The sequence below is a fragment of the Marinimicrobium hydrolyticum genome, assembly GCF_030848505.1.
Taxonomy (GTDB): Bacteria; Pseudomonadota; Gammaproteobacteria; order Pseudomonadales; family Cellvibrionaceae; genus JAVDDU01.
In genome coordinates, this window is record NZ_JAVDDU010000004.1 from 229,396 (window position 1) to 287,066 (window position 57,671).

The window sequence follows — 57,671 nt, forward strand, 5'->3', positions numbered from 1 at the left end:
GCGTGATCGGCACTTGCGCAACAGCGATTTCCTGGACGTTTCCAAATTTCCTGAAGCAACATTTGTCAGCACCGAGGTGATTCCCGGTGAGGGCGATAAGTTTCAGATCGTGGGTGATTTGACGCTGCACGGCGTGACAAACAGCATCACTATCGACGCGAAGAAAGTGGGCGAGGGTGAAGATCCTTGGGGCGGCCACCGAGTGGGTTTTGCCGGCAAGACCGAATTTAAAATGAAAGATTTCGGTATGGATTACAACTTGGGACCTGAGGCCGAAACCGTGTACATGGATCTGCACATTGAAGGTATTCGTCAGTAGTTATTTGGTTCGTTTCGTTACCGCCCGTCATCCCCGCGAAAGCGCATCGCTCACCGGAATAATTTTGGGTAGGTAGTTGAGGTCCATGATGCTAGCGCGTACTTCGTAAGCGGAATCCCAGGCGCTTCCCTGGAGGCTTTTCGAAAACGCCGTAGACCCATCCCTGGGGGCTCTCCCACAAGATCCCTCTTGTGAGAGTTTCGAAAAGCCTCCAGGGAATCACCTCCGTAGCCGAAACTAAGGCATTCTTATCTTTGGGTTTGAGTAAAGAATGCCAGAGCTTGAGGCTACTCGGGCGCGCAGGGTGAGTGTTCAGCAAGCCTCAAAAGAGGGACCTTTTGAGGCAGTCCCCAGGGAGGGGTTTACGACGTTTGCTGAACACTCACCCTGCGCGGCCTGTGGGCTTGCTTACGAAGCTCTTCCGGCTATTTATTCCGGACAGCGATGCGCTTTCGCGGGGTGAAGGGAAACCGGGACGTACTAGCCTTCCTTAACCCCGGCTCCCAGCTTTCAGTTGATCCGCAAAATCGTGGTTTACGTCCCTGTGTTTGGCCTCGTCCGCCCTTACGGCGATAATCACTTCTCTTAATCTAGCTTCTTGAGGCAACTGCCAATAATCAATGGCAATCTGTGGAGCGGCAATATTTTCATACTTTCCGCTATCTACGCCAGCCAGGTATTCAGTGTAGCTATAAACGGCTTCTTCTTCCAAATAGCCGACAATACGGTGCGCTGTTTTACTGGAGATTAGATAAAGCAGGAAGAAGGCGTTGTAAAAAACACCCTGAGCAATCATGATAATGATTCGCTCGAACAGATTTGGCCGGGCGATATGAACAAATGTCATCAGGTGCATACGTTCATTTTCCGCTTCATCCAGCAGTGTACGTATCCAGCCATCATCGTCTTTCATCCGGCGCAGTGAGTGTAAGTGCTGAAGGCTGCCGGCAACCATGCCTGGAACTGCAGCTACGGTTTCCAAAACCACAGCGCGGTGGCCATAGCGCCCGGCAAAAAACAGATCCGCAAAAAAACGCATAAAACGCACAGTGCGCAGGGCGATGCGGTCGGAAATACCCTGTGGAGTGTGATGAACCGCCTGTGTATCGGCTGCTGGTTCTTTCATAGTCAGTAACTCCCGAGATCAAGGTTTCTCAAATGGCTTTTCAGTACTTTAACAGGTACCGAAGGCTGACGCCGCCCTTTGCTTGGACAGTGGTCGTGCAAGACGGACTAGCTGGTTACATAGGCTCCAGTTTCGCGTACTGCATCACCAACCATTTGCTTCCCTGACCATCGAAGTTGACCTGCACCCGAGCGTTTGGGCCCTGGCCTTCAAAATGCAGTATGACGCCCTCCCCAAAAATTGAGTGCTGTACCCGCTGCCCCAGGTGAAAACCGGAGTCCTCGCCCGAGTCGCTGTAGTCGGACCGGGCCGACTTGCGTTGGTAGCTGAGCGGACGGGATACGGCGGTTTTCAGGCGCACTTCCTGAATCAAATCTTCTGGTATTTCTTTTACAAAGCGGGATACAGCATTGAACGTTTCGTTGCCGTACAGCCGGCGCGTTTCCGCGTAGCTGATGTACAGTTTTTGCATGGCGCGGGTAATGCCCACATAACACAACCGCCGCTCTTCTTCGAGGCGATCCGGGTCTTCCACAGACATGCGGTGTGGAAACAGGTTTTCTTCCACCCCGGCCAGGAATACCAACGGAAACTCCAACCCTTTGGCAGAGTGTAGGGTCATCAATTGCACTGCATCTTCAAACTCGTCCGCTTGCGCGTCACCCGCATCCAGTGCGGCGGTGTCGAGAAATTGTTGCAGTACACTCAGGTCTTCATCGGCGTCGTCACCTTCAAAAGCACCGCAGGCGGAGATGAGTTCCTGCAGGTTTTCCTTCCGCGCCTGACCTTTTTCGCCTTTCTCGCTGCCATGGAATTCCAGTAACCCGGTATCGTCCAGCATTGTCTCGGCGATTTGATCTAAAGGCAGTTCAGCGCAGTTGGTTGTCAGTGTTTCCACGAGATCAATAAAACCACGTACGGCATTTCCGGCACGCGCACTGAACACCCGATTGAGCAACATGTCATTAGCGGCTTGCCAGAGAGAGCAGGATTGCTCGCGCGCGAGTGTCCGTACACTCTCCAGAGTCTTCCCGCCAATACCCCGAGTCGGAGTGTTGATTACCCGTTCAAAGGCAGCGTCATCGTGAGGGTTGGCGATCAGACGCATATAGGCCAACGCATTTCGAATTTCCAAACGCTCGTAGAAGCGCTGGCCACCATAAATGCGGTAGGCCATGCCGTCACGAAGCAGCGCTTCTTCCAGCACCCGAGACTGGGCGTTGGAGCGGTAGAGGATCGCGCAACTGTTGTGACTGTTACCGGCCTTTACCCACTCCTGTATGCGCTCGACAATAAAGCGGGCTTCGTCCTGTTCATTAAAAGCGGCGTATAGGGAGATGGGTTCGCCTTCCTCGCCGTCGGTCCAGAGTTCTTTGCCCAGCCGGCCAAAGTTGTTGGCGATCACGCCGTTCGCTGCGCGCAGGATGGTGCTGGTGGAGCGGTAATTCTGCTCCAGGCGAATTACGCGCGCGCCGGGAAAATCATCGGTAAAGCGCTGAATGTTTTCAATACGCGCGCCGCGCCAGCCGTAAATGGACTGATCGTCATCCCCCACGGCGGTGACATAGGCGCTCTTGCCGGCCAACACTCGCAGCCAGGCATACTGAATACTGTTGGTATCCTGAAACTCGTCTACCAGAATAAACGGAAAACGCTGTTGGTAGTGTGCCAACAAGTGGGGTTTGTTGAGCCACAGTTCATGAGCGCGCAGGAGCAACTCGGCGAAATCGACCAAGCCGCCGCGCTGGCAGTCTTCCTCATAGGCTTGGTAAATGGCGATCATCGTGCGCTGAAAGGGGTCACCATTTTCGGGGATGTGGTGGGGCCGCAGGCCTTCGTCCTTCTGGCCATTGATAAACCACTGAGCTTGCTTATAGGGGTAGCGGCTGTCATCCAGCTGCAGGCGCTCGTACACCCGCTTGACCAAGCGGAGTTGGTCGTCGCTGTCCAAAATTTGGAAATTCTGCGGTAGGCCCGCCTCCTGCCAGTGGGCCTTGAGCAACCGATGCGCCAGGCCGTGAAAGGTGCCCACCCAAAGGCTGCGCACATTGATCGACTGGCCGCCAGAGGACAACAGCTGCTCCAGGCGGCTGCGCATTTCGCGTGCGGCTTTATTGGTAAAGGTCACCGCCATAATGGAGTAGGGCGATTGTCGCTCCACCTGGATCAACCAGGCGATCCGATGCACCAGCACCCGGGTCTTACCACTGCCGGCCCCAGCCAGGATCAGCTGGTTGGCGGGAGCCGAGGAGACGGCTTCACGCTGGGCGTCGTTTAAATCGTTGAGCAGCGGTGATACATCCATAGCGTTGGGGTCGCGTCGGTTGAAATGGGCGGCCAGTGTACCCCTTTTGAAGGCGAATTTCAGGCATTCCCGGGGCCCAAAGCTGTTTAAACGTACAGTCAACGCTCACTACTGTCAAGGCTTGAGGCCTTGAGCTGGCGCGGGTAAACTTCCCACATCGGAGTGGGAGCGCGGCAGGGACTCGCTTGCAGTAAGCCTCGTTTTCTTCCTTCAAGGCATCGTTGCCACAGGCTTACAATAAAAACCAGGACTTCCCATGTTACGGATATTCACCCTTCTTTTGACTCTGTTTTGGGTCACACCCGCACTCGCCACCTGGTCTGAATACCGCTCCACCAACTTCACCATCTATACGGACGAGTCGCCCGATAAGGCGGAAAAACTGCTGCGCCAGTTTGAACAGTTCCGTGCGGTGGTGTTGCAGTATATGAACCTGCCCGACACGCAGGAGAATCAGCGCATGATGATTCTCATGTACGCGGATAGAGACCACTTTTTCCGGTTAGTGGGCGAGCACGTGGGCGGTTTTTATGTGCGTACACCAGCAGGGCCGCGCATGGTGGTCGGACCGCAAGAGACCTTCGCGGACAGCTCCGTCGTTCTTTTTCATGAGTACGTTCATTATTTGGTGCGCGAGAACAGCCAAGTTCATTACCCCATGTGGTACGACGAAGGGCTGGCGGAGTTTCTGGCTTCGGCGGTCATCGAGGAGGACCGGGTGTTACTGGGGCCCTTGCACCCATGGCGGAAGGGCTGGATGACGCTACCCCGCTGGCCGCACTTGCGGGATTTGTTCAACCCGCCCCTTATGGATGAGAAACCGCTCTACTACTGGGCTCGATTTTACGCGGCTTCCTGGCTTACGGTGCACTACCTGGAGCTGGGAACGATCTACGACTTTCCCGATTACAGCGCTCAAACCCGACAATTTCTTGTCCTGTACAACCAGGGTGTAGAGCCTGAAGAGGCGTTTGTTCAAGCCTTCGACAAGAGCGTGAACGAAATGCATCGGGAGCTGCGACGCTACCGCCGACAGCGTTTCAATCAAGTGATCAGCTTCCCCACCACTCCCTATGAAGGAGAGTTGAACGTTCGCGCACTCAGCCATAACGAGCAACAGTTTGTTCTAGCCGACCTTGCCTGGCGCATGGATAAGGAGAAAGAAGCGCTGGAGTACCTAACTGACCTCAAGACGGACGAAAAAGATGCCGCGCGCGGTCTGTCCTTGCGCGCCGTGTTAAAGAATCACAACAAAGAGCACGACGAGGCGTACAAAGACTTGGTACAGGCGCTGCGGCACGACAAATCTGATACCCAAGTGTTAATGAATGCTGGACACTTTTATTTGGATACCGCCAACCCCGAGTACAGCGATGATGAGGACGTGCAAAGCGTCGTCAACTTGGATTACGTACGCCGGGCGCAGGAGTATGTTCAAGCGGCCCTGAAGCAGGAGCCGGACTTTCAGGAAGCTCACCATTACCACATTCAAGTACAGAGGCACTTGGGCACTCAACGGGATGTGCTCCAAGCCATGATGACGCTCTATCAGATGGCGCCCTCTGATATCGCCATTAACATCGCCATTGGCGAACTGTTAGCCGAGGCCGACCGCCCCGATCTCGCCCGGCAGTTTATTGAGCGGGCACTTGGGTGGACGCACGATGATGAACTGCGGGAAAAGCTCAGCGAGAAGTTGGAAGAGATTATTAAGCTGGAAGCGGAGATGGGGTAGGAGTGTGCCAGTAGTTCGCCAGTAAATGGATTCCCGCCTACGCGGGAATGACGAGCGAGAAGCGGGTTGGCGAAGGGAAAAGAGCTGATCAGCAAGTGCAAAGTTCGAAGCTCGAGTTTGTCATCCCCGCGCACGCGGGGATCCAGTTTCTCCACGGTGCGACATCACGCTGAGTTAGTTCTTAGCTTCCCCCGCCGAATCTTGCTGCAAACGCCATAACTGCGCGTAACGGCCGCCTTGCTGCAACAGATCATTGTGACTGCCCTGTTCCACTAGATGTCCCTCGTCCAGCACCAGGATTCGGTCCGCATCCACAACGGTGGAAAGGCGGTGCGCAATGACTAAGCTGGTGTGCCCCGCAGACACTGTACGCATAGCACTCAGGATTGCCGCTTCGGCGTTGGAGTCCAAAGCTGAGGTGGCCTCATCGAACACCAAAATAGGTGCGTCTTTAAGTAGTACTCGAGCGATGGCGATGCGCTGCTTTTCACCGCCGGAAACTTTCAGCCCTCGCTCGCCCACCACCGTCTTGTCTCCCTGCGGTAGGCTGTCGATAAATTCCTTTAGATGTGCCATGCGAATGGCGCGCTCTATGTCCGCTTCCGACGCCGAAGGCCGGCCGTAAGCAATATTCTCGCGGATGCTGGTGTTGAATAACACTGTGTCTTGCGGCACCACCGCGATGGCGCGGCGCAAACTATCCAGAGTTACCTGGCTGATGCTCTGCCCATCGATACGGATGTCCCCGCCGTCCAGATCGTAGAAGCGGTACAGTAGCCGGGCAATCGTGCTTTTGCCCCCACCGGACGCACCGACAATAGCCACGCGCTGACCCGGCTCAACACTAAACGACAAATTTTTCAAAATCGGCCGTTCAGTATGATAGCCAAAACTGACTTGATCAAAATCGATCCGGCCCTCTCGAACATTTAGCGGCTTAGCATCGGCTGCGTTTTTAATCTTGGGCTCTCGACTAAGCAGCCCCAACATGTTTTCCAGATCGGTTAATGCTCGCCGAATCTCCCTGTAAACAAACCCGAGAAAATTCAAAGGAATAAAGAGCTGAATGAGGTAGGCGTTGATCATTGCCAAATCACCCAGCGTCATTTCGCGATCGATGACCGCCTGGGCGGCCATAAACATCATGGCGGTCATGGCCAGCGCAATGATCAGCGCCTGACCGGAATTGAGCGCTAGCAGGGTCATGCGATTTTTCAGCTTGGCGGTTTCCCAATTCGCCAAAAAATCGTCGTAAGTGCGAGCTTCGTAGGTTTCGTTATTAAAGTATTTTACAGTTTCGTAGTTCAGCAAGCTGTCGACGGCGCGTGTATTAGTGGATGAGTCAGCTTGGTTGGCTGCGCGCACAAAACGGGTTCGCCACTCAGTGACCGCGACGGTAAAACCGATGTAAAACAACACAGCGATTAGAATTATTAGTGCGTACCAGGCCGAGAATGCGACGGTAAAAATAATCGCGACCATGAGAATTTCAAACAGGGTCGGGACTATGTTGAACATCATAAAGCGCATCAAAAAACTGATGCCGTTGGTGCCCCGTTCTATGTCTCTGCTGATGCCGCCGGTCTGTCGGCTAAGGTGGAAATTCAGTTCCAGTTGGTGGAGGTGTTCAAAAACCCGCAAACCAATTCGGCGCATGGCGCGCTCAGTAACGCGGCTGAAAATCGCATCGCGTAGTTCACCGAAAAACACACCGCCAAAGCGCAAGAACCCGTAAAACAACAAGAACGCCACTGGCAAAACCAGCTCGGGTTGCAGGTTGCGGTCCACTCCATCAATGATGTGTTTCAAGGCCCAAGGCATGGCCAGGGTCGCGCCCTTGGCAGCGAGCAAAGCCAAGATGGCAAGAAACACTCGGCCGCGGTATTCCCACAGATAGGGCCATAGGTAGCCCCATACCTGGGACAAATTCAGCTTGGGTACTGAAGGGTCTCGGGGAGGTGCGGGCTCCTTGGACATTCCGCGCATGCGCTATGGGCTCTTAGTTCGTTGAGTAGTTTTTCAGTAATACTGGTTCAATGGTGACATTGTCTGTGCCATTGGATAACCACACCTGGCCCTCACTGATATTGCATTGCAGGGTCATGGTTCGCGACACTAAGCCCGCCATGGCTTGCACGCTGGCTTCGGGAATTTCCCACACCTGGAGGTTGTTGTAGCGTTGCAGGGCGCGCTCATTTTGTTGCCACCAAATGGGGACGCTCCGGCCACCGTAGGTAAACAGCTGAACCTTCTTCGATCGGCCGCAAGCTTTACGCAGCCACTTTTCATCGCTTTGACCAAACTCCACCCAGAGCTCCGTTTCGCCGCTCAAGGTGCGATCACACAGTTCGGGCTCGTCGGATTCGGTGCTAAGACCACGCACGAACGTCAGTGAATCGCTGGCGTTCAGCGCGAAGGCGAGCAATCGCACCATGAGGCGCGCCTCGTTCTCAGACGGATGTTGCGCCAATGTCAGGCTGTGATCCTGATAGTAGTGCCGATCCATATCGGCGATCTGCAGTTGGGCTTTGATAACGGTGGCTTTGGTGGCCATAACCGGATTCCCTGAGAAGTAAGCGATGAGGTGGGGCGGCAGTCTAACTCAGGCCTGTCAGTACTGAACAGCCTGGAAAGGATGCCTGGGGGTCCGAGACACGCTGTAAATACATCCCTGTACGCTCCGCGTCGGCTTCCTGCCTCCGAGGGTCTCAAACCCCCAGGCATCCTTTCCTTCCACGTTCTCAGCGTGTCGATGCATTGTGAATGCACTAAGTATGCGTCTTTTTTTGAGTTCCCCGCATGCTCCAAGCCTTGGATTTCTTTTTTAGAGCGCCATAAGCTTAAGGTTACTGGGGCAGTGCAGGGTGAGTGTTCAGCAAGCCTCGAAAGAGGGACCTTTCGAGGCAGTCCCCAGGGAGGGGTTTACGACGTTTGCTGAATACTCACCCTGTGCGGCCCGGGGGCTCGCTTACGAAGTCGGTAACTGATGATTTATTCCGGACAGCAGTGCGCATTCGCGGGAATGACGAATAGAGGCCCGGTCAATGCCTCGGAATGCGTATTCTTTTCCTTTCCTTGCTCTAACAACAGAAAAAGAGTTAGACAGAAAGCCGAAATATCAACGACGTATTAATACCACCAAACGCAAAGTTGTTGCTCATGGCGTATTCCACTTGGGCGGTGCGTGGGCTGTTGACGATGTAATCCAGCTCGGCGCATTCGGGGTCGAGGTTGTTTAAGTTAAGGGTTGGCGCCAGCCAGCCCTCGCGCATCATTTGGAGGGTGGACCAGGCTTCTATGGCGCCGCCAGCACCCAGGGTGTGGCCCAGGTGGCCTTTGAGGCTGCTGAAAGGTACGCGGTTACCGAACAACGCCGCGGTGGCTTGGCTTTCGGCGATATCGCCGGGGCCGGTGGCGGTGCCGTGGGCGTTGATGTAGCCGATAGCGTCCGTGGGTAGGCCCGCATCTTCCAGCGCCAGCTCCATGGCCTGCTGCATGCTGGGGCCGTCGGGGAGGGTGATGTGTGCTCCATCGCAGTTGGTGCCGAAACCCACCACTTCACCGAAAATGGTCGCACCGCGGGCGCGGGCGTGTTCGAGTTCTTCCAGGATCAGCGTGGTGGCACCTTCGCCAATCACGAGCCCGTCACGATCTCGGTCGAAGGGGCTGGGTGTGGTGTGGGGCGCATCGTTGCGAGTACTGGCGGCATTGAACGTATCGAACACCGCCGCTTCGGACGGACACAGTTCTTCAGCGCCGCCGGCAATCATCACCGTTTGCTGCCCCGCACGAATGGCTTCGTAAGCGTACCCAATACCCTGACTGCCGGAGGTGCAGGCGGATGAGGTGGTGTAAACCCGGCCTTTTACGCCAAAGAAAACGCTGAGGTTCACCGCCGTGGTGTGGCCCATCATGCGGATATAGGTGGTGGGGGAGACGCGGGTCATGTCGCGCTGGTGCAGCATCAACGCGAACTCCATGGTGGCGTCGGTGCTGCCGGTGGAGGAACCGTAGGCAATGCCGCACCGGCCGTTGTGCAGCAGCGGGTCATTGAGCAAGCCTGCATCATCCAGCGCTAGCTCGGTGGCACGGGTCGCCAGTTGGGCCACTCGACCCATGGCTCGGATTTTTTTGCGGGGATAGTGCGCCGGTAGGACAAAGTCGTCCACGGGGCCGCCGAGCTGGGTCGCCAGGTTCCGGTAATCCGCCCATTCGGTCATGGTGCGGATGCCGCTGATCCCCTCACGCAGACCGCGAGACAGGGAAGCCCAGTCGTGGCCTAGGGCGGTGACGCCGCCCATGCCTGTGATTACCACTCTTTTCATGGTTCTTCCCGACTGCTGTCCTTAGCGCTTAATAATCAACGAGGTGTTGATGCCACCGAAGGCGAAGTTGTTGGTCATCACATAATCGCACTGGAGTTCCCGGCCCTGGCCGGTGATGTAGTCCAGGGGCGCGCACTCCGAATCTACTTGGTCCAGGTTGATGGTGGGCGCGAACCAGCCTTCGCGCATCATTTCCAGGCTGATCCAGGCTTCCAAGGCGCCGCAGGCGCCCAGGGTATGGCCGATGTAGCTTTTCAGGGAGCTGATGGGCATGCCCGTACCGAGGACTTCGGCTGTGGCGCGGCTCTCCGCCACATCGCCTTTGGCGGTGGCGGTACCGTGAGCATTGACGTAGCCGATTTGATTCGGCGTTAAGCCCGCGTCTTCCAGCGCCATGGACATGGCCCTGGCCATGGTTTCCGCTTTGGGTTCGGTCACATGGGCGCCATCGGAATTGGTGCCGAAGCCGACGATTTCGCCCAGGATGGTGGCGCCGCGCGCCTTGGCGTGTTCGTACTCTTCCAGAATCAGCGTGCAGGCGCCTTCGCCAATGACCAGACCATCGCGATCCTTATCAAAAGGTCGTGGGGTCAGGTCGGGCTCGTCATTCCGGGTGCTGGTGGCGAATAAAGTATCAAAGACGGCAACTGGGCTGACGCAGAATTCCTCCGCGCCACCGGCAACCATAATGTTCTGCCGGCCGAATTTAATGGCTTCGTAGGCGTAACCCAATCCCTGGCTGCCGGAGGTGCAGGCGGATGTGGTGGTGATGGCCCGGCCGGTAATGTTGAAGAATAGCCCGATATTCACCGTGGCGGTGTGGGTCATGGAGCGAAGGTAGGAAGAGGCGGTGAGGTCCATGGTGGTCTGGTGGGTGAGCACTCGCACCAGCGCTGGCGCGTCGGCGGGGGTGCCCATACACGAGCCATAGGATACGCCGGTGGAGCCATCCGTCAGGCCGGGGTGATCCAGAAGACCGGCCTGCTCCAGGGCCTTTTCGCTGGCGCGCACGGCCATGATGGAAACCCGGCCCATGCTGCGCAGTTTTTTACGCGGGTAATGACTGGGCGTTTCGAAATCGGTGATCGGCGCACCCAAGCGGGTATTCAGGCCTTCGATGGCATCCCATTCTGGGAAGGCTCGAACCCGATTTCGGCCCGCGTGCAAGGCAGCCGATACGCTTGCCCAGTCGTGTCCAAGGGCGCTTACGGCCCCGGCTCCGGTAATCACTACCCTACGCATGATTTATAGCATCCCGCCGTTGACTGAAATCACCTGCCGGGTGATGTAACTGGCCTGATCGCTCATCAGATAACCCACCAAACTCGCCACTTCTTCCGTCTGGCCGAAGCGCCGCAGAGGGATCATTTTTTTCGCTTCAGCGGCAAATACATCGTCAATCATATCAGTTTCAATTATCCCAGGTGCAACACAATTGACTGTGATGTGCCGCTTGCCTAGTTCTAAGGCCAGCGCCTTGGTCGCGCCAATCAAACCCGCTTTGGTGGCGCTGTAATTTACTTGACCCCGGTTGCCCGCCAAACCCGCGATGGAGGAGAGCGTTACTATGCGTCCGCCCCGGCGCGCGCTGACCATGGGCATCACCAATGGGCGCAACACATTGTAGAAACCGTCCAGGTTGGTGTGGATAACGCTGTCCCAATCTTCACCGCTCATGGCGGGAAAGGCGTTGTCCCGGGTGATGCCAGCATTGCACACCACACCGTAAAAAGCCCCTTCGCTTTCCAAGTGCTCGGTCAGCACCCGTTCGGCGGCGGCCCGGTCCGCGACATCGAATTGTAAGATCCAGCTGCGCCGCCCCAGAGCTTCCACTTGCTCGGCCACGGCCCGAGCCTGGTCGATATTGCCCCGACAATGCACCGCGATGTCAAAACCGGCCTCGGCCAATTGCAGAGCTATGGCCTTGCCGATGCCCCGACTGGAACCGGTGACTAAAACTCGGCGCCCCTTGGCGTCTACTGCTGACATGAATACTCCTTAATTAGGCTCGCTGGCCTGTAAATAGGCAACTGGATCTTCGGGCTGAAAAGCGGCGAACGTCGCTTCCACCAGCAGGTCACCCCGGCCGTTGTGAATGGTGCCGCTGAATGCTACCAAAGGACCGTCAATTAGGTCGGGACGGACAGCGGTACGCAGTGTTTCCGCCAAGCCAAATACGGGCGTTTCGGCGCTGTAGTGGCGAGAACTCACCAAAAACGCCGGCTCCACGGGCCGGTTGTGGCGGCGGCAATCGGCCCCCAACCAAACGGCAGCAGTCTGCGCCAAATACTCCAACCCGGCCCAACTGGGTACACCGCCCAAGGCCGGGTCAAAAAACACGTGGTCTTCGGCTACATGAGCCTCGGTTACCGTTTGTTCTGGGGAGTCACTGATGATTCGCTCCACCATGCGCATGGGCGGTTGATGGGGCAGGTACTCGGATATATCGGTCACGCTGGGTCCCCCACGATTACCGCCGCATTGTTGCCACCAAAGGCGAAGGAATTGCTTAGGCATAAACGCCGCGTGCCCGTAGCAAAAGTAGCGCCCGCCTTAACCAAATTCAGTGGCTTCAAATCCGGGTCTTGCTCGCCGTCCCACACATGGGGTGGCAGTTGATGATGAGGATTGTACCGACTCAAGGCCAGCCAGCACAGGGCCGCTTCGGTGGCCCCGGCGGCACCCAAGGTGTGGCCCAACTGCCCTTTACTGCTGCTGCAGGGGATGCCGGCCGGAAACAGCCGCTCGACCACCGCCGATTCCATGGCGTCATTGAGGCGAGTACCGGTGCCGTGCAGATTGATGTAGCTGATGGCTTCCGCGTCGAGTCGAGCCTGAGTCAAAGCGGCCCGAATTGCGGCCTCGGCGCCACGACCTCCCGGTTCCGGAGCGGAGATGTGGTGGGCGTCCGAAGAGGCTCCCACCCCCAACAGCGCAATCGAGGCCTTCAAGGGTTCCCGTGTGACCAAAAAGAACGCGGCCGCCTCGCCGATGTTGATTCCCGCCCGGTTGCGGCTGAAGGGAACACAAGGATTCTCATCCACCGACTCCAGAGCCGCGAAGCCATTGACGGTAAGCCGGCACAGCGAATCGGCACCCCCAGCTATGACCGCGTCCGCGGCGCCACTGGCCAGAAGCCGCGCCGCGGATCCCAAGGCATGGGCACTGGAGGAACAGGCAGTTGAGAGGGTATAAGCAGGGCCTTGCAAACCGTAGTAGTGAGCGATCACTTCCGCCAGATTACCGATCTCTTGTTGGCGGTAGTGATAAGTGGCGGGCCGCTGGCCGGTTTCGCTGAAGGTGCGCAGCGCGGCTTCGCCCTCGGCTATGCCGGAGGTGCTGGTGCCCGCCACCACAGCGATGCGGGCGGCGCCGTAACGGCTCAGCGCCGCATCCACGCTGGGAGTAATCTGTGCCAAAGCCGTTACAGCCAAACGTGCATTACGGCTGTCAAAACGGCGAAGCTCTCCTGGCAGAGCAAGTAAGTCAGCACTTACACCGGCCGTGTAAGTGCTAGCACCCGGAATCCAGTCGCAGGGGCTGAGGCCGCGCTCGCCTGCGAGCACCCGCCGCCAAACTTCTTCCTGATTAGTGCCCAGGGCATTGACCAAGCCCAGGTCGGTTAAATAGAACGTCATTCGTTATTAGTTTCCACTTCGCGCACAGTCACTTTGGCCTGCTGCTGGGGCAGTTCGTATTGATTCGCTTGAGTCGATTGCCAGCGCCAGTGCGGCCGGTCCTTAGAACTTAGCTGGTATCCGCCTTCGGACACGGGCTTTAAGGTGTAACCGGCGGCTTCAACACAGGCGGGAGACAATTCATCCCGCAGTTGCCACCATTGCCAGCCCCACAACAACCACTGAGGGTCGACGCCACGATACAGGGGGCTTTGCTCTACCGTCAGTTGGTCACCCCTTTGCCGTGCCGTAAATTGAGGCGCGCCTACCGCATCCAGAGCCACGAAGGTTACGTAGTCTGAGCTAGTTTCGCGATGCACCACTAGATTTTGGCGACCCTGCTCGCTGGTCACTCGCAGCAAGCCAGTCTTGGCCGCCGGCGCGGGACAAAGATCGGTACCAACTGGCATGCTCGGCGCGCGAGCACAGGCCGATACCACAAGCACCACGGCCAATAGTGCAATGCGTCGCATCATTTGGCTTCCGTAGGCGCGCAAAAGCTCCCCAGCGCCTGCATGCGCCGCTTGGGCTGGGCCACAATGGGGTTTTCCCGGTCCCACGCGTAGCCCGCCAGAATAGAACTGATCATTTGGCGCACACTGGGCGCTTGGTCCGGGAAGAAGATCACATCCTGGAACAGGCCGTCGTACCAGGATTCCACAAATACCCGGAAGGTATCCACGCCAGCGCGCAACGGTTGCTCATATTCCGCCTGCCAGTCCACCGTCTCACCTTTTAACTGGCGATCCAGCACGGCGGCGGCCTTACTGGCGGAGCGCATGGCAATGGTTACGCCGGAAGAAAACACCGGATCGAGAAACTCGCCGGCATTGCCCAGCAGGGCAAATCGGTCACCAGCCAAGCGTTTCACGTTGCAGGCGTAGCCAGTGATCTGCCGGGAGGGGTATCGGTACTCGGCTTTGCTCAGCAGCTTGGCCAGTACCGGCGCTTCAGCGACACAGGTTTGTAAGGTGTCCAGAGGCTCCGGGCCGGCGCGTCGGGCGAGCTTTTCCTCGCTGGCGACCACACCCAGAGAGCAGCGGCCGTCACTGAAAGGAATCAGCCAATACCAAATATCCCGTTCCTGCGGGTGAACGGTAACCAGAATTTTTTCCCGGTCAAAGGCGGGGTCATCGATATGGTCGTCGATGTGGGTGAACGCCGCCTGCCGGGGGGGAAAGTCCGAGGGTTCTTCCAGATCCAGAAGCCGGGACGCGACACGCCCGAAACCGCTAGCATCGAGCACAAATCGGCAGCTAACTTCGCCGTTTTTGCCTTGATCATCAATATAACCCACACGAGCCGGATCGCTCTCGACGTCCAGGGACACGATGGTGTGACCGTAACGGATGTCCACGCCCTGGGCGGTGGCTTCATCCGCCAGCAGTTTGTCGAAGCTAGCACGATCCACCTGGAAGGTGGTGCCGGGGCCGGGGGAAAATTTGTCGCGAAAGTCGTAGAACGTGTAGCGATCTTTCCAGCCGAACGCCGCTCCATTCTTATATTGGAAACCGTGGCGCTGCACCGCCTCGAGCATGCCCGCTTCTTCGATGTAGACCATGCACTGGGGCAAGAGGCTCTCGCCAATGGAAAAGCGGGGGAAATACTCCCTCTCCAGAACCAGAACGCTGTAGCCTTTCTGATGCAGTAACGCCGAGGCGATGGCGCCCGAGGGACCCGCCCCAATGACCACCACATCCACTTGCGCCGGAATACTCGCCATAATGCGTTTCCAATGTCAGTTATTGTCGGCCAGCCACTTCGCCGGACCACCGTTGATGCCTTTAAGGGTTAAAGGCGCGAGCGCGAATGCCAACACTATGCCTATCAGCAGTGTTAGGCCAAAACTGCTAATGGCGGCCGTGGAGCTGAGAGACAGGAGGCCGAAAGATAGCACGGTCGTACATGTCGATAAACCGATGGCAAGCAGGGTATCGCAGCCCTTACCGAGACTCTCGCGTAAAAACAGCGTGTAGTCGACGCCTATTCCCAACACCAGTAACAGGGCCATGATGTTAAAGACGTTGATGCTCTGACCCAAGGTCAGGAGGATAGCCAGACTTGCCAGGCTGGCAATAGCGGGCGGCGCCACGGCGAACAAAGCACCTTTGGCGCCATAGCGGCGCGTCAACAGCAGGGCAATGCCTCCGTAAGCGAGCAATAAGAGTACCCCAGCGGCGCGTCGGTAGTCCGCCAACAGCCGGTTGGTGCGGGCTACCGGATCCACCCAATGAACGGAATTCAGTTCGGCCACCCTCTCCGCAACCAAGGCGGGGCTCTCCAGGCCACGCAAAGTGACAGCGGCGAAGTGCCGTTCATTCTCGGTAAAATACACCGGGGCGTCCGGAAGTCGGCTCAGCGTCGGCCAAGTTTCGTCCCAGCGCAAATACTTATCCGTGTCGGTCAACCGATCGTGAAGCTCTGCCCGAAAAGGCTCCGAGACCTGCAGTTCATCTAAGACTTGCGCCAGGGCGCCGGCCTCCAACAACTGGTCCCAAAGCTGGCGGTTTTCCCGCTGCCATGCCTGGGACGGCAGCCATTGGGCCAGTGATTGATAGCCGTCCAGTGCATCTTGGCTAACCAGTTCGTCGAGCGCTTGGCCAACTCTCTCCAGCCTCTCCAACAAGCGTTGCCGACTGGCCGCATCCACCAATAGATACTGAAGCGCGGTGCGCTCACCCAGGGCTTCTCGAAACTGGCTTTCCATGGCCTGTAGCGAAGGATCCGGCACCTGCATGGTGCGAATATCGTCATTGATCCGCCACTGACTGAGGCCCATGGCCAGGAATATCGCGGCAACCAAGACTAGCCAGCCCGGATGGCGCACAGTGGCGATGCGCCAATGGCGTGACCGCCAGTGCTCAAGGCCCCGAACCAGTGTCGGAGACAGGGGGCGTTTGGGCGAACGCGTCAAAAGTCTGGGGAATACGCCCATCACGGTGGCGTAGGCGACAATCAGCCCGGCTGCGGAAAACACCGCAATTTGGCTAAATCCAGGAAAACCGGCCAGCGTGAAGCTCAAGTAGCCGGCAACGCTGGTGATCAATCCCAGCGTTAGTGGTGCCAGCAGGTGAGCCAGGCCCTCACTGGGCTGCCATGCGGAGCCCTGGAATTGCCGGCGAGCAAAAAAATGCAGGGTGTAATCAATGGCCACGCCGGTAAGGCTGGCGCCAAACACCAGGGCAATCACATGCACCGAGCCAAACACCCAATAAGTGACCGACAGCCCAGCGGCCACCCCCAAAGCAATGGGCATACTGGCAAGCAGAAGCAACCAGGGAGAGCGAAACACCAGCAGTAGCAACAGGCAGATGCCGAGCAGTGAGCCTAGACCGACGGTAGAAATCTCCTGCCGGGCCTGATCGCTGCCGGACAGGGTATAGAAGAGGGCGCCGGTGTGGATCACTTCAGCGCCATCCAACGCCCGCACGGGTTCCAGGGCTTCGTTTAATGCGGCACGGGCTTCGCTCTGCAATGTCAGGCCGTAGGGGGAGCCGGCCAACTCGGCCTGGATCAGCACGAATCGCTGGCCGTTGTGGCGCACGGACAGGTAGCCGCGATCATCCAACTGCACGCCCTGCAGCCCCGGCCGAACTTCACGCAGGTAAGCGGACAGGGTACCCAGAGGATCCTGCCGAAGTTGGTGGGTGAGGCCGGTGCCCGGGTTGGTCAACAATCGGCGCAGCGCGTTCTGGGCGATACGGTCGATATCGCCTGCCTGTATCTGGGAACGGATTTCTGGTGTTAACAGTACCGGCAGGTATTGGGCATAGAGGCTGTGCAATTCCGCCGTGGGTTCGGCATCCACTTCCAACCGAGCGTGCGCAAAGCAGTCGCAGGCTTGCAGGGTTTCGACGGCCAGCTCCGCCGCCTCTTGAATTTGGCTGTAGTCGTCCGCGCTCAGGAGCAAAAACACCTGCCGGGTAATGCGCTCCGCCAGTAATTGATCGGCCTGGCTCTGCCCCTGAAAGTCGGCGCTGTCGGGAAACAGGGCCAGAATGTCGTTATCGAATTGCAGCCTGGGCAGGCTGAAGACGAACAACAGTACGGCCAGCACGACTAGGAGCAAACAAGCGGTGCTGACCCGGCGGGCCAGGATCACGGGGACTCTCCGGAGGTTCCGGCTTCCTCCCGGTGATAGTCGAAGTTCAGTTCGGTGCGATCGCCGCCGGGTTCTTTAAGGGTCACCGCCTGAATCCTTTCGCCCCTACCCAAAACCACCATATCGTCCAACACCCGGCGCATACGCCGGTCTTTGGGTCGCAGCCCCATTTCCCACTGCTCGTCATCCAAGTGGCGGAAGTAGCGGGTGAAATGCACGCCCAGGTCCGCTTCGGTGAGCTGTAGAAGAGCACTAAAAAACTGAAAGAATCCGTGCAGTGATGGCTCATCGGCGGGCGCGACCCGCTCCTCTTCGCCGTCCACGGAACGGATCAGTTCGCCATCGCGGAAATGGTAGGCCTGAGGGAAGGGCTGGTGAATTTCCCAGCTGAAGCGGCCTTCATCATCCAGCGAGAAGCGGCCTCGGGACACCAGCGGTTGTTCCAGAATCTGCAGGTGCTTGGTTTGAGTGAAGCGTCCCTCGATGCGGGAGGTGGCGCTCATGGTTTCAGCCAGGGTCGACAGTTGGCGCTGACGTTCCGGGTTCTCAGCCACCGGGTAGGAAAAAACCGACTCGCCTGCGGCGGGTACCGCCAACGCCAACAACAGCAACAGCCAGGGGGCGCGGTTAATCAAGACCGGTCTCCCACTGAGGCGCTGTACTGCTCCAGCTTTTCGCGCAGAATGTCGGGCGTCGCGAAACACATTTCGTTGCTGGCCAAATCCACCGCCACTTGCACCGAGTAACCTTTGGTGAGGACTTCGCCCGTTTCCGCGTCGAGAATCCGGTACTGGATTTTCAAGCGCACTTCCCACTCTTCCAGGCTGGCGATTATCCGAATGCGGCGGTTAAACAGCGCCGGCTGAATGTACTTCACCCGCACATCCACCACCGGCCAGCCGTAGCCCGACTCCCGCATGGTCAAGTAGTTGTAGTCGATGTTATCGAGCAGACAGCAGCGGGCATCTTCGAAGTACTTGAGGTAGTTGCCGTGCCAGACGATGTCCATACTGTCCACGTCGTAAAAAGGCACTGTCAGCTCAATGATTCCTTGAGGCAATTGCAGCTCAGTCATGAGGATAGAAATCCCAAATTTGCTCGCGAATATGGTTAATGGTTTCCCGCAAGGCTCCTTCCAGAGGACGATCCTCATCCACAACAGGGAAGTAGCCCCGTACCTGATCGTACATGGTTTCCAATGAAGGTGTGATGCTGCTCTGATCAAAATCGGCGTCGTTCTTGCGCAAATACAGGGCCTGCGTACTGGCGAGTAAGCCAGCCGCCGCTACCTGTTCCGTCAACTCCAGTACTCGAATGCAGTCCCGCGCCGCGATGGTGCCCATGCTTACTTTATCCTGATTGTGGCATTCGGTGGAGCGAGAGAAAACGCTGGCGGGCATGGTGTTTTTCAGCGCTTCGGCGGTCCAGGCGGAAATACCAATCTGCACCGCCTTGAAGCCGTGGTTGATCATGGCCCGCTCGGGCGTGGCGCCGGACAGGTTGGCCGGCAGGCCGTTGTTGAATTTGGTGTCCATTAGCAATGCCATTTGCCGGTCGATCAAATCGGCGATGTTGGCCACGGCCACTTTAAGGGCATCCATGGCGAAGGCGATGTGGCCACCGTAGAAATGTCCGCCGTGCAGGACGTGCTCTTCTTCGCCATCAATAATGGGATTGTCGTTGGCGCTATTCAGCTCGGTTTCGATGAACTGGCGCATCCAGCCCAGGGAATCCTGTAGCACGCCAATAATGTGCGGGGCACAACGCACAGAGTAACGATCCTGCAACCGGTCCGAATTGCGCGCCACCCGATCCATGTGCAGGTCGGAGCGAATCCAGGCGGCGATCTGGTTTTGGCCGGGGTGGGGTTTGACTGAAAACAGGCGCTCGTCAAAGTGGTTGGTGTTGCCTTTAAGGCTCACGCTGACCATGGCGGTCAAGCGAGTGGCCAGCTTGGCCAAGTAGCTGGCCCGGTCGTAGGCCAAGCAGGCTACGGCGGTCATCACCGCCGTGCCGTTCATTATTGCCAGCCCCTCTTTGGGGTGCAGATGCAGCGGCTCAATACCCAGCTGCTTCAGTACCTGCGCCACCGGTACCGTTTCGCCTTGGTAGTAGACGTCTCGCTCACCCAGCAAGGTGGCGGCCACATAGGACAAAGGCGTTAGATCACCGCTGGCGCCCACCGAGCCTTCTTGAGGAATCACCGGGACTATGTCCTGATTTATATACTCCACCAAGTGTTCCAGTAACTCCGGGCGCACGCCGGAATAACCGCGACTAAGAGAGGCCAAACGCGCGGCCAGAATGGCCCGCCCGTGGGCGTGGTCAAAATGAGCCCCGAGGCCACAGCCGTGGAAGCGAGTGAGATGAACGGGCAACTGCTCCACCAAATGGGGCGGCACGGTCACCGTGCAGGAATCACCGTAGCCGGTGGTAACCCCGTAGATCACGCCGTCTTCCCGCCACAAATCCTGCACAAAGCGTGCACTGGCTTCAATGCGTTTGCGCGCACCTTTGTCCTGAGTCAGGCTTGCCTGGCCGCCTTTGGCGATAGCGACGATATCCTCAATGGTTACGGCTTTGTGGCCGAAGACCACGGGCTTGTCTGAGCGGGAATTTTTCATGAATCACTGTCCTACTTAAATGCTGTCGTTATCGTTGTTTGGGCGCACACCGGAGTTTGGGTCCGCCTGCGCCTCACGGGCGGGCGCGTCGTCGCCCCAATAATCGTAAAAATTAAACCACTGGTAGGGGTGGCGATGGCACAGGCCCTCCAGCACCCCCACGTATTTTTGCAAAAGCTCCTGGCACACCGTTTCGCGCTCCTGGCGCGGAACCTTTCCACCCGAGTACAGAGGCTTCAAGGTGGCTTGATAAACAAAGCCGGTGTGACAGGCGGCGATAAAAAACACCGGCGCCCCCAACATCAGAGCCAACCAGAAAGGACCGGCGGGCCACTGCACCTCCGAACCCAGAAAGGGCGCGCGCAGCGTCCGGTTCGGATTGTCCGGCGGCAGTCGATCCGCCAGCAAAATAACGAACTCTCCCTCGTCCAATCGCTCCCGCAGATAGATCGCGGTGGCGGGCGTAATCTCCTGCAGGGGTATCAAACGCACCTGGGACTTCCGGTTTACATTTCCCATCACTCGATTGAACTTGCGGGTATTCTGGCCGTGCCGGATAACGTTGAGCTTTAAAGAACCATCGTTTTCCACCACCGCGCGACACATTTCCAAGGTGCCAAAATGAGCCCCCAGCAACACAGCCCCGCGCTTGCTTTGTTGCAACTCCAGTAGCGTATGGTGGCCTTCAAAGGCCACATCGGAACGTTGAATCCGCCCCATCCAGGCCGCGACCCGCTCCATCAGATTGGCGCCAAAAGCCATGTGATGCCGCCACACCTGCCAGAGCCCGGCGGGCCGCCCCAGCGCCCGGCTTAAATACTGAGCGGAGTGGCGCCTCGTAGACCGGCGGGTCAGGAAGAAGTACGTCACCACTACTCCAACCAGCGGGTACATAAGCCAGCGGCCGAAAAACCGATACAGCACCACTAAAAAGGCCATACCCCAGTAATGGCCCCGCTCTTTCATACTGGCCCAATGGGTGCTCTGCGGCTCGGTCATGGCAATCTCACGGCTGACTTTCCCGCTCGCCGGAAGGCAGTTGGCGGCGTACCAGCCGATACAGTAGCAGTGGCAAGCGTGCCAGCATACCGACACAGAGCCGCGTATGCATCCAACTGATGGCCAGGTTGTCGCGCCAGAGGCGAAAATTGGAAATGCCGTTTTCCGGATAGATCACCCGGGTGGGCACAGCCATCACTGGCATGCCCCGCCAGGACAGACGTACGGCCACTTCCGTGTCGAAGTCCATGCGTCGGCCGATACGTACCCGGTCCGCCAGCGCCAGGGTTTCCGCCAGTGGGTAGACCCGAAAGCCGCACATGGAATCGCGGATCTCCAAAGACAGCGTCTCCACCCAGACCCAAAAGTGGGTGATATAGCGGCTGTAAAAACGATGCCGGGGCACCGACTCGTCGTATTCGGGTACGCCGGAAATCAGCGCCTGCGGAAATTGCTCGGCCAGGGCCAAAAAACGCGGTATGTCCTCTATGTTGTGCTGGCCGTCGGCATCCACTTGCACCGCGTGGGTGTAACCCAACTCGGCGGCCCGGCGCATGCCCAAAATCACAGCGCTGCCTTTGCCCCGGTTGGGAAACTGCTCGCACAGTTCGCTGCCGGTTTCGCGGCACAAGGTCCGAAGCAGTTCAGTGTCTTTGGGGTTACCACCGTCGTTCACCACCACGCAGGGCACGTCGAGGGCTCGAATGAGCGGCAATGACTCGGCCAGCAACTGCGCGTGATTGTAGACCGGAATGACCACACAGGGGGCGAAAGTTCGCATCACTTCAGCCACCCTCGGCAACACCGATGCCGCCTGTGGAACAGCGACCCCGCTGATTGTGGTAGCTGAATTTCAGCAGCTGGCGGTCCGCGAGCCAATCCAGGGTTAGCGTCAGCTGTACGGGCGGACGCACCAACTGCTGAAACTTTACCGAGCGAAAGCCACGAAATTGGAGTGTTTTGTTGAAGTGTTTCTGAGCCAAATCCAGAGCCCACCCGACCTGCACCACCCCCGCAAGCACGGGTAAGTTATCAAAGTGGCCCGCAAAGCAGGGCATATCCGGCTCCAGCTTCAAGGTAACCACCAAGTGCTCATCCGTTTGTTCCAGAATTTCGTAGGGAGGAAAGATCATCACCGATGGCTCCCGGTCAACAGCGTCTGCAAGTCAGTCTCGGTCACTTTGCCCTGAGCGTTGTACGGCAAATTGTCCACATAACGCCAGCGCCGCGGCAACAGGGGGGCTTCAAAGTAGGCCAGCAAATCACGGCGCAGTCGCTGGTTCAAGGCCAGTTTGCCCTGCGCATCCAACAGCGTCTGACCTTCTCTCGAGAGCGTCGCCACTACTCCAACTTCCTCGCGCCGGCCGCGCACGACCGTCACACGCGCCGAGGCGATGGCGGGGTGCGACTCCAAATGTTTTTGCATTTCGGTTAGCGAGAGGCGCTTGCCCTCAACTTTCACCACTCGGTCCGCCCGGCCTAGAAGCGCGAAGCGTCCATCCTCAAAAACTTCCGCCCGATCGCCCATATCAAATGAGTCTTCTGACCCCAGGTGAGGGCTATTAACCCGTAAACAACCTTGAGAAGAAAGACTGATGGCAACACCGGGCAGAGGCTCCCAGCGGTCACCCTCAGTGCGTCGACGCCAGGCAACGCCACCGGTTTCGGTGCTGCCCAAAATCTCTAAAGGGGCTCGTCCCGTGAGTTCGGCCATGGCCAAGGCATACTGTTCGGCCAGGGGTCCGCCGGAAGAAACGATCTCCGCCAGACCACCCGGCTGGGCTTGGAAGGCAGGCGCTTGCGGCAAGCGCGATAAATGCGTTGGGCTGGACACCAGCGTGGCTGGCTGCCATTCCGCCAGACGCTTGACCAGCTCTTCCGGATACTGGCAGGGGGCCACCACAAAAGGCGCGCCCCGCCACCAGGGCCACAGCACGCTGTGCAAAAGTCCGTAAATATGTTGATGGGAAACCGTGGAGATAACGCTGGCTTTACCCATCTGATCACCAAAGCAGCGCTGTAAAGTCGCCAGCTCGGACTCCAACAACACCAGAGTTTTGTGCACGGGTTGGGGTTCGCCCGTGGAGCCGGACGTGAACAGTACCAATTCGATGGAAGTATCAGGGCTTGGCAGGTCAGAGCGTGGACCTTGGATCAGGCGATCTGGGGTGAGCTGCGTTTTGGCCAGTTCGGGTAGAGGTGCGTCGGTAAGCAGGACATCGAACGCTCGGGCCAACTGATGGGCCGTTCCCGCCTGCATATTGTGTGGCATAACGATTTGTTTGCCCGCCAGGGCCAGAGCCATAAACCCGCACAGAAAGTCCCAGGCATCTTGATACCAAATACCCCAACGCTGCTCAGGTCGTGCCGCCAGCGCCTGGCCCAGTGTGCTGGCGCGCTCGCGCAGCTGATCGCGACTGAAACTTCCGTGCGCGCTCAGGGCTACAGGCTGTGGGCCGCCTGCAAGGCAGTGTTGGCGTAAATCGATGGAAGGGGTCATAGTCCGTGTTTTTTATAAAATACCAGGCGTCGGTAACCGTACTCGGCGGCGAACAAAGTGCCCACGACGACGTACGCCAGAAGGCCGTTGTACAGCGCCCACACTTCCCGGCTGGCCACCAATGCCGTGAACGCGGAAACGCTGGCATTGAGCAGAAAAAAGCCCACCCACAATCGCGTCACCCAAAGGGTGTAGCGCAGCACAGCCGGGGGCAATTCCTGGTAGGACACACCTCGATGCAGAGCCGCCATCCGGGTAGGCACCGTGGGGGGCCAGATCAGGCCTGCGGCGAACACCGCGGCCAAGGCCAGGTTGATTCCGGTTGGGAGAAGCCGCAGTAGCACTTCACTGTTGGCGTACCAGAGCAGTGCCGCCACGCCCGCGCTACAAACTACCAAAGCGCCGCGCTGCCAAAACTTATCGGCTTTAAGCAGCGCCCGGAACAGGTAAACCGCGACCAGAGCCAAACCCAACACGCCGGGCTCCACCCACTGAATACCCAAGTAAACCATGAGCGGATAGAGGACCAGCAAGGCCCCCGCGAGGAGATTAGCCCAGCGCATCCGTGTGTTAGTTCATCAGCTGATCGATAACATCCACGGCATCGCCAATGGTGCGCACGCCCTTGAATTGTTCGGGCTTTAGCTGTTTCCCGGTCACGCTGTGAATTTTTGCGGCCAGATCAATGGCATCAATGCTGTCAAAATCCAGATCCGCGTACAGATCGGCATCGAGGGTAATGTCTTCTTCATCCAGCATGAAGGATTTGACCAATACCGCTTTCAGTTCTGTAAAAATTTCTTCTTTGGTCATACCACTACCCACTCACTGTCTGCTGTTGTGCCAGAACGAAATCCCGCAGGGAGGCTACCGAGCGAAAATGCTCTTTATTGTGCTCCGAGTTCGCATCGATTTTAACATTGAAGTATTTCTGCAGAGCCAACCCTAACTCTAGCGCGTCGATAGAGTCGAGCCCCAACCCTTCCCCAAAAAGTGGGGCGTCGGTATCGATGTCATCGATGGTCATGTCTTCGAGTTCCAACTCATCAATGATCATTTGTTTAATTTGTACGGTGATATCAACCATATAACTTCAAGCCTTGTTCAAAATAATTCTGTAAATAGCGGGTGAGCTGTCGGGCTGCCGCAGGTTTATCGTCGTAAGCTTCTATTAATTCCACTGGCTGCAATATTTCGCCCACGTGAACGTTGATCTCGGCCCGACGAGGTGGAATCCGGTACCAGGGCTCTCCTTTAATCAGGGTGATCGGGTCGCAGGTGATAAACACTGTTAACACAGGCGCGCCGGTGCGCACCGCCACTTGTGCCATACCGCGCTTGAAGGCCAGGCCCTCACCCGGCACCGTGCGCGAACCTTCAGGAAAAATCAGTATGGCCTCATCGTGGTCCAATGCCTGACGGCATCCCGCCAATAACTCACTGCCATTTTCATTGCTGATAAAACCCGCACCGCGCATCACGCCGCCGATAAATCGGCTGCGCCACAGCTCGCCTTTGACCACGCAATTGGCACTGGGCAAATAGGCCAGCAAAATCACCACGTCAATCAAGGTCGGGTGATTGGCAATCACGATACAGCCGCCTGATCGTTGCAGTAACTCCAGGTTGTGAAGTCGCACCCGAATCAGCCCCAGGGTTTCCATCATGGCCACAAAGAACCGGAAGTTACGCTTTTGCAAAGTCCGCACCCGCCCGGTCTTGGTGGCTTCGTCCCCCGGTAGGGCGCGCAGCAATGGAAACAACAGCAGCGTTTGTAAAAAACCGCCGACAAAAAAGAACGCAAAGCAGAACCCAGTTGCCAGGATTCGCCAGATGCGATCCGCGCTGTATCTAAGGTAGCTCAAGCTCTCGCTCCCAGTGCCAGTTGGTGCGCTCAGTACAAAATTCCAGATGCGGGGTCCGCCCAAACCACCAGACCAGGAATGCCACCATCATGGACACATCCCCCGGCTCGCCGCTGTGTGGGGCCATACTCAGAGAGACCCGTTCCCGCCCCGGTCCAGGCTCCGAGCTCAGGAGCAACGCCAACGCCGCGGGCATTTCCGCTTCATCAGCGTCCGGGCGATAAAAATCCGCAAGCGGCTCATCGCAATGCACCAGAAGCACCTGTGGTGCACCTTCGGCAAGCCAGCCCTGCGCCTCTACCCAGGCTTGGGCAAAGGTGTCGCGTCCCGCTGCCAGCGCCAGCGAAGGCGCGGTGATGCGCTGAATAATGGTGAACAAACCCAAGGCGGCGTTGTGCACTGACAAACTAAACGCCGTGGGCGACAGGGGCTCTTCGTGCGCCAGGTCCTGCAGAAGCTTTTGCGTGCGCTGGGTATCGCCGTGACGTGAGCTGAAAATTACCGGAGCATCCGCCGCTAAATGACCTTCCACCGAGGTGGCCACTTCCAGAGCCAAGCGCCCCCAGCGGGTCAGCCGGCGACGGGTCATAGCCGGTACGGCGCGCACGGGAGGAGAAGCTTCGCTATCAAGAACGTCGGCCTGCTCGGCCCATGTTGCCCAGTCCGTGGGTGTGTCGAGCCCAGGCGCCCAGGCGGCGAACTGGGAGACGAAGAGATCCATAGCTGCATCCAGTGTTATTTCGGGACTTCGGCAACACCCGACGAACCCATGTGCGCTGTATTATCGGTGGGCGAAGACTACTGCCGGCACGCCCTTTATAAAAGACAAAAACCAATGTCTCTAAACCACTATAGGTAAAAAACACCCGTCGCGGTGAATATTGGCGTCAGTTTACTACAACCCGGCCTGTGGAGCCCAGAGCACAGGGCCTCTGGGTTTGGAAAAAAGTGCTTGGCTGGATTGAGCAGCGAATAGCTCCGCTTTGATGAGTTTCATTTTCCATGTTGGTTTGGTACGGGATTTGAGTTAGGGCAACTGGGGAGTCTATTCCGGACTAATCGGCACGATAGCCGATTAGCACAGCCGAAGGCTGCCCGAAGGGTTGGGCACAAGTATGTGCCCAATGAAACGCGGTAAACACGTCCATGTGGCTCCCCGCATGTTACAACCCAACCCCGGCGTACGATTGGAAACTAATGCTTGACTGTTCTCGTCGGAGGGCGGCAACTATCTGGTCCGCCCGGGAGTGGGGTATGAGGTTCTGGAAACGCGGTAAACACATCCGTGTGGCTCCTGCGCGTCATCCATGACGCGAAGGTTCCAGAACCTCATACCCCACTCCCGGGCTCCGTGCTGGACTGGAGGTCCGTGGCACCCCACCAAATTCGGGTTAAAAACGAATTCCCCTTCCAACCCAAATTGATACATTACTATCGTCTCGACTGGCACCGAGGGCGGCTGGGGAGTCTATTCCGGAACCCTCGCGCCATGGATGGCGCGCGGGAGCCACACGGACGTGTTTACCGCGTTTCCGGAATATACTCCCCAGCTGCCCTGACTTTAAACCCGTACCAAACCAACATGGAGAACCCATCTCTGTTGCTAGTTAGTTTCTCAAGCTTGACCCAACTACCAGCTGTGACCCGCGCGCACCTGCCCCCAACCTCGGAAAAAAGTACAAAACAGCGTATAGTGCCCGCTTTCAAACACCCATAAAAACGGGCTTCAAGCCCCCAAGAGCGAGTCGCCATTGCTGAGTGTTGAAGCGCTGACTTTCGGCTACCGAAAACAGCAAACACAAATCGTCGACGTGTCGTTTAGTTTGGCCTCAGGGGACATACTTGGACTCCTGGGCCCCAACGGCGCGGGCAAGACCACGCTCGTCTCATTGATTGCCGGGCTACTTAAACCCCAGAGCGGGCGCGTCTTGATCGACGGCTCTCCGACCCACCTGGGTCGACGCGATATCGCCTTGGTGCCCCAGGAATACGCCTTTTACCCTCGTCTCACCGCACGCGAAAACCTCCTCTATTTTGCCGGCGCTCTGGGCCTTAGTCGTGCAGAAGCTCGAACTAGAACCGACAGCGCCCTGCAAAGCTGCGAACTTACGGATCGGCAGCACCAAAGGGCCGGGCACTATTCGGGTGGGCTCAAACGGCGCCTCAATTTTGCCATCGCGTTACTACAGCAGCCGCGCCTGCTGATTCTTGATGAACCCACAGCGGGTGTCGACCCCCAGTCGCGCGCTTTTCTATTGGACACCATTCGCCAACTCAACCAGCAGGGCACCACGCTCATCTACACCTCGCACCTGCTGTCGGAAGTGGAATCTCTCTGTCGTTCAGTGGCGGTACTAAACGCCGGGCGCATCATTTTGCAAGGAGATCTGGAAACGCTCCTGGCTGAACAGCACAGCCAAGTCCACGTAAAGCTGCCCCAAACTCCCGCGCCAGAATTGCTCGCTAAGAGCCCCGCGCAGTCCAAAGAACAGGGATGGTGGGCATTCGATCTGGAAGCCAGCGAACTGAGTGTCAGCGAATTACTGGGCAAGCTTGAGCAGGCAGGCAACAGCCCAACCCAAATTCGCTACGGCCAGCAGCGCCTGGAAGAAGTCTTTTTGACCGCCACCCACCGGGAGGAGCGGCCATCGTGAACGCTTTTTTGGCCTCCTTGCGCAAAGAGAGCCTCCTGCTGGTGCGAGATTGGCACGCCTTGTTGGTTTTGTTCGCCATGCCCGGCCTGTTCGTGCTCATCATGTCCATGGCGCTGGCGGAACGTTTCGAGGAGGGTGGTGTTCAACTGCCGGGCTACTTGGTCGTAGAAACCGACGCAGACAGTGCCCAGGAGTTTGTGGCCGAACTGCAGGACGTGCCTCACCTTGGAATGACCCCCGCCGCCGCAGGGCAAGCCTTACACACTGGCGATGCCTTGTACGAGCTTCGATTGCCCGAATACTTTGACGACGCTCTGGAAGGCCTTCGGGATGGGGCGGGCATTTACCTTCGCTTTGCACCCGAGCTGTCCCGACGGGATCGGGCGCTGATCCAGGCCGCCATTCAAGAAGCTTTTGCCCGTTACAACACCCTCGGCATCGCCCGAGAATTGGGTTATGACCGCGACTATGCGGAAACCGAATTGCTGCGCCAGGGGTTTATTGCCGTGGACCATGGCGAATTGGCTCAGACCCCCAGCGCCGTGCAGCAGAGCGTCTCCGCCTGGTTGATCTTTGCCATGTTTTTTATCGCCATTCCTATATCCACAACCGTGATCCAGGAGCGCCAACAGCGCACCTTGATGCGCTTGCGCACTCTGGGTATGCCAATCTGGGTGCTTTACAGCGCGAAGCTCTTTCCCTATTTTGTCGTCAACCTGCTGCAGTTGCTGGTCATGCTGGGCATCGGCATTGTGCTTCTGCCCCTGCTGGGCGCTCAGGGTTTATCTCTGGCCGGAGTGAATCTGGGCGCATTGTTGGTGATTGGCGCCAGCACCAGCTTGGCCGCTCTAGCGTTGGCTAGCCTGATTGCGACTCTAGCCCGCTCAGTGGAACAGGCTACGGTGGCGAGCGGGGCTTTAAATATTGTGTTCGCGGCACTGGGTGGGATTATGATTCCCACCTTTGTGATGCCGCCCGCGCTGCAAACACTCGCCCAGGTATCACCCATGGCCTGGGCTCTGGACGGATTTTTGGACGTTCTGGTTCGCGGGGCGAACTACGGCGATATTGCCGGACCCAGTGCGCTTCTGCTCGGAAGCGCCGCCATTTTATGGCTGGCTTCGGCCGGTCTTCTAAAGCGAGGCGCCGACCATGACTAACGCGGTTACCGAAGAATTGAAGCTGGCTCTAAAACAAATGATTGTCGAGGAGTGCGATAAGGACTTTGAGCCCGAGTTTATCGGTGACGACACCCCTCTGGTAGGTGGCGACCTGGACCTGGACTCTCTGGACGTATTGCAGATTTGTATGGCCGTAAAGAATCAATACGACGTGCGTATTGAAGGATCCGCGGAAGCGCGCCGGGCTCTGAAATCCGTGAATGTGCTCGCCCAGACCATCGTTGACGCCCGCCGCTGATGCCCACCTATATTCACCATGTTGATACCCACTGCGCTCTGGGACGAGGCCTGGAGCCGTGCGTCGCCGGTCTGCTGGCCGCCGAGAATCCCCTGTCGGAAATCCCCTTTGATCAGCTGCGCGATCCGGTCCACATGCCCTATTTCGCGCTTCCACTGGACACGACCGAAGACGACTTTTATCAGCAGTTGGAATCACTGTGCGCCAATGCTGTGAAAGGGCTAAGCGCTGAGCAAAGACGGCGCACGGCGCTGCTGTTGGGCTCCTCCTCCTTCGACGTGCAAGTGTCTGAACAGCTGTATCGGGCCGATCTGGCGCGACGCGGCAATGATCAAGCCGTACCCATGCCCATTGTGGGTTACGGCAAACTGGCCCAGCGCATTGGCGACAAGCTGGGGCTGTCACTGCAACGGCACAGTTACAGCACCGCCTGCACTTCGAGCGCCAATGCTATTTTGTACGGCCACCGACTCTTGGAGGCCGGCCTCGTGGACCATGCCTTGGTGCTTGGGTTAGAGCGTTTTAATCACACCAGTGTATTGGGCTTTTACGGTCTGGGATTGATTTCGCCAGGGCGCGCCATGCGACCCTTCGCCCAAGAACGCGACGGCCTGCTGCTGGGCGAAGCGGTGGGTTTGCTGCTGCTCAGCCGGGAAACGCCCGCGGCGGGGAAGCCCTGGTTGCGACTCTGTGGTGGAGCCATCGGCACCGACAATCACAGCCTGACCGCCGCCAATACTGATGGCCAACAATTGGCTCAGGTGGTTCAACAGGCGCTGGCGGACAGCCAGATAGACGCCCAGGACTTAGTGGGCGTAAAAGTGCACGGCACCGCTTCCCTGAAAAACGACGAGGCGGAAGCCGCGGCCCTGGGCACCGTATTCGGCGGCTCCACGCCCCCGGCGTTTGCGCTGAAGCCCTTCCTCGGCCACACATTGGGCGCCTGTGGTGCGGTGGAAACCGCCTTGACCTTGGGTTGTTTGGGGCGTGGAAAAATGCCCGCCAACCCCGGAATAGCGCCGGATCCCGTATTGAAGGTCAACCTGGCCCAGAGCGTTCAACCCGCTGCCACAGGGCCCTACTTGTTCAACTGTTTTGCCTTTGGCGGCAACAACAATGCCCTGGTGATTAGCCTCGATCGCAAGGGGACGGCGGCATGAAGGTAAGCTCCAGCTATTCTCTGCTGCATACCATAGACGCGGATGCAGAGGGCCCGCTGCCCGCCCTGGAGCCCTTGATCACCCGCTGGCATGGCAGCCGTATCCGGCGCATTGATCGCTACATCCAACTGTGCATTGCCGGCGGCCTCAACTGCGTTGCCGATAAACCGCTGGAGGAACGCACCGGCCTTTATTTGGCGAGCCGGGCAGGCGCTGTTTCCACTTCCGCCAAAGCCATGATCAACACCGAACAAAAAGGCGAAATGCCCAAGCCGCTGCACTTCGTAAACACCCTGGGAAATTCCGCCGGCTTTTACCTGACCCAACTGCTGGGCCTCACCGGCACAGTATTGGTGGTGTCCCAGGAGTGGTTGTCCTTTGAGTCCGCGCTACTGCATGCCTGGCTGGATTTGCATCAGGGCCGAGTCGATGCAGCACTGGTGGGTGGCTTTGATGAAGTGTGTTTGCCCACGGCTCATCACCTTGAGCGCTTGGGAGAGCAAACGACGCAACTGACCGAGGGCAGTCACTGGCTGTTGCTGGAACGGGAAGCACCCGCAAGCGGAGTGAGCCTGGAAGCCCCCAATTGGTTCGCCGACTCACAAGAACTGGCACACTGGATATCAACAGAAGCGCCGTTTGATTGGATCCAAACCGGTTTTGGGCCAAGCCCTGACGAACGGTCTTTATTGGCGTCGAACACCGGCGAACTTCAGGCCTTTACCCGTCCCGCTGCCCTCCATGGGGTGTTTTCCGGAGCGGCACTGGTGAGCTTATGTGAGCAACTGGCGGAAGGCCAAAAGTCCGGCCGGGCGCTGCACTTGGTACGGGGCACCGAAGGGCCTTATGGTGCCCTAGTCGTTACCTGTTAATCCTTTTTTAATCCGCCAGCTCCTTATATTCAAACCAATCGAAGTCCGCGTGCTGGCGCGTACCGGCCAAGTCCTGACACGCCACGCCGACAAAATTGCCGGTAAAGCCAATGGGCAGGGCGTGCTCGTCAGAGAGAATCGACGCGTCCTCTTCGCCCCCCGCGGCGCTCCACTGCTGGCCGTCTCGGGAGTAGAAAAACCGAATGCGGTCGTTTTTGATCTCCAGTTTCAGACACACCTGCTGCCAATCATCCAATGGGTATTCTTTTTCAATCAGGAAGCTGACCTTGCCTCGTTCGCAGCGCATTAACCCGAGGCAGCGCTTAGAGTGGGGCGCGTGAGTGAGAAACAAGTAGTAGAAGTTATCGGTGCTGTAGAAGGCCACCAGGCCTGCCATCTGCTGAAAGTTTTCGGGGTGGAAATCGAGGCAGGTGGAGGCTTCAATATGGAAGCTCTTTTGGCGCCGCGCCACCAGACTCTGCTCAAAGCGAGAGACGATACTCTCCCGGCCGTATAGGCGCAGAAAACCTGGGCGCTCGGTCAAGCTCGCCATCTGTTCATCAATGGGCACGCGCGGCGCCTGCCAGTGTGGACCCAGGTGTGTGGTGTCGAATTCGTCCCGCCGGATCGGCTCTGGCCAAGGGTGCTCGGGCAGCTCGGGCGCTTCGAACCGATCCAGCGGCGTTTTGCCGCCCGAAGCCAAACGCGGCCAGCCGTCCACCCACACAATTTTTTGTAACGAGGTTTCGCGGCCCAGGATGGAACGGCCGTTGGCCTGGGGCCTTCGGCACAAGTGAGCAAAGGCCCAGGTGCCGTCCCGGTGTTGCACCAGACTGCCGTGGCCGGCGGATTGCAAAGGCAGTTCGGGAACGCCAGCGCTGGTAATCAAAGGGTTATCCGGCATGAGCTCGTAGGGGCCGAGAATATCCCGGGAACGCGCCACCGTTTCGGCATGCGTAGTAAAGGTGCCGCCCTCGGCGGTTAGCAGGTAATACCAGCCATCCACTTTATACAGGTGCGGACCCTCTACCAGTCCCAGCTCAGAGCCACGAAAAATATTGGTCACCGGACCCACCAGCGCGCCTTTTTCCGCATCGAACTCCTGGATCAATATGCCGCCAAAATTGTGCTCCTCCGGGCGGTGATCCCAGACCATGTTGAGCAGCCACTTGCGGCCATCGTCGTCATGAAACAGTGACGGGTCGAAGCCCGAAGCGTTAAGAAAAATAGGTTCGGACCAAGGGCCTTCGATATGGGGAGCGGTGACCAGAAAGTTACGCGCGTCTTTAAAGATACCGGTCCAGTCGCGCACGTCGGTGTAGATCAAATAGAACATCCCATCCGCGTAGCTTAGGCTGGGCGCCCAGACGCCGCCGGAGTTGGGGCGACCGCGCAAATCCAGTTGGGAATAGCGCGTCAGTGGATGAGTCAGCACCCGCCAGTTCACCAGATCCTTGGAGTGGGAAATCTGTACGCCGGGAAACCATTCAAAGGTGGATGTGGCGATGTAGTAGTCGTCCTCAACGCGGACGATGGAGGGGTCCGGATTGAATCCGGTTAGCACTGGGTTGTTTACGGCTGTCATGCGCACACCTTGTTTGGGGTCCTTGCCAAACCGCCAACAAGGCGGGGCTATTCAACCCCGCAGTATCGCAACGCTGCTAAAAACGGTCAACGAGACGCGACGGCCGAATCAGACTTTGGCACCTGCAGCCAAGTGCGTAAGTCCAGCCATAACTGTCGCTCCCCCTCGGCGCAGCTGAGCAGCAGTTGCGCCAGCAGGGCATGATCGATGGCTTCCGGTTGTTTGCACTGTTTGGCCACCGCCAAAGCAAAATTTCTCCAGGTATCACCCACGGCGGTCATGGCCTCGGAGGCGCGCTCGAGTTCTGGCTCACTCAGGAGCTCTGCCGCCTCCTGCAGAAAGGATGCATAAATAAACCGAAACCCGGCTCCACCGGTACCAATCTCTTCCTGCATGCGCACTATGTGACCCAAAAACAAACGCTGCTCTTGCGGTGAACCCTTGAGTTTGGCGATTTTGCGGGCCAAAAAGCGAATACCCTTAACGCCAATAATGGGGAGGGGTGCACCCAGCATGACCTTCACATTGCGGCTGATGGCGGCGCGAATGACGCGAGGATAATCGATGGACTCGGGCACGGACTCCACAGTGTACATAAGCCCTTTGGGTGCCAGAGGGCCGCGTACAAAGCGCGCCCGGTTCAAATGCTTGCCACTGACGGTCACCGGTTCTTCAAATATCGGGTCGCTGATTTGGTACTGGTCGCCCTCGCGGCCGTACACCATCAGGTTGTGAGCATTGAAGTGAAAACGCATTTCTTCCGGAAAGTAAGGCAGGTAGTAGACGGACGTTTGTAGCCCCACTAACTGACCCTCGTCCAGCGCTTCGTCCAGCGCTTGGGCGCCGGCGATGGGATCTTTAAACCGCCGGAAGCTCACTTTCACCCCCAGACGTTTGCACAACCCTTTGATAATGAATTGCGGGGGCAAGCGGTAGGCGATCAGAGGCTGCCCGGAAAGCTTAACCACAGGGATATAAGCAAACGCTAGTGCATTGGCCAGACCAAACGCCATGGGCTCGGACACTTTCAGACCGCGCTGGGACAGCAGCGCCGAGATAACGCCGCTTTCACAGTGAGCGGACTGTTGATGCGAAAAGGAAGTCATTGAGTGTCCGGTGTTTGAGTGAGTTGATCAACGGAGATATCCAGCGCTTCGGCGTAGCGTTGCAGGAGAGACTGAGACAAACGCCGAAACGGCTTGGGCCGAAAATGCCACTTCACCCGCCAGCGGAACAAGCCGGTTACCTGCGCCAGCAGGGCAGGGTCCATGCGGCACTGATACATGTGATAAAACAGCGGCGACTTCTCGCCAGCGCGCACCTGCTCCAACGCTTGGTCGGCCAGTTGCTGGTAGAGGGCTACGGCGTCTTTAGTCGCGGCGGCCTCTACCTCCCAGCCGGTAGAAGGCACTTGGGTGTAGGTCCCGTCCTGATCACGGGCGTAGAGCAGTTTTTTGTGTCCGGCGTAGGTGCTGCTGTTGTCCTGAGGAACCTCATCGGTGCGCATGTTTTGCTCCTGAGCCGCTATACCACTTCGAGCAGCATATAGGCGACGGAAAAACGGCCGCTTTCGGGGATGTAACACAAGACTTTCTCACCCGGCTGCAGACGGTCCGAACGCAGCAGGTCGTCGAGCATAATGTACATGGAGGCGGAGCCGGTGTTGCCCTTCTCGGCCAGATTGGTAAACCACCGGCTCTGAGGAAGATCAAAACCCACCCGTTGCATACCGACGTACAGCCGATCGCGGAAATAGTGGGACGAGTAATGGGGCAAAAAGTGGTGAATATCCTCCGCCTTCAGGCCCCGGCGCTCCTGCAGCGTTTCCAGGGGGCGCTCGGCAGTGTAGTGAATCACGTGCTCGTTCAGTTGCTTGACGTCCTGTTTGACGGCAAGGAAACCTTCCCGCTCACGAGTGGCACCATCCACCTGCGACCAGCCGGTCAAACGGCCGTCGTCTTCCTTGCGCGCGCCGGCATACATACACGCGCTCATTTCGTTGGCGTAAGAAAAGACATCGATCCAGTGGATTTTCAAACAGCGCTGATCTGAACGAGGCTCACTTTCCAGCAACAGGGCTCCGGCCCCGTCCGAGAGCATCCAGCGCAAAAAGTCTTTTTCAAAGGCCAGCTCTGGATGCTTTTCCAGTTGCTCCACCTTGTAGGCCACTTCTGGAGCGAAGTTTTCCGCGCGCATGACTTTTGACGCTGCTTCTGAAGCCGCCGCCACCGCGCTGCGGTGCACGCCAGCCGCGACGTTCAAGTAGGCGTATTTCAGGGCCGTCATGCCGCTGGCGCAAACGCCCGCTGTTGTAGCCACTTCACAGGGTGGCGAGGCGAGCTCACCGTGGACCATGGAGGCATGGCCGGGCATGAGTTGATCGGCGATGGTGGTCGCCGCCGCCAAACATGTCATGTCAGCGAGGGAAAACTGCTCGTCCTCCAGACCCTTGATAGCCTGCGCGCACAGTTGCGCGTTGGTGTAGTTGGGCTCACCGGTTTCAGGGTCAATGGCGTAGTAGCGGGTGGTGATCTTGTTGTTGCGCAAAACCATCTTGCGAGCGCGCGAAGGCCGGCCGTTGACCAGGCCCAGGCGCGCCTCCATGGCATTGTTATCCACCGGATCATTGGGCAGAAACTGACTGGACTTGGTCACATAAACGGTGTTGTTGGACATCGGAAACAGCTCAATCGAGTAGGCTAGATACAGGTTACTCGCCCGACGGCCAGGCGAAATGCTGGCGCTGCTGGGCGATACGTCGGCGCAACAGTGGCGAAAACAGCTTTTTTAGCAAAGCGCTGATGGGCACCAGGGTAAGTATCATAGTAATTAAAAAAATCAGGTAGATAACCGCCAAGGGTTTACGCAGTGGCGCATCCGGGCCACCGCAGGCGAGAAAAAGCTTGCCCCAGATATAAAAACTGCGCGAGGCGATCTTCTCGCTGGGGATCAACTTATCGCGAATTTCCACCGCACCCATGCCCTGCCACACGGTTTCATCCAGGGGTTGTTCGCTATTCAGTCGCTGCCTAAGGGCCTCGCCGAAACGGCGCGCGCCCGCGATGTCCTTGTCAGACACGCCGGCCCGCGGGATGCCGAAGCGATAGGGCCCGCGGTTACCGGTCAGCAGCCACAGCGGCGTGGACAGAAAACTGGCGGCACTGCCGCCTTCGTCCACCAAAGCCATATTACCAATCAATCGAGCACCGAGACGCGTCATGTGCTTACGCACTTTTTCGTGGGCTTGCAGCCACATATTCCGGCAGGCGATAACTGTGACCACCGGCGTGTCCTTCAGCAGTTTTTCCGCCAGCTCGCCGCGCAGAAATGCCGACACTGGAATCGACGGGGCCAGATACCAGACCTGATAGCCGAGGATCACCAGATCGTAGGAATCCTTGAGTGCGCTGGTGTCCAGCGCCAATTCACAACCGGTCTCGTGCACCGATTCCGGGAAGGCATTGATAAAGCGGATCACCGGCCAGGGGTAAGGGTAGGGATTGGCTGGGCGCAGCTCGAGGAAATCCACCTCGACGGCGGGATCTTCCTGCAAGGCCGACACTACCGACTCCAGCACCCGATCCAGTTGCCCCGTCTGGGAATAGTGCAATACCAATAGGCGTTTTTTCGGTTCCATTTGCTGCAAAGATAGTCCTCGGGACGGCTTTTGTGGTTATGATGTTGATGTGGCCCGGAGCCCGCTATTACCGACGCGTCTCGTGATAATGTGGCGCAAAGTCTACCATAGCCAATGAACCGTGTAAGTAAGCACTATGCGCACTGTTTTGCTGTTAATTCTATTGGTCTTTGCCCGTGTTTCAGGGGCCTCAGAACCCTACCAACTGACCGTGGAGGGCAATCGCTCTCCCGGGGCGGATCTGTACGTGGCCGTGTATCCAGAGAGAGCGAGAAGCTGGGATGCAGAACCGCTCGTGCAGCTACGCCATGTCCTGCCCGAATCCTCGGTTTTTACCATCGATCTGCCGCTGGACCCTGGCGCTTACGCCATTCGGGCTTTTGTGGATTTGAGTGGTGACGGGGAGCTGGCCACTGGCGAGCGGGGCAGACCTATAGAACCTTTCGCCATCAGCGTGGGGGAGGGGCGCCGGCAACCGTCCATGCACTTTAGGCGCTCGGTGTTCCTTCTGAGCGACGATCAGCCCGAGGTCACTCTGACATTGCGCTACCCGGAAGCGGCTTCAAACCATTAGTGCAGTCGCCTGCAGCACATCGCCGTCCGGGCCCGAGATACGCACTTTGATCCGGGGCCAGGCGCTCTCGTCCACATGCATCTGGGCCAGCTCGCCCGGGCGCAAGGGAGAGAGAAACTTCACTTTTTTAAAGCTTTGCAATTGCGACTGAGGGTGCTCTGCCAGCAAGGTGCGCTCTATCCGGCCCAGCAGCCAAGCGCCAGGCGCCAAAGGCATTCCTGGGAAGTGCCCCTGTACACAGGGCTCATCGGCGCTAAGGGTAAATTCACTGCGCATGGGCTAAGATGTTTCCTAATTTACTGTTCTGACAGGACGGCCATGACCACCGCGTTAAAACCTGCTTCGCTACTCCCTCACACCGGCGCCATGGTGTTGCTGGACCGTATTGATCGGTGGGACGACGAAACCATAGTCTGTACCAGCCACTCCCATCTGGCAGCCGATAATCCGCTTCGGGATGACGGCAGGCTGTCTGTGTACGCGGGAGTGGAATACGCCGCTCAAGCCATGGCGGCCCATACCCGGTTGCTCATCAGCGACTCAGCGCCACCGCGTAAAGGCTTTTTGGCGGTCGCTTCCAAGGTCACCGCCCACGCAGCCACACTCGATGAGCACACTCAGGAACTGACCATTGAGGCTCAGACCATCGCCCAAAACCGGGACAGCTCAATGTACCAGTTTCGGCTCAGTGCGCAAGGACAGTTGATTTTGGAGGGGCAGTTAACGGCCGTACTCAGTGACGCCCCTTAACGTAAGCGTTTGTTGACGGCTGCGTACCCGTCGCGGGCCCGCCCTCCAAAAGCTCAATAAAACTGCTGGGGCGATGTATGCCAAAACCTTGGAGATAATCCACACCCATCTCGCACAACAGCTCCAGGATGGTCTCATCTTCCACAAACTCAGCGATGGTAATTTTGTTCAAGGTCTGACCAATGTCATTGATGGCTCTCACCATGGCCAAATCCGTTTCATCGGTGGCCATATCACGCACGAAAACGCCATCGATTTTCAGAAAGTCCACGGGGAAGCGACGCAGGTAGCTGAACGAGGACAAGCCGGTGCCAAAATCGTCCAGAGCAAAACTGCACCCACGCTGACCTAAGGTCTCCATAAACGTAATCGCACCCACCAAGTTGTTGACCGCAGCGGTTTCGGTGATTTCAAAGCAGATTTTATTCCCAGGCACTTGATGGCGATCCAACGCATCCAGGACAAAAGCCTGGAAATCGGGCTGGTCAAAGGAGCGGCCGGAGAGGTTTACATGGCAGGCATCAAGCCCCTTCAAATGGGCAGGGTGGGCGGCGAGTTGACTGAAAACCTCTTCTATCACCCAGCGATCAATCGCCGGAGCCGCACCAAAGCGCTCGGCAGCTGGCAGAAACATGCCGGGCGGGACTACTTCCCCCTGCGCATTGCGTAAGCGCACCAACACCTCGTAACGCAACCCGCTTTTGCCCGGCACCGAGGGCGTTATGAGCTGGGCTTCAAGGAACAAGCGGTTTTCCTGCAAAGCCTCGCGCAAGTGGGTCAACCATTCCATTTGCCCTCGATGTTCCGCCAGTTGCTCATCGTTTTCCCGAGATACATAGATACGGTTGCGACCCTGCTCTTTGGCGAGGAAACAAGCGATATCCGCTGCACGCAGCAGACCCTCAGAGTCGGGCGTGGTGGGCAGTATGGGTACTAAACCCATGCTGCAGTTGAGGGTGTAGCGGCGCTCCTGCCAGACGAACTCGGATTCGCTCAAATTCTGGCGTACCTGTTCCGCAATTGCCGCGGCGGTGTCCAGATCGCGGTTCTCCAGGATGACACCGAATTCGTCCCCGCCCAAACGAGCCAGCATGTCATGCTCGCCCAAGGTTTGACGGAATACCTCCACCACTTGCCGCAGCATATGGTCACCGGCGAAATGACCCGAGGTGTCGTTAATGAGCTTGAACTGATCCAAGTCGATAAAGCACAAGGCGTGCTGGGTGCCCTCCGTACGGGCGCGCTGCAGAGCGTCACTCAAGCGACGTTCGAAAGCCCAGCGATTATAGAGCCCAGTCAGAGCATCGTGGCTGGCCTGATAATTGAGTTCCACGGACAGGCGGCGTGACTCAGAGACGTCCTCCAAAATGACAATGTAATAGGGCTCGGCGCCACCGGGCGGCGTCACGGTCGAAACCGTCAAGCGCACCCACAGGGGCGTGCCCTCAGCCTTGAGCAAACGTTGCTCCAGGGTGTAGTTATCCACCTCTCCCGCCACAATACGCGCCGCCTTTTTGCGCGCCACATCCCAATCCTCAGGATGCACCAGATCTCGGTAGCGCAACGCCAAAAGCCCAGGCTTCGGGTAATCCAGTACCTTACACAGGGCATGGTTCACATCCAGGATGCGACCGTCGCGGGCCACTTGGGCCATGCCAACAGCAGCCTGCTCAAAGATCGCCCGGAACCTGTGCTCGCTGCCGCGCAAGGCTCGCACCAGCCCCCAACCCAATAGCCACACCAGAAGGGCGATGATAAACAAAAAGCCGACGCTGACCACGGACAGAATCCTAGTCATCCATCGGGAAGCGTCCGTCATGGCCAAGCGGAACTGCATCGCCAAAAGCCCGAGCTCATCATTTACCTGAGCGAGACGCTCGCTCAACTCATCCAATTGTTCACGGTTCGGCTCGAACGATGCCCACTCAGCCTCCATAGTATTGGCAATGCCCTGCAACTCCAGGATGTACTGATCGGAGTCCCGCCAAACCTCCATGGCGCTGCGGAAATAGGCAAAGTCGGAAAAGTAGCGGAAGAGCCAAATCATCCGCCCCACATCGTCCGGATGATTCTGGCCACGAATTAAAGCCTGCCGCGCCAGATCGCGATCGATGGGGCGCGCCTCCATGGCCAGGCGGGCCTCGCGATCGGCCAGGGGAATATCCAGCCAAACCCGCGCACTGGCCAGTGCATCTGGCTGACCCTCTTCGGCGTAACGGTAAAGGTAATGGACGCTGGCCACCTGCGCCCGAGACCAGACGCTCTGACCGGCAATGTACGCCGATGCCGCCGCTTGGATCTGCACCGTGGCAAGAGTAAAACCCGCCGCCAGAATGACCAAAGCGATCAACCCAGTTACAAGGCCTAGGATTTTGAGCCGGTACGGTGTCTGTTTTCCTAGTGCTGTCTGTTGCTTCACGTGCTGTTCACCGGGCCGTGTTCCACAGGAATGCTGGAATATGTAGTGCACTAAAGGTGTGTTATTTCTTCAAGTTAAGCAGTAAAAGCACCAAAGCGCCAATCGTGGGTTTGACTGTGGCGCATCGGCAACATACGGTATTCGGCGCTGTCCCAACAGCGACACAAACTGATAAAACAACGATAAATAGGACTACACAATGTTTCCCAACATAAAGCTTGTCGGCATTCCTTTACTCGTTTTAACCCTGGTGGGCTGTGACAGGCAGCCCGAAAGTGCCAATGCGCCTGCTGCCCAAAGCGCCTTCGCACTGAACGACCTGGACTACTTTCAAAACCGCGGCGTGGGCGTTATGGCGTTCCACGACGACCACCCTGAAAGCCGCCAAGGCGGCGTGATTATGGTGATGCACGGCAATCGCATTGCCACCAACGGCGATTTGCGCCTGGAACCCACCCCCGGCCAGTGGTCACCGGTGCCTAAACTAGAGAACCGTGTGGTGGACCGCGAGGCGGGCGAAATCCGCACCACCTTGTCCTATCCAGACGAGCGACAAAACCTGGTCGGCTTCAACCCTCTTTATTACCCCGATTTGGAACTCACCTATGACGTTGTGGTGAGCACCGAGGGTGACGCCATTAAAGTGCGGGTGGATCTGGATCGACCGATCCCCGATGAGTGGGTGGGCGAAATCGGTTTTAACCTGGAGCTGTATCCCGCCGATCTGTTCGGTATGAGCTGGATTATGGACGATCAATCGGGGATTTTTCCGCGTCAGGCGTATGGCGTGACCGTGCCGGAAGGTTCGGAGCCGAATCCGCAAATTGTTCAGACCAGTCCGTTAAAGGGGCTGGTGCCTCTGGACAACCATCGCGCCCGTCCAGCCCCACTGGCCACCGGCAGAACCTTATCGGTCGCACCCGAATCCGACGAGATGCGTCTGCAAATTGAAACCCGCGACGGCCACTTGGAATTATTAGACGGTCGAGTGCAACACCAGAACGGCTGGTTTGTGGTGCGCACGACTATCCCAGGCGGCGTATCTGAAAACGCTCTGGAGTGGACCATTCGCCCCAATGTGATTCACGACTGGATTTACCAGCCGGTTATCCAACATTCCATGGTGGGCTACCATCCGCAGCAGTCCAAAGTCGCGGTGATTGAAACCGATCCCAATGATAACTTTGATCAGCCCATGCAACTGATACGGCTGACACCCAGCGGCGAGCACCAGGTGGTGTTGGACAAAAAGCCGCAGGCCTGGGGAGACTTCCTGCGTTATCGCTACTTCCACTTTGATTTCTCCGACGTCAAACAGGAAGGCATGTACCAACTGGTGTTGGGCAACCAAAGAAGCAAACCCTTCCGCATTGCCGATAATGTGTACGATCAAAACGTCTGGCAGCCCACATTGGAATACTTTCTGCCCATTCAAATGGGGCATATGCGCGTAAAAGAAAAATACAAGCTTTGGCACGACGCCAGCCACCTGGACGATGCCCTCATGGCGCAAGTGGATATCAATCACTTTGACGGTTATGTGCAAGGCCCCGACACGCTGACCGATTTTGCGCCAGGCGAACATGTTCCCGGGCTCAATCGCGGTGGTTGGTACGATGCCGGTGATGAAGACTTCCGCATCGAGAGCCAATCCGGTGAGGTATTTATTCTCAGCGCCGCCTATGAAGAGTTTGATGTCCAGCACGACAACACATTGATCGATCAGACACTGCGCCTGGTGGAAATTCGCGAACCCGACGGCGTACCGGATATTCTTCAGCAAATAGAACACGGTTTGCTGACCGTAGTGGGTGGCTACCAAGCCCTGGGTCGACTCTATCGCGGTATTATCGTGCCCACGTTGACTCAATACGTAATGGGCGGAGATTTCTCCGGCCAAACGGATAATCTGATTTACGATCCCGAACTGGAACCGCACGAGCGCACCGCCACCCACTCTGGGTTGCCGGATGACCGCTGGGTGTTTACCGAAAATAACCCCGGCCGGGAGTTCGATGCCATTGCCAACATAGCCGCCAGCGTTGGACCTATGCGTGATTACGATGAAGAGCTGGCCAACGATGCGCTGACGGCGGCCACAGAATTGTGGCAAGTGGAGCGCCCGGTGGAGAACGACGGGGTGCGTCGCAATAAAGTTCGCGCGGCGGTAGAGCTGTTTCGAGCCACCGGTGCGGACGAGTACCGCGATTTCATTCTCAGTGAACGGGACTTTATCATTGACGAATTCCGCTCTGTTGGTTGGGCCGTAGCTCGCGCGGTACACCAGCTTAACGACGAAGCATTGACCCAAGCCATGCGCCAATCGGCCGCCGAGTTCTATCGGGACATTGAAGCATCTATGGCCGACACACCCTATGGTCTGACCTTTGAAATGCAACTGTGGGGCCGAGGCTGGGATCTGCAGCGTCAAGGGGTCGCTCATTACTTCCTGCACCAAGCCTTCCCTGAAGAATTTGGCAAAGAGTATCTGCTGAACATTCTTCACTATGTGCTAGGCACCAATCCCGGTTCCAACAACCAGTCGTACGCCTCGGGCGTGGGTGCCAAGTCCAAAATAGCGGCGTATGGCATTAACCGTATGGATTACAGCTATGTGCCCGGCGGCGTAATCGTTGGTACCGCGCTGATTGCTCCCGACTTTCCAGAGCTAAAGGAATTCCCCTATCTCTGGCAGCAATCTGAGTATGTACTGGGCGGCGGCGCCAGCCGGTTTATGTTCCTGGCATTAGCGGCTGACAAATTGCTTAACGAATAAGGTTTACCCTTGCGCCATAAAAAAAGCCCCGTTTGAAAGCGGGGCTTTTTTTGTGCCTGACAAACGCTGGACTAAAAAATGATCCAGCTCACCGCCAGACCACCACTGACGTTGTGTTCGGTTTCCACCAAAGGACTATCGCGAAATTTTGTGCCCTGTAGATTGTTGTAGCGGGCAAACAAACCGTACCAGAAGCTGCCCTTGCGCCGGCTGACGATGACCTGAGAATTGAGTCCGCTGTAGCCGCTGCGGGCGCGATACGCCGGGCGTTCGGGCAGAGCGTGTTCGGTTGGAACACTGTAATAGTAGCTGTGGAAATCACCTGAGCCAAAAGCCGGGCCGGCGCGCAGGCTCCAATCCCACTGCAGCCAAGTGGTTCGGTACATCAGGTGTGGTTCCAGCATCCAACCCACATGCTCCGGGGAGCGACGCCCAAAGGCAATAATGGCGCGCACGGGCAAGTGCAGCAATAATCCGCGCCGCAGGTCTTCTCCGGTAAGGTTCACATCCAGGGCCGGACCCAGCTCCACGGTGGAGTCCAGCGGGCGCATGCCTTCACGCAATTCATTCTTATGGCTGTCCGGGGTCAAGGTCGCCAGAACGCTGAGAGTTAACTCCATCTCGTCCGTAGCCCAGAATTCCCCTCGCACCCCCTCGTCATCTGAACGCAAAAAGCGGCCCCGGTAAACCAAGTAAGGAACCGGTGATACATAGGCCCGGTAGGTTTCCGAACCACGGTAATCCGGCCCCGCCACAGTGCCTATGCCGATGCCAGCGGACCAGGTCTGGTCCGGGGGGAGATCAATTCGGTCGGCCAGGGAGCCGTGGCTGGTAAAGGCCAGCAGGCTTGCGGCGAGCCAGCAACTCAAGTTCTTCATCAGTCGGTCCCATCAATAGGTACAGTCATCCATCAAGGTCAATCCGCGTCTGCGGACTTGCCGACGAAAGCCTACCATACGCCAGCGTTCAATGCCTTCCCGTGCCGTTTGTACGGTTAGCGGTTATTGACAGTCTTTTGGCAAAACTCCAGACTCTGAGCACACTCCGGAGCCTGGAACTTATGAATCAAGTTGAGATTGAAGCGAGCGTGAAACTGCACCCCTGGTGGGAGTCTGTTAGTTTGAATATCGGCCAATCCTGGCACTACGCCGTGGGGCCACTCTCACTCTACCTGCAACGCATGGAAAGCCAATGGCTATTGGCCTGGGAACAGGCAGACGAGGCAGAAACACAATCCCGGTTAATCAGTGAAGAAACCGATGGAATCCCCGAAGCATTAACACCCACTCGTTATATATTTGGCCAATCCCCCGCCAGTTTTTGCTTGACGCCACTGTTGCTTGATCGAGCCATAGTGGTAAAAACCGCACACCCGGTCAAAGTGCCCCCAGGCGAAAACGTCACCTTCTATATCGGCTCGCCGGTGGCGATAAACATACACTTGGAGCAATCGCCCGCCGCGTTGATGGAGATTCCCACTCTGCGCTTATCGGATACCTGGTTCGGTCCCACCACTCAGGTGGGTGAGTTGTGCTACGCCGCCAAAACCCAGGCGCGCAACAGCCGCAGCGAAGTACCGCTCAGACCCCACCGGGCCGTCACCCCCGTAACCATTAGCAACCAATCAGAGGAATTGCTGGCCATTGATAAGTTGAGCATTCCCGTGCCTCACTTAGCCGTGTACGGCCAAAGCAATGGCACCCTGTGGACCAGCCCAGTGTCACTAAAACATACCCACGGCGATCAACTCGCGATACTCGAAGTGGGCGCCAGTCCCGCTGGAGCGGAAATACTGTCACCTGCACGCGAACCTTTACAAAAAGGTGGTTTAGTGCGGGCCTTCACCAGCATATTTACTGACTAGGACGAGCCTTAATGGATACAGCAGTGGCAATAAGTGAATACGAACCCCTGATCCACCTGATACAAGCCGCGATGCTGGTGCTTGCGGGTTTTGTGGTGGCCAGTGTGGTGGCGCGAGCCTCTTACAAAATCATGATCAAGCACCTCAGTGCGCATCACAGCTCACTGTTCAAGCGGTTGTTGTACTGGTTGATCTTAGCCTTGTTCCTAGCCTCCGCCTTGCATCAAATGGGGTTCAGCCTGGGCGTACTCCTTGGGGCCGCGGGTGTACTTTCCGTCGCCATTGGCTTTGCCTCCCAGACGTCAGCCTCCAACCTGATCAGCGGTTTGTTTTTGGTGGGCGAGAAACCGTTCCAGTTGGGCGACTTTATCAAAGTGGGTGAAACCATTGGCGAGGTGTTATCCATTGATTTGTTGTCGGTAAAGTTGCGCACGTTTGACAATCTTTATGTGCGCATTCCCAACGAGAGTTTGATCAAGACAGAAGTAACGAATCTGACTCGGTTTCCCATTCGCCGGTTTGATATGCAGGTGGGTGTCGCCTATCGGGAGAATATTGCCCGGGTGCGCGAAGTGTTGATGAAGGTTGCCGACGAGAACCCGCTCAGCCTGGACGAACCCGCACCGCTGTTTTTCTTCACCGGGTTTGGTGATTCTTCCCTCAACATCCAGTTTTCAGTCTGGGCCAAACGGGAGAACTTTCGCGATTTGCGCAACAGCTTGCACGAGGGCGTTAAGAACGCTTTCGATGAGGCAGGTATTGAAATTCCCTTTCCCCATCGCACTTTGTATACCGGTAGCGCAACGACGCCTTTCCCGGTTCAGGTGGTGTCTGCGCCAGAAAAGGAGTAGCGTAGTCATGGTGTTAACGTAAAAAATTGGAGAATTGGAAGATGACAAAGCAAGAAGCGAACAATTTTAACCCCGAGAAAGGCTATGTCGCGCTGTTGGGATGGAGCCTTAATGCTATCGAAGCGGCGGATAAATTTGATCGGCGCTATGTCGTCGTAGCGCCCGACTGGGCCGAAGACTATTGCAAAGAGCATTCCATTCCCTACCTGCCCTGGAATTTCGAGCGTTTAAATGACCGCTCCATGGAGATCGCGCAAACGTTGAAAGACATGAAAGTGGACGTTGCCATCCCTTTGTTTGAGGAAACCGTAGAGTGGGCCGGAGCGATCAACTCTGTACTCATGGACAATCCGCGCCTGTTTGGTCAAGCCATGCTGCTTAGAGACAAAGCCTTGATGAAGCGCCGAGCGCAACTGGGTGGCATCCGTGTCGGCATTTTTGAGGAAGCGCACGACAAAGAAGATGTGGTCCGCTTCCTCAAGCGCGTCAACCAAACTTTGCTCAAGCTCGACGGCGACCCCAATGACCCGATTCACCTCAAGGCCTTCGATAAGGCGGGTTGTTTGGGTCACAGAGTGATTCGCACCCCCGATGAAGTGGATACCATCCCCGACGAAGAATTTCCGGTGTTGATGGAATCCCATTTGGACGGCTGGGAATTTGCGGTTGAGGCCTGGGTCCATAATGGCAAGATCCGCTTCTTGAACATTTCTGAATACGTCACGCTAGGCTATTCCGTGTTTGTGCCAGCCACACCGGAGCTGGAGAAATATCGACCCGAAATTGTGAAGCAAATTGAAAAGCTGATTAAAACCTTCGATATCGAATTTGGCTTTGTTCATCCCGAGTACTTCGTCACCAGTGACGGAGAAATGTACTTTGGTGAAGTGGCGTACCGGCCACCGGGCTTTAAAGTGTTCGAGCTGCTGGAAAGAGCCTATGGCTTTAACGGCTATCAAGGCTTGATTTTGTCCTTTGACCCGAAAACCACTGAAGAAGAAATTACCGCCTTCTTCCCGACAGAGCTGAAAGATGCCAAAGGGGTAGCAGGTTGTTTTGGCGTTTACCCGCGTCGCCGGGTGGTCAGCAAGCTGGAAATTCCCGAGGAGACCGAAGACCACGAGTATTTCGAGTCTCACGAGCTGACTCCGCCGTTGGAAGAAACGGTCACTAAACGTACGGCTTTCGGCACCCATTGGGGCTTAATTTACTTCTTTGGCAAAGATCCACACGTCATGCGCGATTTACTGAAGCACCAGGAAGAACTGGATTTCTATGTATAATCCGCCACACCGAGGTTTAAGGAGGTTGTGTGGGGTCCCAAGAAGTAGACAATTCAATCGACACCGATAAGCTGGATAGCCTGTGCGAGAAGCTGGATGATGCCATTAGGGTGTTGGCTGAAGCACGGGAGTTTGCCAAGCCCGGCAAAATGCGACGTGTGTTTGATACCTGCCGCCGCCTGCTGCAACAGCCTGGCGGCTGTGCTCGAGTGGAAGCTCGGGCGCAAAACTTGGAAGAAGCTGGGATGTTTTTGGGCTCGGACTGGGCCCATCCCCAAATTCTCATTCCTTCGCTGAGCACCTTTTCCCTGAAAAGTGCCGACCCCGATACTGTGGTGGTGGAAGCGATCAGTGAATTGCGGTTACTGGCTATCGCCTTGGGGGATTACATTCACCCCAATATGTCGGCCGAGCAAGCTCACCACTACCTGACGCAAGTGCTGGCCATTAATCTCGAGCTGTTGTTCAGCACCCCGAGCGAAGCAGAGCGGGAGCAGCAGGGCAAACTGGCGCTGGTGACCCGGGCACTGTTCCGCCATCTGGCCGAGCGCATCGGTTATGAGCATGTGATCGATCAGCTCATCGAAGAGATTTGGCGCATATTACGCCAGCGCCCGATTCAGGTGGACAGCGTTAAGCAGATGATCACCCAGATCGCCATCTGTCAGAACAATCCAGAGATCGACCTGGGCAGCAGCGGCCAAGGGGCGGACCGTTTAATCAGCAGTTTGTACGGCACCACCCAAGCCTGCCGTGAGGATCCCGGCGTCGCCGTCTATGTAGAGCGGCTTGAAAGTATGGACACTGGGGCGCTGCAGTACGAAGCCACCGGCTTTGCACGCGCCATGCACGATACCGGCCTGGTGTCGCCCTACCATGCCGTTCTGCTGCGCTTTTTGCTGGAGCACGGAGACCACTTGCTATCGGAAGCCATGGGGTTGTCCGCCACTGGGCGGGACTGCCTACTGTGTTATGGCGAGCTGGTTCGGGCTCTGATTGAAGAGGCCATTCACCCGGAGACTGCCCAGGGCATTTATGGCCTGGCCTTGCTTTTGGAGCGGGGGCTGCTTTATCAGCCACCAGCCGCGCCCGCCCTCTGGCGTCAGTTGGCTCTGCCGCTTTCGAGCTATTCAGAACAACGGCTGGCGCTAACTTTCGGCCCGTCCCCCAGTCCGCGCGCCTGGTTGATGCAGGGTGTTCTATGCGTGCTGGGACAGCCGCTGGGTGTGGGCCAGGGCAATAACCCGACTTGCCAGTCCGCGCGAGCGATGTCCATGTGGGCCTACAACGACCCGGACTATCTATTGCAAATGGTGGCTTGGGCGGCGCGGGATGACGAAATCATCATCCACTTTGAAGGTCAGCCAGTTTCTTCCCGGGACAGTGCGCCAGGGCTGGCCACGGAAATGCCTTTGGATTTGGACCCGGTCTCACTGCTAGTGGTACCGCATCTGGACCGGATTTACGCCGAGATGGGACGACGCTGCGAGGGCCGGGAGGGCGACCCGCACCGGTGGATCAATCCGGAATTCCACGGCTGGTGGTCCGGCCGGGGCTTTCGGATTAACGTGGATGTGGACTCCGGCAAGTTGCATGACCTGGATAACTTTCTGCGGCATTTTTATGCCAGTTATCACCCCTATTACAACGGCAATCAGCCGCTGATTCATCCTCAGCCTGCGGGCATAGCGGTCACTGACAGTGCGGCGCGATTTGTGGGCTGGCATGCCATAACCTTGTTGCGTGTGGCGCTGGATCCGAAGGACGTGATGCGGGTTTACTTCTTCAACCCCAATAATGACAGTGGTCAAAATTGGGGCGACGGCGTGGAGGTAAGCACCGCAGGCAAGGGCGAACGATTCGGTGAAGCGTCTCTGCCGTTCGAGCAGTTTGCTTCACGGGTGTACATTTTTCACTACGACCCGCTGGAGAGAGGCGAACTGGCGCTGATTTCCGACGACGAACTGCAACAGGTAAAAGACTACGTCTATCGCAGTTGGGGGGCGGATCGCCTGCCCGATGAGCGATTACAGGCGCAAGAGTACTAACGGCCATGAGCGTGTCTGCGGCGAAGGTAAAACTTGGCCGCTATTTTTGCGCACAGATAAAGAATTCCCGGTTGCCATCGCCGCCGGTAATGGGGCTGGGGAAATAGTCACGCACGCTCAGGCCCACAGTCTCGCAGCAACGGCGCAAAGTCTGCTCGACGTCCCGATACAGGCTTTCATCCCGCACTATGCCACCTTTGCCGATACCTTCTTTACCCACTTCAAACTGAGGTTTCACTAAACTCACCAAAAAGCCGCCGGGCTTCAGCATCCTGCACAGGCCGGGCAGTATGAGCGTTTGCGAAATAAACGACACATCCATCACCACCAAATCAAAACCACCTGTCGTATGTTGCAACAAATCCTCTGGTAGTTCACGAGCGTTAATGCCTTCAAAACAGACAACGTTAGGATGTGCGCGCAGACTGTCGACCAGTTGGCCGTGTCCCACGTCTACCCCAACCACCTGACGCGCTCCCGTCTGCACCAGGCAATCCGTGAAGCCTCCGGTGGATTGACCCACATCCAGCACCGTCCAACCGTTGGGATCAATGCCAGTATGTGACAGCGCCCCCGCCAGCTTAATGCCACCGCGAGAGACATAGGGTTCTTTTGCGCCAGGCGCGATTTTCAGGGGCTGACCTGCTGGAAGCTTTTGGCTGGCCTTTGTAGCCTGACGCCACTCCAACCCCTCTTGCCAGAGTACCGCGCCCGCGTCGATCAACCGTTGCGCCTGACTGCGGCTCGCCGCCAAACCACTCTCTACTAACAGAACATCCAAGCGCTTCACGGCTCACTCCCCGTTTGAATCCACGGCGGTTCCGACGGCTCGCCCTGAAGCCGCCGCCCTATCCACTGCAATCCGGCACGAACCGGCGGCCGACCCCACTCCTGGCGATACGGCACGGGCTCCACACCTTCTGGCCCCTTTTCCGCCACCACAAAATTAAAGGTGTAGTAGGGCTCTTGGCCCATGCGCAGATCCGTAATCAGGATCTCCCGATCCCGTTGCTGCATTTTGAAGTAACCTTTGGTGAACCAGGCCATACGAGCGACGCCCCAATCGTCTTCAAGCCGCTCGTACAGGTCCATGCCGCGCGGGTAGGCTCGAAACTCCACAGGCCGACCCCGATCCGCCAGTGCGTAAAAACCTTCCAGGTATTCATCGGGCGTGATCACCAGTACCCGCCATAGCAAAGTGTTAAAAGCGGTCGGCGTCACTAAGCGTTGTTCCACTATCCAACCCTGATCGCGTAACGACTCATCCACTACCGATTGAACGTGCAGTTGTGCGGCAAAACTCCAGGCCAAATACCCACTGCTTAGCGCCAGACCCACGCTGTTCCACACCAGGCTGTGTCGTTTCAGAGTGATAACAATCCCCAACAACAGGGGCAAGGTGTACAGAGGATCAATGATAAAAATGCTGCCAAGGCCCACCGGATAATCGCTAAACGGGCGCCACAACTGAGTACCGTATACTGTGAACGCATCCAGCAACGGGTGGGTGACTAGCGCCAGCCAAACCGCGAACAGCCAACGGCGATAGCGCCGGGGCCTATCCAACACACGCGCCGCCAACCAAGCCAGAAGAGGTGCCACCAGAGTGAGATAAAAGAACGCGTGGCTGAAGCCGCGATGGTAAGTGACATCGCTGATGGGATCGCCGTAGTCGATAACGACATCCAAATCCGGTAGTGTCCCGCACAGGGCACCCACCAACGCCGACTTCCACAAGGGCGTGTGGCGCCCCATCACCGCCATACCGACGGCAGAACCCAAAGCGATTTGTGTGACCGAATCCATAGGTGAGCGGCGCTCGACAAAAAAGAAGGCTACACCTTAAAGGCTGGCCTAGCGCAAAGAAAGCATTTTTCGGCGCCTTCCCGCGGATTGCTCCGATGAAAACTAAACCTTAGCGATTCTGGCTACTCAAATGGCCTGACACCGTGGACACGCCCTGTATTCAGCGACCAGCCAGGAGGCCTATCATGGATTCGCGAACAAAATTTCTGCTACTTGTTCTACTTAGCGCGCTCGGCCTGGGTGCCGGACAACTCGCCGCCAAGGACCGAGAGCCCCAACCCGTCGAATGGTGGGAGCCCGTTACGGTGGCCACCGGTAACGCCATGGTCGGTCCTTGGGAGATGAACGACTCGGAGTTTCACTATCTGGACGATGCCACGCCCGCACTGACGGACGACGGGGACGCCGTTCTGGTGTGGGTCGATAACCAAGCCCAGGATGTATTTCTGCAATACTACGATGACCAGGATCAACCCCGCTTTGGTGAGCCGGTAAACGTCTCCGGCAGCCCGGATATTTTCTCCTGGTTGCCCCGGATTCAAGTGGCGGATTCGGGCCACATTTATGTGCTTTGGCAGGAAATTGTTTTTTCAGGCGGCTCTCATGGCGGGGAGATATTTTTCGCCCGCTCCACCGACGGCGGCGAAAACTTTAGCGAACCGCTGAACCTGTCCCAAACCACCCAAGGCGCAGGCAAAGGCCGCCTAACGGAGGAGCAATGGGACAACGGTAGCCTGGACTTTGTATTGAGCCCCGAGGGAGACATTTACGTGGCTTGGACCGAGTACGAGGGTGAACTCTACGTGCGGCGCTCCACCGATGATGGCGAGAGTTTTAACGCTGCCGTCCAGGTTGTGGCCGACCACGACCGACCCGCCCGAGCTCCCGCTCTGGCCGTTGGAACAAAAGGCACGATTTATTTAGCGTGGACCGAGGGAGAAGACCCTCAGGCCAACATCCAATGGGCCTACTCGACAGACGGTGGTGATAGCTTCGACCTTCAAGGGCCCGTACACACAACCGATGGTCACGACGATACCCCAAGTCTGGCACGAGACGAAGTGGGCGGGGCACACTTGGTGTACGCCCACAGCTCCATCGGGCCCAATGATCAGGCCCAAGTGTTCCATGCCCACCTTTTTCACGATGGACAGCCCGCCTCTGAACCCACGCAGGTCAGTCAGCCAACCACCGGGACGGAGAGCGCCCGCGCGCCCACCATCGACGTGGACGGGGAAGGCCAGTTGTATCTGATCTGGGAGCATCACCCACACCCCGGCTCACGCGCCCAAGGACTGGGCTTCGCCTTTTCCGCCGACGGCGGCAAGAGCTTTACTGAGCCAGAACTGATTCCCGGCAGCGACGACCCTCCCAGCGTAAACGGCAGCCTGCAGGGCCAAATGGGACACAAGCTGGCGGTCAACAGTGCGGGTGGCCTGGCGGTCGCCAACAGCCATTTTCGCTTAGCGCAGGAAAGCCGAGTGGTGATGATTCGTGGGACAATGACACAGTAGACTTAAAATCTAGGCGGGCTTACTCAAGCCGCCGGAATGAATTTCGAATACGGTGCTTGTACACTTTCGTTCGTCAAACTTCGCTCGCTTAGTTTCCGCAGAATACGATGGAGATAAGCGGTTTTTTCCGTAGTTAAGCGCCGTTTAATAGTGTGTTACTTATGTGTGAACTGCTGGCCATGAGTGCCAATACCCCCACCGACCTGTGCTTCAGCTTTACCGGCCTAACCCGCCGCGGCGGTGAAACCGGGCCCCACAAAGACGGATGGGGAGTGGCTTTTTACGAGGGCAAGGGGGTTCGCTGCTTTCATGATGTGGGTGCAAGCGCCTCATCACGTATCGCCGAAATGGTGCAAACCCACCCAATCAAAAGCGAGGTGGCCATTTGCCATATCCGCCAAGCCAACGTGGGGAAAGTCTGCCTGGCGAACACCCATCCGTTTACACGGGAGCTTTGGGGCCGCTACTGGGTGTTCGCCCATAACGGCCAGCTATCGGATTTTTCAGCGGAGCCCGGATTTTACGAGCCAGTAGGCACCACCGATAGCGAAGTGCTGTTCTGCGATATCCTCAACTATCTACGCCGGCACTGCGACAGGGATACACCCACGGACGAAGTGGTTAACTGCTTGGTCACACTGTCAAAACGCTACGCCCGTCAAGGCGTGTTCAACCTGTTGTTGAGCAATGGCGACTGGCTGTTCACCTATTGCTCAACCAAAATGGCCAGTATTACTCGCCGCGCCCCCTTCGGACCGGCCCGCTTAAGGGACGCGGATATGGTGGTGGATTTCGAATCCGAAACCACACCCAATGATGTCGTCAGCGTCATAGTCACCGAGCCACTCACCAGTGATGAAACCTGGGATGTTTACCAACCTGGAGAATGGCGATTGTGGCGCAAGGGCGAAGTCGTCCTGAGAGAACCGACTTTAGCTAGCGACGGAAATTAAGCATTCTACGCAGCGTATGATCTTTATTGAAAAAATGATGCTTGATCGCCGCAGCAATATGGATGGCGACGGCCCCGGCCAACAAATAACTCAGCCATTCATGTACCCAACGGGTCAGCGTATCCCAAAACGGAGAGGGTATCAGTACGGCGCCCGGGTTGGCGGGATCTGGTACGCGTGGGAACACGTCAAGGCCAAAAATGGATAAGCCATAGCCGTTTGTTGCGCTCATGATCACGCCAGATACTGGCATACCAACCATGGCAATCAACAACACCCAATGTACAGTTCGGGCGGCGGTAATTTCCCGTTTTTTATGTGGCTCCAACGGTTTTGGCCAACCTTCTCGCAGTCTCCAAACCACCCTGGGTAGTATCAATAGTAAAGACAGGGCGCCAAGCGCTTTGTGTAGCGGATATAGAGAATTAGTGTTGGTGTTGGCCATATAGAAGCCCAAGCCCATGAGACCGAGGATGGTAATGGCCGTCAGCCAGTGAAAGGCAATGGTAGGTCGACTGAGTTTGTACATAGCGCTCGTTTCCAGATGCTGTAATGGAAACGCGAGCCTACTAAATCAAGGTGAATTCTAAGTGAATTTAAGTACGGGACCCCTGTGCATCGGGTGTTCTCGTAACAACACCCGGCGGCACGGTGAGAACAGATTCAGCCAGACCTTCCGAAATAGTGAGCGTAAATTGCCAGTCGAGTGCTTTGGCAATCTTCGCGGTTAACAACAAGCCAATACCAAAACCTCTGTTGCTGACTATTCCGGATGCCAGAATGTCCTCCTGGCTTAGCTTTACCGATCCTGCAGCGGTGTTTCTCACCACGATTCGGTTTTCTTCAAGAATGATGTTCGCACGCCGATCGAGCGCATGCTTGGACGCGTTGGTGAGCATATTTCTTAGACAGATTTCGAGAAGGGTAGGGGGAACACACCAATAAATGTCTGCACTTGGAGTTGCTAGAGTCCACGCTTGTTCATCTTCGCTAAACGCCTCGGCCGCTACAACTTGTACCAACTTGGCCACCGCCACAGGCGAGGGATCTTCTACGCCCTGACTTTCAATGCGACTCAACCAGAGCAAGCTGTCGATAACCGCTTTCATCGTCTGGCCGGAACGCTCAATGCGTGCTAGTGGTTGAGTAAAGTCGCTGCGCCCCATCTCAAGCTGTTTGCGGATCAGTTCCGCCGCGTTGCGCACCACCGAGACAGGCGTTCGCAGTTCATGGCTAGCACTCTCCAGAAATTTCTTTTCTCTGGCGTAGAGCTGGTAGTTTTGCTGCAAGCTCTGTTTCAACTCGTGAGCAACTTCACCGATCTCGTCTTTTTTAATCGCCGTAGGAAGATCTCCGGGTGGGGCATGAGGCGTCAACTGCCGCACCCAACCGTGCAGAGCGCTTATGGGTCTCACCACTTGGCGTAGCAGGATATAAGACCCCAGGAGCACCAGCAGTATCGCCGCCACTCCGAACCCCATCTGAATTTGTCTTATGGTGGAAAACGCATGTTCCGGACGCTTTTGAATATCGATTTTCTGAAATTGATAAAGGGTAGTGCCTGTCTCTCCCAACTGTTGCTTGTAGAAGTAGCAGACGATAATGGTCCCATCCTCATGCCACTCTTCCAAGTACGTCCTCCCAAACTCCAGATCTTTTATGTGAAATCGACGACGCAAATTTTCGGGAATTTCTTCGTAGGATAGGTAGCTTAGGAGCTCCCTGGTTTGCACCGGCTCTGCAGACGAATCTTGCAGATACCGCTGCTCGAAATCGTTGGCCTGGGCATAGAGCACGCCCGAGCTGGAGTCGATCATGCCGCGCAAATAGATCTGCGGCAAAATGACAACGATGGTTAAACAGAGCACCGCGACCACCGCGATAAGCAACAAGCGGAAGCGGTTATGTAGGGAAAGGTTGAATATCATGGAGCCGGGCTCATTAGTCGGGCTTTAAGCATAGACCCACACCGCGTATTGTGTGGATAAGCTTGAGTTCATGCCCCTCATCGACCGCCTTACGTAAGCTGTAAATATGCGATTTGAGTGCTTCAGAATTTGCCGGTTTGTCGGGCCACAAGAGGTGTTCCAGATTTTCTTTGGTAACTACACGCGGGGACTGCTGCATCAGCTCACGCAACAATTGCCAACCGACTCGAGTGAGCTTCAGAGGCGTATCACCGCGCTTCACTGAGTGTGTGTCCGTGTTCATTCGCAAATCGGCCACCGTGAGTTCACGGCTTACGGCCGGCAGGCGATTAAATCGTCGATGCAAGACTCGCAAGCGTGCCTCAAGCTCAATGAGGTCAAAGGGCTTTACGACATAATCCTCTGCCCCGGAATCAAACCCTGTGAGTTTGTCGGCAAGGGTATCACGCGCGGTTAGCATCAATACCGGCGTATCCAAGGATTTCGCGCGCAACCCAGCGCACCAGTCAAACCCGTTTATACCCGGCAGCTGTATATCCAGCACAATGACATCGTAGCGATTGCTTTCAAGAAGGCTTGATGCACGCTCGGCACTATCGCAGTAATCACACTCTATGCCGACCAAAGCGAGGTAATCGATAATATTGCCGGCCAAATCCCGGTCGTCTTCGACCAGTAGGACTTCGGGCGCGGAGTTTATTTTTAAATCACCCATTGGTTTTCTACCAGCCTTCCGGAACGCAGATCATACGGGACAGGCATCGATTGAACATTATTCACGGTAGCCTAGCAAGTCATTGGAGCAGGTTGTCTCGGGTGTTGGGGGTCGGCTAACTGGATTTTCCGAGAGCTGAACGTGTTACACTAACCCCGTGTCTTATCCGACCCTACAAGCCGCGTTGTCCGGCGCTCAGTAAAATAACACCCCGCGATATTATTAGCTGGGGTACGCCTTTAGGCTCATTGTTATGCTCGTGTGGGGCAAGCAATATCTTGATCCATTGAGAAAGCGGGAATACTATCCGCGGCGACCTCCAGGGCGCCGCTTCAACGCCTGCACAAAAGTGAACTTGGTTGTGGGAACTCATGCCAACAACCTTTGTCGGTAAAGCAGCAGCGCAGCAAAGGCCACTGCTATGGAAACCGGTTTCGCTCTCAGCTGAACCACTACACTAAATTCAAAGGATGTTGCTATGTTGAAGTCCGTTAAATGTGTTTCTCTTGCCGCTTTAGGCGCCATATCCCTCCCAATGTACGCCAGTGCCGGCACTTACCAGTCCGAAATCAACGCCCGTTACAGTCACTCGAATTCTGATTTCACCAATTCCGACTTCTACCACTTGAGTGGCACCTATTACTTCAATTCGGTAGACATCCGTCAGGGCCCCTGGGCAGAGGCGGCTTTCTTGCAGCGCGCCAGCAGCATTTCACTGCATTACACACACGGCGATATGGAGAACTTCTTGTTTGATGGAACGGTGCACAGCAATGTGACAAACGACACCTATGCCGTTAGCACCGAATTCTACATTCCCAATAGCATCCTCTTCGCTGGCTTGACGGTGTCGCGCGGAAGCTACCAGTACCAACGTGCGGCGAATTTGATAGATGACGAACTTTCTGATGAAGGTTCCCGTACCACGGTAAGCGGCGAACTCGGTATAACCCCTATTGATGGCTTAAAGATCAGCAGCTTTTTTTATGAGCGGCAGGACTTAAGTGAATCCTGGAACATCGGCGCCCGCTGGGTGACGGAGGTTTTGGGCAGTGCCATCGCATTGGACGGCCGCTACCACTATTCGGATTTTGTTGACATGGTCGACGTTGGGGCCGACTTCTACATCAATCAAACCTTTAGTATTGGCCTCACACACAGCACCACGTTAGAAAGCGACCGTTTTTCAGCCACAGGCATCAGAGCGCGCAAATTCTTTACCGAGAATTTCAGTATCGATGCCAACTATACAGACCAACATGGTGACCACTACAGTGCGGGTGCAA

The 57,671-nt window shown here is 56.9% G+C and carries 54 protein-coding genes (2 of these 54 only partly in view); 17 read left to right on the plus strand and 37 right to left on the minus strand.

The window, feature by feature from the left end; translation table 11 throughout:
- On the plus strand, window positions 1–319 hold the 3' portion of the coding sequence (locus tag RBH33_RS09595) for a YceI family protein (protein WP_306731958.1). The gene continues 257 nt to the left of window position 1, outside the view; the window shows 319 of its 576 coding nt (coding positions 258–576); its start codon lies beyond the left edge, outside the window; it ends in the stop codon at window positions 317–319.
- A gap of 490 nt (window positions 320–809) precedes the next feature.
- Here the strand turns inward: RBH33_RS09595 and RBH33_RS09600 are convergent, their stop codons facing one another.
- Window positions 810–1,445: an alternative oxidase gene (locus tag RBH33_RS09600; protein ID WP_306731959.1), complete on the minus strand. Its 636-nt coding sequence runs from the start codon at window positions 1,443–1,445 to the stop codon at window positions 810–812.
- A 115-nt stretch (window positions 1,446–1,560) separates the two neighbouring features.
- A complete protein-coding gene (gene uvrD, locus RBH33_RS09605; RefSeq protein WP_306732130.1) occupies window positions 1,561–3,750 on the minus strand; it encodes a DNA helicase II in 2,190 nt (729 codons plus the stop codon).
- Window positions 3,751–4,006: 256 nt separating this feature from the next.
- On the opposite strand from uvrD, the gene RBH33_RS09610 reads away from it, so the two are divergent.
- Window positions 4,007–5,485, plus strand: coding sequence for a tetratricopeptide repeat protein (locus RBH33_RS09610; RefSeq protein ID WP_306731960.1), 1,479 nt, complete (start codon window positions 4,007–4,009; stop codon window positions 5,483–5,485).
- A gap of 174 nt (window positions 5,486–5,659) precedes the next feature.
- Here the strand turns inward: RBH33_RS09610 and RBH33_RS09615 are convergent, their stop codons facing one another.
- From RBH33_RS09615 to RBH33_RS09720, 22 genes are all read right to left on the minus strand, one after another.
- Window positions 5,660–7,471 (minus strand): ABCB family ABC transporter ATP-binding protein/permease, encoded by a 1,812-nt coding sequence (locus RBH33_RS09615; protein ID WP_306731961.1) that lies wholly within the window; start codon window positions 7,469–7,471, stop codon window positions 5,660–5,662.
- 13 nt (window positions 7,472–7,484) lie between these two features.
- A complete protein-coding gene (locus RBH33_RS09620; RefSeq protein WP_306731962.1) occupies window positions 7,485–8,039 on the minus strand; it encodes a YaeQ family protein in 555 nt (184 codons plus the stop codon).
- 544 nt (window positions 8,040–8,583) lie between these two features.
- Window positions 8,584–9,810 carry a beta-ketoacyl-ACP synthase gene (locus RBH33_RS09625; RefSeq protein WP_306731963.1) on the minus strand — a complete coding sequence of 409 codons (1,227 nt, stop codon included), beginning with the start codon at window positions 9,808–9,810 and terminating at the stop codon, window positions 8,584–8,586.
- A gap of 21 nt (window positions 9,811–9,831) precedes the next feature.
- Window positions 9,832–11,052, minus strand: a complete 1,221-nt coding sequence (locus RBH33_RS09630; RefSeq protein WP_306731964.1) for a beta-ketoacyl-ACP synthase — start codon at window positions 11,050–11,052, stop codon at window positions 9,832–9,834.
- Between the two features lie 3 nt (window positions 11,053–11,055).
- Window positions 11,056–11,799: a 3-oxoacyl-ACP reductase FabG gene (fabG, locus tag RBH33_RS09635; RefSeq protein ID WP_306731965.1), complete on the minus strand. Its 744-nt coding sequence runs from the start codon at window positions 11,797–11,799 to the stop codon at window positions 11,056–11,058.
- A gap of 9 nt (window positions 11,800–11,808) precedes the next feature.
- Complete coding sequence (locus RBH33_RS09640; protein WP_306731966.1) at window positions 11,809–12,264, minus strand: hotdog family protein; 456 nt, start codon at window positions 12,262–12,264, stop codon at window positions 11,809–11,811.
- Entirely contained in the window at window positions 12,261–13,448 is a 1,188-nt protein-coding gene (locus tag RBH33_RS09645) for a beta-ketoacyl-[acyl-carrier-protein] synthase family protein (protein WP_306731967.1), read from the minus strand. Before RBH33_RS09645 ends, RBH33_RS09640 begins: the two co-directional genes overlap by 4 nt.
- Window positions 13,445–13,963 (minus strand): hypothetical protein, encoded by a 519-nt coding sequence (locus RBH33_RS09650; protein WP_306731968.1) that lies wholly within the window; start codon window positions 13,961–13,963, stop codon window positions 13,445–13,447. The genes RBH33_RS09645 and RBH33_RS09650 overlap by 4 nt, the downstream gene beginning before the upstream one ends.
- Window positions 13,960–15,210, minus strand: coding sequence for an NAD(P)/FAD-dependent oxidoreductase (locus RBH33_RS09655; protein ID WP_306731969.1), 1,251 nt, complete (start codon window positions 15,208–15,210; stop codon window positions 13,960–13,962). Before RBH33_RS09655 ends, RBH33_RS09650 begins: the two co-directional genes overlap by 4 nt.
- A 15-nt stretch (window positions 15,211–15,225) precedes the next feature.
- Window positions 15,226–17,589, minus strand: coding sequence for an MMPL family transporter (locus RBH33_RS09660; RefSeq protein ID WP_306731970.1), 2,364 nt, complete (start codon window positions 17,587–17,589; stop codon window positions 15,226–15,228).
- Window positions 17,586–18,224, minus strand: a complete 639-nt coding sequence (locus RBH33_RS09665) for an outer membrane lipoprotein carrier protein LolA (RefSeq protein ID WP_306731971.1) — start codon at window positions 18,222–18,224, stop codon at window positions 17,586–17,588. Before RBH33_RS09665 ends, RBH33_RS09660 begins: the two co-directional genes overlap by 4 nt.
- Entirely contained in the window at window positions 18,221–18,664 is a 444-nt protein-coding gene (locus tag RBH33_RS09670) for an acyl-CoA thioesterase (protein WP_306731972.1), read from the minus strand. Before RBH33_RS09670 ends, RBH33_RS09665 begins: the two co-directional genes overlap by 4 nt.
- Window positions 18,657–20,213, minus strand: a complete 1,557-nt coding sequence (locus RBH33_RS09675; protein WP_306731973.1) for an HAL/PAL/TAL family ammonia-lyase — start codon at window positions 20,211–20,213, stop codon at window positions 18,657–18,659. Before RBH33_RS09675 ends, RBH33_RS09670 begins: the two co-directional genes overlap by 8 nt.
- A 15-nt stretch (window positions 20,214–20,228) precedes the next feature.
- Window positions 20,229–21,212, minus strand: coding sequence for an LpxL/LpxP family acyltransferase (locus tag RBH33_RS09680; RefSeq protein ID WP_306731974.1), 984 nt, complete (start codon window positions 21,210–21,212; stop codon window positions 20,229–20,231).
- Window positions 21,213–21,219: 7 nt separating this feature from the next.
- Complete coding sequence (locus tag RBH33_RS09685; RefSeq protein ID WP_306731975.1) at window positions 21,220–21,993, minus strand: glycosyltransferase family 2 protein; 774 nt, start codon at window positions 21,991–21,993, stop codon at window positions 21,220–21,222.
- A 4-nt stretch (window positions 21,994–21,997) separates the two neighbouring features.
- Entirely contained in the window at window positions 21,998–22,345 is a 348-nt protein-coding gene (locus tag RBH33_RS09690; protein ID WP_373568253.1) for an ApeI family dehydratase, read from the minus strand.
- Complete coding sequence (locus tag RBH33_RS09695; protein ID WP_306731977.1) at window positions 22,345–23,712, minus strand: AMP-binding protein; 1,368 nt, start codon at window positions 23,710–23,712, stop codon at window positions 22,345–22,347. Before RBH33_RS09695 ends, RBH33_RS09690 begins: the two co-directional genes overlap by 1 nt.
- Entirely contained in the window at window positions 23,709–24,275 is a 567-nt protein-coding gene (locus RBH33_RS09700) for a COG4648 family protein (protein ID WP_306731978.1), read from the minus strand. Before RBH33_RS09700 ends, RBH33_RS09695 begins: the two co-directional genes overlap by 4 nt.
- A gap of 7 nt (window positions 24,276–24,282) precedes the next feature.
- Window positions 24,283–24,525 carry an acyl carrier protein gene (locus RBH33_RS09705; protein WP_306731979.1) on the minus strand — a complete coding sequence of 81 codons (243 nt, stop codon included), beginning with the start codon at window positions 24,523–24,525 and terminating at the stop codon, window positions 24,283–24,285.
- Between the two features lie 4 nt (window positions 24,526–24,529).
- Window positions 24,530–24,799: a phosphopantetheine-binding protein gene (locus RBH33_RS09710; protein ID WP_306731980.1), complete on the minus strand. Its 270-nt coding sequence runs from the start codon at window positions 24,797–24,799 to the stop codon at window positions 24,530–24,532.
- A complete protein-coding gene (locus RBH33_RS09715; protein ID WP_306731981.1) occupies window positions 24,792–25,577 on the minus strand; it encodes a lysophospholipid acyltransferase family protein in 786 nt (261 codons plus the stop codon). The genes RBH33_RS09710 and RBH33_RS09715 overlap by 8 nt, the downstream gene beginning before the upstream one ends.
- On the minus strand, window positions 25,564–26,298 hold the full coding sequence (locus tag RBH33_RS09720; protein WP_306731982.1) for a beta-ketoacyl synthase chain length factor: 735 nt from the start codon (window positions 26,296–26,298) through the stop codon (window positions 25,564–25,566). Before RBH33_RS09720 ends, RBH33_RS09715 begins: the two co-directional genes overlap by 14 nt.
- Before the next feature lie 1,030 nt (window positions 26,299–27,328).
- Here RBH33_RS09720 and RBH33_RS09725 point away from each other — a divergent pair.
- Genes RBH33_RS09725 through RBH33_RS09745 form a run of 5 tightly spaced genes read left to right on the plus strand, consistent with a single transcriptional unit; the run spans window position 27,329 to window position 31,682 of the window.
- A complete protein-coding gene (locus RBH33_RS09725) occupies window positions 27,329–28,231 on the plus strand; it encodes an ABC transporter ATP-binding protein (protein ID WP_306731983.1) in 903 nt (300 codons plus the stop codon).
- Window positions 28,228–29,391 carry an ABC transporter permease gene (locus tag RBH33_RS09730; RefSeq protein ID WP_306731984.1) on the plus strand — a complete coding sequence of 388 codons (1,164 nt, stop codon included), beginning with the start codon at window positions 28,228–28,230 and terminating at the stop codon, window positions 29,389–29,391. Before RBH33_RS09725 ends, RBH33_RS09730 begins: the two co-directional genes overlap by 4 nt.
- Entirely contained in the window at window positions 29,384–29,650 is a 267-nt protein-coding gene (locus RBH33_RS09735) for a phosphopantetheine-binding protein (protein WP_306731985.1), read from the plus strand. Before RBH33_RS09730 ends, RBH33_RS09735 begins: the two co-directional genes overlap by 8 nt.
- Entirely contained in the window at window positions 29,650–30,810 is a 1,161-nt protein-coding gene (locus RBH33_RS09740; protein ID WP_306731986.1) for a beta-ketoacyl synthase N-terminal-like domain-containing protein, read from the plus strand. Before RBH33_RS09735 ends, RBH33_RS09740 begins: the two co-directional genes overlap by 1 nt.
- Window positions 30,807–31,682, plus strand: coding sequence for a beta-ketoacyl synthase N-terminal-like domain-containing protein (locus RBH33_RS09745; RefSeq protein WP_306731987.1), 876 nt, complete (start codon window positions 30,807–30,809; stop codon window positions 31,680–31,682). The genes RBH33_RS09740 and RBH33_RS09745 overlap by 4 nt, the downstream gene beginning before the upstream one ends.
- A gap of 7 nt (window positions 31,683–31,689) precedes the next feature.
- Here RBH33_RS09745 and RBH33_RS09750 read toward each other — a convergent pair whose 3' ends face one another.
- From RBH33_RS09750 to RBH33_RS09770, 5 genes are all read right to left on the minus strand, one after another.
- Complete coding sequence (locus RBH33_RS09750) at window positions 31,690–33,267, minus strand: glycoside hydrolase family 43 protein (RefSeq protein ID WP_306731988.1); 1,578 nt, start codon at window positions 33,265–33,267, stop codon at window positions 31,690–31,692.
- 86 nt (window positions 33,268–33,353) lie between these two features.
- A complete protein-coding gene (darH, locus tag RBH33_RS09755; protein WP_306731989.1) occupies window positions 33,354–34,373 on the minus strand; it encodes a BtrH-related acyltransferase DarH in 1,020 nt (339 codons plus the stop codon).
- On the minus strand, window positions 34,370–34,774 hold the full coding sequence (locus tag RBH33_RS09760) for a DarG family dialkylresorcinol biosynthesis protein (protein WP_306731990.1): 405 nt from the start codon (window positions 34,772–34,774) through the stop codon (window positions 34,370–34,372). The genes darH and RBH33_RS09760 overlap by 4 nt, the downstream gene beginning before the upstream one ends.
- Before the next feature lie 17 nt (window positions 34,775–34,791).
- A complete protein-coding gene (locus RBH33_RS09765) occupies window positions 34,792–35,943 on the minus strand; it encodes a beta-ketoacyl-ACP synthase III (RefSeq protein WP_306731991.1) in 1,152 nt (383 codons plus the stop codon).
- A 34-nt stretch (window positions 35,944–35,977) separates the two neighbouring features.
- Window positions 35,978–36,904: a dialkylrecorsinol condensing enzyme gene (locus RBH33_RS09770; protein ID WP_306731992.1), complete on the minus strand. Its 927-nt coding sequence runs from the start codon at window positions 36,902–36,904 to the stop codon at window positions 35,978–35,980.
- Between the two features lie 136 nt (window positions 36,905–37,040).
- Here RBH33_RS09770 and RBH33_RS09775 point away from each other — a divergent pair, with 136 nt between their 5' ends.
- A complete protein-coding gene (locus RBH33_RS09775) occupies window positions 37,041–37,478 on the plus strand; it encodes a DUF2141 domain-containing protein (protein ID WP_306731993.1) in 438 nt (145 codons plus the stop codon).
- On the opposite strand, the gene RBH33_RS09780 is transcribed toward RBH33_RS09775, so the two are convergent.
- A complete protein-coding gene (locus RBH33_RS09780) occupies window positions 37,467–37,754 on the minus strand; it encodes an ApeI family dehydratase (protein WP_306731994.1) in 288 nt (95 codons plus the stop codon). The two genes, RBH33_RS09775 and RBH33_RS09780, sit on opposite strands and share 12 nt — an antisense overlap.
- 42 nt (window positions 37,755–37,796) lie before the next feature.
- On the opposite strand from RBH33_RS09780, the gene RBH33_RS09785 reads away from it, so the two are divergent.
- Window positions 37,797–38,228 (plus strand): hotdog family protein, encoded by a 432-nt coding sequence (locus RBH33_RS09785; RefSeq protein ID WP_306731995.1) that lies wholly within the window; start codon window positions 37,797–37,799, stop codon window positions 38,226–38,228.
- On the opposite strand, the gene RBH33_RS09790 is transcribed toward RBH33_RS09785, so the two are convergent.
- The gene (locus tag RBH33_RS09790) at window positions 38,212–40,647 is read right to left on the minus strand and encodes a putative bifunctional diguanylate cyclase/phosphodiesterase (protein WP_306731996.1); all 2,436 of its coding nucleotides are present in this window, start codon (window positions 40,645–40,647) and stop codon (window positions 38,212–38,214) included. The genes RBH33_RS09785 and RBH33_RS09790 overlap by 17 nt on opposite strands.
- Window positions 40,648–40,846: 199 nt before the next feature.
- Here RBH33_RS09790 and RBH33_RS09795 point away from each other — a divergent pair, with 199 nt between their 5' ends.
- Window positions 40,847–43,423 carry a glycoside hydrolase family 9 protein gene (locus tag RBH33_RS09795; protein WP_306731997.1) on the plus strand — a complete coding sequence of 859 codons (2,577 nt, stop codon included), beginning with the start codon at window positions 40,847–40,849 and terminating at the stop codon, window positions 43,421–43,423.
- A 71-nt stretch (window positions 43,424–43,494) separates the two neighbouring features.
- On the opposite strand, the gene RBH33_RS09800 is transcribed toward RBH33_RS09795, so the two are convergent.
- Complete coding sequence (locus tag RBH33_RS09800; protein ID WP_306731998.1) at window positions 43,495–44,301, minus strand: MipA/OmpV family protein; 807 nt, start codon at window positions 44,299–44,301, stop codon at window positions 43,495–43,497.
- 182 nt (window positions 44,302–44,483) lie between these two features.
- Here RBH33_RS09800 and RBH33_RS09805 point away from each other — a divergent pair, with 182 nt between their 5' ends.
- Genes RBH33_RS09805 through RBH33_RS09820 form a run of 4 tightly spaced genes read left to right on the plus strand, consistent with a single transcriptional unit; the run spans window position 44,484 to window position 49,469 of the window.
- Window positions 44,484–45,287: a DUF432 domain-containing protein gene (locus RBH33_RS09805; protein WP_306731999.1), complete on the plus strand. Its 804-nt coding sequence runs from the start codon at window positions 44,484–44,486 to the stop codon at window positions 45,285–45,287.
- Between the two features lie 23 nt (window positions 45,288–45,310).
- Complete coding sequence (locus tag RBH33_RS09810) at window positions 45,311–46,138, plus strand: mechanosensitive ion channel family protein (protein WP_306732000.1); 828 nt, start codon at window positions 45,311–45,313, stop codon at window positions 46,136–46,138.
- A 41-nt stretch (window positions 46,139–46,179) separates the two neighbouring features.
- Window positions 46,180–47,421, plus strand: a complete 1,242-nt coding sequence (locus RBH33_RS09815) for an ATP-grasp domain-containing protein (protein WP_306732001.1) — start codon at window positions 46,180–46,182, stop codon at window positions 47,419–47,421.
- A 29-nt stretch (window positions 47,422–47,450) separates the two neighbouring features.
- Complete coding sequence (locus RBH33_RS09820; RefSeq protein WP_306732002.1) at window positions 47,451–49,469, plus strand: hypothetical protein; 2,019 nt, start codon at window positions 47,451–47,453, stop codon at window positions 49,467–49,469.
- Window positions 49,470–49,509: 40 nt separating this feature from the next.
- On the opposite strand, the gene RBH33_RS09825 is transcribed toward RBH33_RS09820, so the two are convergent.
- Together RBH33_RS09825 and RBH33_RS09830 are read right to left on the minus strand one after the other, a co-directional pair.
- Complete coding sequence (locus tag RBH33_RS09825; RefSeq protein WP_306732003.1) at window positions 49,510–50,259, minus strand: TlyA family RNA methyltransferase; 750 nt, start codon at window positions 50,257–50,259, stop codon at window positions 49,510–49,512.
- On the minus strand, window positions 50,256–51,275 hold the full coding sequence (locus RBH33_RS09830) for a metal-dependent hydrolase (RefSeq protein ID WP_306732004.1): 1,020 nt from the start codon (window positions 51,273–51,275) through the stop codon (window positions 50,256–50,258). Before RBH33_RS09830 ends, RBH33_RS09825 begins: the two co-directional genes overlap by 4 nt.
- Before the next feature lie 185 nt (window positions 51,276–51,460).
- Between RBH33_RS09830 and RBH33_RS09835 the strand changes: the two genes are divergently transcribed.
- Window positions 51,461–52,789, plus strand: coding sequence for a sialidase family protein (locus RBH33_RS09835; protein ID WP_306732005.1), 1,329 nt, complete (start codon window positions 51,461–51,463; stop codon window positions 52,787–52,789).
- 161 nt (window positions 52,790–52,950) lie between these two features.
- A complete protein-coding gene (locus RBH33_RS09840; protein ID WP_306732006.1) occupies window positions 52,951–53,742 on the plus strand; it encodes a class II glutamine amidotransferase in 792 nt (263 codons plus the stop codon).
- Here RBH33_RS09840 and RBH33_RS09845 read toward each other — a convergent pair.
- The 3 genes from RBH33_RS09845 to RBH33_RS09855 all read right to left on the minus strand — a co-directional run bounded on the left by RBH33_RS09845 (window position 53,726) and on the right by RBH33_RS09855 (window position 56,385).
- Entirely contained in the window at window positions 53,726–54,271 is a 546-nt protein-coding gene (locus RBH33_RS09845) for a cytochrome b (protein WP_306732007.1), read from the minus strand. The genes RBH33_RS09840 and RBH33_RS09845 overlap by 17 nt on opposite strands.
- Before the next feature lie 67 nt (window positions 54,272–54,338).
- Complete coding sequence (locus tag RBH33_RS09850; RefSeq protein WP_306732008.1) at window positions 54,339–55,670, minus strand: sensor histidine kinase; 1,332 nt, start codon at window positions 55,668–55,670, stop codon at window positions 54,339–54,341.
- A gap of 13 nt (window positions 55,671–55,683) precedes the next feature.
- Complete coding sequence (locus RBH33_RS09855) at window positions 55,684–56,385, minus strand: response regulator transcription factor (RefSeq protein ID WP_306732009.1); 702 nt, start codon at window positions 56,383–56,385, stop codon at window positions 55,684–55,686.
- A 478-nt stretch (window positions 56,386–56,863) separates the two neighbouring features.
- On the opposite strand from RBH33_RS09855, the gene RBH33_RS09860 reads away from it, so the two are divergent.
- Window positions 56,864–57,671, plus strand: the 5' portion of a protein-coding gene (locus RBH33_RS09860; protein WP_306732010.1) for a putative porin. The gene runs 14 nt beyond the window's last position; the window shows 808 of its 822 coding nt (coding positions 1–808); it begins with the start codon at window positions 56,864–56,866; its stop codon lies off the right edge, out of view.

Bases quoted from the DNA above. Each gene is read 5' to 3' on its own strand.
- RBH33_RS09600 (WP_306731959.1), bottom strand. From the start codon at position 1,445: ATGAAAGAACCAGCAGCCGATACACAGGCGGTTCATCACACTCCACAG.
- uvrD (WP_306732130.1), bottom strand. From the start codon at position 3,750: ATGGATGTATCACCGCTGCTCAACGATTTAAACGACGCCCAGCGTGAA.
- RBH33_RS09610 (WP_306731960.1), top strand. From the start codon at position 4,007: ATGTTACGGATATTCACCCTTCTTTTGACTCTGTTTTGGGTCACACCC.
- RBH33_RS09615 (WP_306731961.1), bottom strand. From the start codon at position 7,471: ATGCGCGGAATGTCCAAGGAGCCCGCACCTCCCCGAGACCCTTCAGTA.
- RBH33_RS09620 (WP_306731962.1), bottom strand. From the start codon at position 8,039: ATGGCCACCAAAGCCACCGTTATCAAAGCCCAACTGCAGATCGCCGAT.
- RBH33_RS09625 (WP_306731963.1), bottom strand. From the start codon at position 9,810: ATGAAAAGAGTGGTAATCACAGGCATGGGCGGCGTCACCGCCCTAGGC.
- RBH33_RS09630 (WP_306731964.1), bottom strand. From the start codon at position 11,052: ATGCGTAGGGTAGTGATTACCGGAGCCGGGGCCGTAAGCGCCCTTGGA.
- fabG (WP_306731965.1), bottom strand. From the start codon at position 11,799: ATGTCAGCAGTAGACGCCAAGGGGCGCCGAGTTTTAGTCACCGGTTCC.
- RBH33_RS09645 (WP_306731967.1), bottom strand. From the start codon at position 13,448: ATGACGTTCTATTTAACCGACCTGGGCTTGGTCAATGCCCTGGGCACT.
- RBH33_RS09650 (WP_306731968.1), bottom strand. From the start codon at position 13,963: ATGATGCGACGCATTGCACTATTGGCCGTGGTGCTTGTGGTATCGGCC.
- RBH33_RS09655 (WP_306731969.1), bottom strand. From the start codon at position 15,210: ATGGCGAGTATTCCGGCGCAAGTGGATGTGGTGGTCATTGGGGCGGGT.
- RBH33_RS09670 (WP_306731972.1), bottom strand. From the start codon at position 18,664: ATGACTGAGCTGCAATTGCCTCAAGGAATCATTGAGCTGACAGTGCCT.
- RBH33_RS09675 (WP_306731973.1), bottom strand. From the start codon at position 20,213: ATGAAAAATTCCCGCTCAGACAAGCCCGTGGTCTTCGGCCACAAAGCC.
- RBH33_RS09680 (WP_306731974.1), bottom strand. From the start codon at position 21,212: ATGACCGAGCCGCAGAGCACCCATTGGGCCAGTATGAAAGAGCGGGGC.
- RBH33_RS09685 (WP_306731975.1), bottom strand. From the start codon at position 21,993: ATGCGAACTTTCGCCCCCTGTGTGGTCATTCCGGTCTACAATCACGCG.
- RBH33_RS09690 (WP_373568253.1), bottom strand. From the start codon at position 22,345: ATGATCTTTCCTCCCTACGAAATTCTGGAACAAACGGATGAGCACTTG.
- RBH33_RS09695 (WP_306731977.1), bottom strand. From the start codon at position 23,712: ATGACCCCTTCCATCGATTTACGCCAACACTGCCTTGCAGGCGGCCCA.
- RBH33_RS09700 (WP_306731978.1), bottom strand. From the start codon at position 24,275: ATGCGCTGGGCTAATCTCCTCGCGGGGGCCTTGCTGGTCCTCTATCCG.
- RBH33_RS09705 (WP_306731979.1), bottom strand. From the start codon at position 24,525: ATGACCAAAGAAGAAATTTTTACAGAACTGAAAGCGGTATTGGTCAAA.
- RBH33_RS09710 (WP_306731980.1), bottom strand. From the start codon at position 24,799: ATGGTTGATATCACCGTACAAATTAAACAAATGATCATTGATGAGTTG.
- RBH33_RS09720 (WP_306731982.1), bottom strand. From the start codon at position 26,298: ATGGATCTCTTCGTCTCCCAGTTCGCCGCCTGGGCGCCTGGGCTCGAC.
- RBH33_RS09735 (WP_306731985.1), top strand. From the start codon at position 29,384: ATGACTAACGCGGTTACCGAAGAATTGAAGCTGGCTCTAAAACAAATG.
- RBH33_RS09740 (WP_306731986.1), top strand. From the start codon at position 29,650: ATGCCCACCTATATTCACCATGTTGATACCCACTGCGCTCTGGGACGA.
- RBH33_RS09745 (WP_306731987.1), top strand. From the start codon at position 30,807: ATGAAGGTAAGCTCCAGCTATTCTCTGCTGCATACCATAGACGCGGAT.
- RBH33_RS09750 (WP_306731988.1), bottom strand. From the start codon at position 33,267: ATGACAGCCGTAAACAACCCAGTGCTAACCGGATTCAATCCGGACCCC.
- darH (WP_306731989.1), bottom strand. From the start codon at position 34,373: ATGACTTCCTTTTCGCATCAACAGTCCGCTCACTGTGAAAGCGGCGTT.
- RBH33_RS09760 (WP_306731990.1), bottom strand. From the start codon at position 34,774: ATGCGCACCGATGAGGTTCCTCAGGACAACAGCAGCACCTACGCCGGA.
- RBH33_RS09765 (WP_306731991.1), bottom strand. From the start codon at position 35,943: ATGTCCAACAACACCGTTTATGTGACCAAGTCCAGTCAGTTTCTGCCC.
- RBH33_RS09770 (WP_306731992.1), bottom strand. From the start codon at position 36,904: ATGGAACCGAAAAAACGCCTATTGGTATTGCACTATTCCCAGACGGGG.
- RBH33_RS09775 (WP_306731993.1), top strand. From the start codon at position 37,041: ATGCGCACTGTTTTGCTGTTAATTCTATTGGTCTTTGCCCGTGTTTCA.
- RBH33_RS09780 (WP_306731994.1), bottom strand. From the start codon at position 37,754: ATGCGCAGTGAATTTACCCTTAGCGCCGATGAGCCCTGTGTACAGGGG.
- RBH33_RS09785 (WP_306731995.1), top strand. From the start codon at position 37,797: ATGACCACCGCGTTAAAACCTGCTTCGCTACTCCCTCACACCGGCGCC.
- RBH33_RS09795 (WP_306731997.1), top strand. From the start codon at position 40,847: ATGTTTCCCAACATAAAGCTTGTCGGCATTCCTTTACTCGTTTTAACC.
- RBH33_RS09800 (WP_306731998.1), bottom strand. From the start codon at position 44,301: ATGAAGAACTTGAGTTGCTGGCTCGCCGCAAGCCTGCTGGCCTTTACC.
- RBH33_RS09805 (WP_306731999.1), top strand. From the start codon at position 44,484: ATGAATCAAGTTGAGATTGAAGCGAGCGTGAAACTGCACCCCTGGTGG.
- RBH33_RS09815 (WP_306732001.1), top strand. From the start codon at position 46,180: ATGACAAAGCAAGAAGCGAACAATTTTAACCCCGAGAAAGGCTATGTC.
- RBH33_RS09830 (WP_306732004.1), bottom strand. From the start codon at position 51,275: ATGGATTCGGTCACACAAATCGCTTTGGGTTCTGCCGTCGGTATGGCG.
- RBH33_RS09835 (WP_306732005.1), top strand. From the start codon at position 51,461: ATGGATTCGCGAACAAAATTTCTGCTACTTGTTCTACTTAGCGCGCTC.
- RBH33_RS09840 (WP_306732006.1), top strand. From the start codon at position 52,951: ATGTGTGAACTGCTGGCCATGAGTGCCAATACCCCCACCGACCTGTGC.
- RBH33_RS09845 (WP_306732007.1), bottom strand. From the start codon at position 54,271: ATGTACAAACTCAGTCGACCTACCATTGCCTTTCACTGGCTGACGGCC.
- RBH33_RS09850 (WP_306732008.1), bottom strand. From the start codon at position 55,670: ATGATATTCAACCTTTCCCTACATAACCGCTTCCGCTTGTTGCTTATC.
- RBH33_RS09855 (WP_306732009.1), bottom strand. From the start codon at position 56,385: ATGGGTGATTTAAAAATAAACTCCGCGCCCGAAGTCCTACTGGTCGAA.